A 54,264-nucleotide genomic window follows, 5' to 3' on the forward strand; every position below is an offset into this window, starting at 1 on the left:
GAACCACCCGTTCATGCGCTCGCCGGGGCAGGCCATCCCGCTCATCGCGGTCGAGACGGAGCCGGACGGCGTCTGTCTCATCACGGAGGACACGGACGTGGAACTGCGCGAGGAGCCCATCTCGGGCTTCGAGAAGACGGGCGGCGGCATCACCTACGAGGACATCGGCGGCCTGCAGAACGAGATCCAGCGCGTGCGGGAGATGGTCGAACTCCCGATGAAGCATCCCCAGATCTTCCAGAAGCTGGGCATCGAACCGCCGCAGGGCGTGCTCCTGCACGGCCCGCCGGGGACGGGCAAGACGCTGCTGGCGAAGGCGGTCGCCAACGAGACCAGCGCCAGTTTCTTCTCCATCGCCGGTCCGGAGATCATCTCGAAGTACTACGGCGAGTCCGAACAGCAACTGCGGGAGATATTCGAGGACGCGGCCGAGGAAGCACCCTCCATCATCTTCATCGACGAACTCGACTCCATCGCGCCGAAGCGCGAGGACGTGACCGGCGAGGTCGAACGGCGCGTCGTCGCCCAGCTGCTGACGATGATGGACGGCCTGGAGGCCCGCGGCCAGGTCATCGTCATCGCCGCGACCAACCGCGTCGACTCGGTCGACCCCGCGCTGCGCCGACCCGGCCGGTTCGACCGCGAGATCGAGATCGGCGTTCCCGACGAGTCGGGGCGCAAGGAGATACTCCAGATTCACACGCGCGGGATGCCGCTCTCCGACGACGTCAACCTCGGCGGGCTGGCCAACGACACCCACGGCTTCGTTGGCGCCGACATCGAGAGCCTGACGAAGGAGGCCGCGATGAAGGCGCTCCGGCGCTACCTGCCGGAGATCGACCTCGACGAGGAGTCCATCCCGCCGTCGCTCATCGACCGGATGATCGTCAAGCGCGAGGACTTCCGCGGGGCGCTGAACGAGGTCGAACCCTCCGCGATGCGGGAGGTGCTGGTCGAACTCCCGAAGATATCGTGGGACGACGTCGGCGGCCTCGAGGAGGCCCAGGAGGACGTCAAGGAGAGCGTCGAGTGGCCGCTGTCCTCTCCCGAGAAGTTCGACCGGATGGGCATCGACCCGCCGAGCGGCGTGCTGCTCTACGGCCCGCCCGGGACGGGCAAGACGCTGATGGCGAAGGCGGTCGCCAACGAGACGAACGCCAACTTCATCAGCGTCCGCGGGCCCCAGCTGCTGTCGAAGTGGGTCGGCGAGAGCGAGAAGGCCATCCGCCAGACGTTCCGCAAGGCGCGCCAGGTCAGCCCGACCGTCATCTTCTTCGACGAGCTCGACAGCCTCGCGCCCTCGCGGAGCCAGGAGATGGGGAGCAACGTCAGCGAGCGCGTGGTCAACCAGCTGCTGACGGAGCTCGACGGGCTCGAGGAGGCCGGCGACGTGATGGTCATCGGCGCGACCAACCGTCCGGACATGATCGACCCGGCGCTCATCCGCTCGGGCCGGTTCGACCGACTCGTGATGATCGGCGAGCCGGACACGGACGGCCGCGAGCAGATCCTCAAGATCCACACCCGCGAGACGCCGCTGGCGGCCGACGTCAGCCTGCGCGAACTCGCGGAGATGACCGACGGCTACGTCGGGAGCGACCTCGAGTCCATCGCCCGCGAAGCGGCCATCGAGGCGCTGCGCGAGGACGACGACGCCGAGGAGGTCGAGATGCGGCACTTCCGCTCGGCGATGGAGAGCGTGCGCGCCACCATCACCGACGACCTGCTCGACTACTACGAGGAGATGGAACAGGAGTTCAAGGGCGGTTCGTCCGGGGCGCAGCGCCGGACGAGCGGTCGCATCGGTTTCCAGTAACCGACGCCTCTCTTTCCCGCGACGCTACGACTCCCCGTCTCGGATTTCAGCGCCGAGTTCCCGAGCGACGGCGACGAGGAACCCGAGCCCGGCCTGGACGTCCGGGTCGCCCAGGGCACGGACGAGCCCCAGGGTGCCGACCGGCTCCGCCGACCCGTCGGTGACGTCGACCTCGCCGACCGCGGACAGCACCGTCCGCAAGGCGGCGACCGTCTCCGGGTCGGCGGCGACGTCGGCGACCTCGCCGAGCGACGACCCGGTGTTCGCCAGCGAGACGACCATGTCGTCGTCCAGCGCCGCCGTCGCCAGGTCGAGCGCCGCCAGCAGCTCGTTCACGAGGTCGAGCTGGTCGACGAACGTCGCGACCGCTTCGGGATTCTCTGCTATCGCTTCCTCGAGGACGTCGGACTCGTGTTCGTGTTCGTCGGTCTCGGACATGTCAGAGGAGGCCGCGTGCGGTCAGCCAGTACGATTCGTTGTACGCCAGCTTCGCCCAGTGGACGGTCCGCGACGGCTCGCGCAGCGTCGGCTGTTCGCCGTACTCGAAGGAGACGAACGTCGCCTCGTCCGTGCCCGTCTCGATGAAGCACATGGTCTTCCCCGAGTAGGTTGCCGTCGGCGTCTCGTCCCGGACGAGGCTGGCGATGCGGTCGGCGACGACGCCCGCCTCGTAATGGGCGGCGCTGCCAGCCTTGCTCGTCGGCAGGTCGGCGGTGTCGCCGAACGCGAACACGCCCTCGGCGCCCGGGTACTCGAGCGTGTGCTGGTCGACGTCGATCCAGCCGTCGTCGCCGAGTCCCGACCGGACGATGAGTTCGTCGCCCTGGTGGGGTGGGATGGTCACGAACAGGTCGTAGGGGAGTTCGGTGCCGTCCGTCCCCACGGCGACCTGCTCGTCGGGGTCGAGTTCCTGCAGTTCGAACGGGGTCTCCCGCTCGATACTGCGCTCGGCCATCCGCGGGGACGCCCAGTCGGCGATGGCGTCGAGCGAGTGGACCCGCTCGCTGGGGTAGGTGTAGACGAGTTCGACCTCGTCACGGCGGCCGCGCTCGCGGAACCACGCGTCGGCGATGAACGCGAACTCCAGCGGCGCGACCGGGCACATGTGCGGCATCCCGACGACGCTGAGGACGAGTCGGCCGCCCTCGAACGAGGCGAGCGCGTCGCGCAACGACTCGGCCGCTTCGGGAGCGTAGTAGTGGTGGCCCCCTTCCGCCAGGCCCGGAACGTCCTCCGGTGCGACGTTCGCCCCGGTCGCGAGCGCCAGGTAGTCGTAGTCGAGCGTCGCGCCGTCCTCGCGCGTGAGACGCCGGTCGTCGACGTCGACGTCGGTGACGAGCGCCACGTGGAGCGTGACGCGCCGGTCGAGCAGTTCCCGGATGGGGCGTCGCGCCTGGTCGGCCTCTCGCCGCCCGAACGCGACGTAGAGGAACAGTGGCTTGTACACGTGGTCCGGGCTGGCGGTGACGAGCGCCACCTCGACGTCGCCGGCGTCGATCTCGTCCGCCAGGTCGTCGGCGAGCTTGTTCGCGAGGACCGTCCCCCCGGTGCCGCCGCCGACGATGGCGATGCGCTCGGTCATCCCGGTCCCCCTGCACGGCGGTCCGAGTCGTCGATGTCGGCAGTCGGTTCCGGGTCGTCGATCCTGGTAGTCAGTGGTCGCATGGTATCACGAAGTGGAAACCCTCCGCCACCCATACGACGCCACCGAGATTAACCGTACCTCTCGATTCGACCGCCGTCCGGCGTGAAAGCGACGCCCGGACAGATCATCGTACTTAAGCCTTCGGGACGTTCGCCGGGCGAGCGTTCCGGTCTCTATTTTTATACGGTCCGTTTTCGTAGGTTGCGACATGACAGTCGACAGGACCAGACGGCGACTCCTCGCGCTGGGCGGGACCGCCGCCATCGCCAGCCTCTCGGGGTGTACCAACGCCACGCCGTTCGTCGGCAAGCGCCTCGAATCGACCGACAGCTACGACGTCGCGTCGGACGACCAGGTCACCGTCGACACGAACGGCGACGTCACCGTCCGCCCCACCGACCGCGACCGGGTGCGGGTCAAGACGGTCAAGCAGTCGAGTTCGGTGTTCGCCGACGTCTCGAAGGTGACCGTGAACGTGAGCCGCGACGACGGGACGCTCCGCATCGCGACCCGGGGCGAGAGCGGCGGTTCCTGGCTCGAAGGGTCGACGACCGTCGACGTGACCGTCGACCTCCCCGCCGGCGTCGCCCTCGATACGGTCCGGACCGTGAACGGCGACGTCGACGTCCGGCGCGTGGCCGGCGACGCGACGCTCGAGACGGTGAACGGTGACGTGTCAGTGCGGTCGCTCGACGGCTTCTTCAGCGCCGAGACGACGAACGGCGACGTCGAGGCGCGGGACGTCGCTGGCGTCGAATCCGTGACGACGACGAACGGCGAGGTGGCGGTCGACGTGCCGGCCGTCCGCGACGCCGCGGCCGTCGAGACGACGAACGGCGACATCGCGGTCGCGGTCTCGCCGGACTTGAACGCCGAACTCGCCGCCACGACCGATTTCGGCGACGTCGCGGTCCGCGGCCTGTCCCTCGACGACTCGATGCGGACCGAACACCTCGTCGAGGGGGAACTCGGCGACGGCGAGGGGCGACTCCGCATCGCCAGCACCAACGGCGACCTCTCCGTCTCGAAACTCGACTGATTCTCGCGGACGCCGCTCGACCACGCTCCGCCCTGCGAGGCACACGGCTCTCACCTGTCGCCCGCGCAGTGGGTCCACCCGATCTGCCCGGTGAACTCCGTCCCTCGTCGGACGCTGGAGCGACGCGTCTCGGCGTGACCGTCCCGGTCGCCGTCCCCGACCAGCGCGACGAGGTGACGCTGACGGGCATCGAAGTGGACGCGGAGCGCGAGCAGGCGTTGGCCGAAGTGGGGTGGAGGGCCGAAGTGGGGCGGAGGGCCGAAGCGGGGTGGAGAGCCGAAGCGGGGTGGAGAGCCGAAGCGGGGCGGAGGGCCGAAGCGGGGTGGAGAGCCGAAGCGGGGCGGAGGGCCGAAGCGGGGTGGAGAGCCGAAGCGGGGCGGAGGGCCGAAGCGGGGCGGAGGGCCGAAGCGGGACGCCGACGCCTTGCCGACGCGGACCTGGGACCCGGACGCCCGGGTCAGTCGTCGGTCGCGCCGAGGACGGCCTCGGTGACCTCGGCGGCGAGACGTGCGAGGCCGTTCAGCAGGTGCAGCGAGACGAGGGTCGTCACCGCGCCGACGGCGGCCGCGCCGAGCGCCTCCCGGAACGTGTCGACGGCCATCCTGCCGTTCTCGAACGGGCCGACCGACAGCGTGCCGACCTGGACGTCGACGTAGAAGGCGGTCGAGTAGGTCAGCGGGGCGGCGAGCAGCGACAGCGAGAGCGACAGCAGGGCGACGAGGGCGACGAACGCGGCGACCCCGAAGACGAACCGCCCGAGGAGGTAGCCGACGTCGACCCAGGTCCGCGCGTCGGTGACGAGACGCTTCACGGCCGTGGTGATGCCGCCCGAGGTGTCGGGCGACCGCGACGGAACCGACGTACCGAGCAGTCGGTTCGCCAGCCTGGCCTCGACGGTCGCGAGGACGGTCGCCCCCGCCAGCGTCGCCAGCAGGACGGGGATGCCGAACCAGGTGATGGCGAGGCCGACGCCGAGCGAGAAGCCGACGGTCAGCGCGACGAAGTACGCCGTCCCGAGCGGGAACGACAGCAGGAGGTACAGCAGGTTCCGGTACGTCTGTGGGCGGACGGCGACGCCGACGAACGACGTCGCGGCGTCGCGCAGTGAGGTGGTCGTCATGGTCGTCTTCGCTCGATGCGTCGAACGCACACCTGTTAAACCGGGACCGCGCGTCGCTGAGCGGGCGAACGCGGACAACATTTTTGTACTAGAACGGTGAGGGGTCGCCGCTCGGCGGCGCTCCCGGACGCGCCGGTGGCGGACCCCGGCCGGCGCTACCGCAGCGACCAGAGGATGGCGACGAGACCGACGTTGTAGGCGGTGACGACGCCCAGCAGGGTCTGGCCGTCGGACCACGTCATCGCCGGGGCGAGCAGTTCCGTGAGGACGAAGGGGATGGCGGTGAAGCAGGCGATGCCGACCGCGAGGTAGAGCATGGGCTTGCTCCCGTTGCGCCGGTAGCCGCGGTACGCCTGGTAGGCGACGAACAGACCGAGCGCGGCGGTGAGGCCGGCGGCGACTGTGACTGTGTCAGGGGTCATACATGGCGTACAGGATGGCCGAAAGGCCGAGCAGTTCGAAGACGGTCGTGGCGAGCGACCGCGCGCCTGGCGTCGCGTCGGTGAAGGTCGGCAGCAGGAACCGGAGGACGGTCGGGGCGGTAACCAGCAGCGCCAGGCCGACGCCGAGATACAGCATCAGGCGGGTGCCGTCGCGCCGGTAGCCGGAAACGAGTCGGTAGACGACGGCCAGCGATAGCACGACGGCGAGCAGCATTCCGGCGATGGCCAAGCTGACCACCGTCTCGGAGCCACCGGCCGCGGTCTGTAGCGGGGCGAGCGCCGTCATCCTTTGAACCCCTCGTAGAGCTTGGTGAACCGGTCGGCCGGGTCCTCCGTCCGGTCGACCTCCAGCTGGAATCCGTCGGTGGTCACCTCGACGGTGGCGCGCTGGAGACACGCGGAGTACACCTCGTGGTGGTGGCCGTCCGGGTCGAGGCGCTGCTCGGCTTCGAGCAGTCGCTGGTCCTTCAGCCGCTCGATGCGCCGGTAGACGGTCGACGGCGACGCGTCGCAGGCGTCCGCGAGCGCGTCCGCGGCCATCGGCTCCTCGTGCGTCTCGACGAGTATCGTCCGCGCGTACTCGTCGTCCAGCAGTTCGAGCAGTTCGGCGACGTCGTCGCTCATCGCGACTCCCTCCCGTCGCCGTCGGAAGCGAGCCGGCGTCGTTCGCTCCCGGACTCGAACGTACATTCCATCGCCGTCCGTCGCCAGCTTCGCACGGCCGCCAGTTAAAGGGTCTCGGATGCTCGTCGACCGTGCGACTTGCCGATAGTTTTAAGTAATCTATCTGTTCGCATCAGTATCTTTAACTGGTCGGGCAGGGAGACTTTCGGATATCGAAGATGGTCTCCCAGCGCCGCGACTCGGTCCTGCCCTTCCTCCGGACGGCCCTCGGAGTGCCGTTCCGACTCCAGACGTACCGCAACCTGCTGTACCTCGCGCTCGCCTTCCCACTCGGGCTACTGTACTTCGTCCTCCTGTCGGTGGGCCTCTCGCTCGGCGTCGGCCTCGCCATCACCGTCGTCGGCGTGCCGCTGTTCCTGGCGGTCCTGGCGCTCGCGACCGGACTCGCGGCCGTCGAGCGCGAACTCACCGCGCTGCTGCTCGGCGTCGACATCGAGTCTGACGGCTCGCCGGTGCTCGGCCCGACGGACGCCGACTCGACGCTCGACTCGCTGGTCGAACGCGCGAAGCGACTGGTGACCGACCTCGGGACGTGGAAGGCGGTCGTCTACCTCGGTTCGAAGCTCTTCCTCGGCGTCGCGTCGTTCGTCCTCATCATGACGCTGCTGACGACGGCGACGAGCATGCTCGTGGTCCCGTTCGTCTACGACCAGCCGGGCGTGTACGTCGGTTTCGTGACCGACGCCCCCATCGAACTCCACCCGACGCTGTACGTCGCCTGGCGGCAACTTCTCGTCGGCGTCGACACGGTCGTCCACGTCGGCTCGTGGCAGGTCACGACGCTCTCGCAGGCGCTCGCGGTCGCCGCGGTCGGCGTCGGCCTCGGCGTCCTCTCGCTGCACCTCCTGAACGGCCTCGCGCGGGTCTCCGCCTGGTACACTCGATACATGCTCGGGACCAGCACCCCGACGCCTGACCCCCACTAGAAACCGGATTCCGTAACGGCTACCACGTTCGCGTCCCTTCGAGGCCCATGGACGACGCGCTGGCAGCGCTCGCGGAGCAGGACGGCTGGCAGGCCGAGGAGTTCGCCGCTCGCGTCCACTACCAGGGCGCCGACGACCACTACAGCATCGAGTACTACCACCCCAGCGAGTGCGTGCTCTACTGGAAGGTGAAAGGCGACGGCACGACCGCGGTCCCGGTCGGCCGCGACACGGTGCCGACGCCGCTGCGCGAACGCGTGCGGCAGGACCTGGCGGCCGCCGACGTCGACCCGGCCGTCGAGGACCGCACGCTGTGACACGACGCTGAGGGTTTGCCAGTCCCATCCCGGTGAACCGCCGTCGCTGACGCCGTTGGAGGCGGTCGATTCGTCTCCTAGAGCTGAGTATTTCGATTCGTAGGAAACTCTTATCAACGCGGCGTCGTCTCTGTGTGTGTAATGAGCATACACGAGGACGAAGACGACCCCTTCGAGGAGCAGAAGGAGAACGCCGAGAATCCGATGCGACGGCTGTTCCTCGAATACGGGGCCGAGAACACGCTCGCGTTCGCGACCGGCGTGGTGGCGAGCATCTTCGCCCGGGTGCTCAACCTCCTCCCGCCCATCGTCCTGGGCGTCGCCATCGACGCGCTGTTCGCCGAGGGGTCGGGACAGATCCCGTACTCGGAGGCGCTCGCGAGCCAGCTTCCCCTGCTCTCGGAGAGCGTCGCGGCCGCGATATCGCCCGCGACGCCGACCGACCAGTTCTGGTTCTCTGTCGTCGTCATCGCGGCGGCGTTCGCCTTCGGTGCCGCCTTCCACTGGGCGCGCAACTGGGGCTGGAACTCCTTCGCGCAGAACATCCAGCACGACATCCGGACCGACACGTACGACAAGATGCAACGGCTGAACATGGACTTCTTCGCCGACAAGCAGACCGGCGAGATGATGTCCATCCTCAGCAACGACGTGAACCGGCTCGAACGGTTCCTCAACGACGGGATGAACTCGGCGTTCCGCCTGTCGGTGATGGTCGTCGCCATCGCGGTCATCCTCTTCACGACGAACTGGCAACTCGCGCTCGTCGCGATGGTGCCGGTGCCGCTCATCGGCCTGTTCACCTACAAGTTCGTCGAGATCATCCAGCCGAAGTACGCCGACGTCCGCTCGGCCGTCGGCAAGGTCAACTCCCGACTGGAGAACAACCTCGGCGGCATCCAGGTCATCAAGACGAGCAACACCGAGACCTACGAGTCCGACCGCGTCGAGGACGTCTCCGACGAGTACTTCGACTCGAACTGGGGGGCCATCGTCACCCGCATCAAGTTCTTCCCGTCGCTCCAGATCCTCTCGGGACTCGGCTTCGCGCTCACGTTCGTCGTTGGCGGCCTGTGGGTGCTCAACGGCGAGGGACCGTGGTTCTTCACGGGCGACCTCTCGGCCGGCAAGTTCGTCACGTTCATGCTGCTGACCCAGCGGTTCATCTGGCCGATGGCGCAGTTCGGCTCCATCATCAACATGTACCAGCGCGCCTACGCCTCCAGTTCGCGCATCTTCGGCCTGATGGACGAACCCAGTCGCATCCGTGAGGACCCCGACGCCGACGAACTCGTGGTCGACGAGGGCGAGGTCGTCTACGACGACGTCACCTTCGGCTACGACGACGAGGAGGTCATCGTCGAGGACGTCGCCTTCGACGTCGCGGGCGGCGACACCCTGGCGCTGGTCGGGCCGACCGGCGCAGGCAAGTCGACCGTCCTCAAGCTCCTGTTGCGCATGTACGACGTCGACGAGGGTGCCATCCGCATCGACGGCACCGACCTCCGCGACGTCAGCCTGCCGAGTCTCCGGCAGGCCATCGGCTACGTCAGCCAGGACACGTTCATGTTCTACGGCACGGTCCGCGAGAACATCGCTTACGGTACGTTCGACGCCGACGAGGAGGCCGTCGTCGAGGCCGCGAAGGCCGCGGAGGCCCACGAGTTCATCACGAACCTGCCGGAGGGGTACGACACGGAGGTGGGCGAGCGCGGCGTCAAGCTCTCCGGCGGCCAGCGCCAGCGCATCTCCATCGCCCGGGCCATCCTCAAGGACCCCGAGATACTCATCCTCGACGAGGCGACCAGCGACGTCGACACCGAGACGGAGATGCTCATCCAGCGCTCGCTGGACCGGCTCACCGAGGACCGGACCACGTTCGCCATCGCCCACCGCCTCTCGACCATCAAGGACGCCGACAAGATCGTCGTCCTCGAGGGCGGCAAGATCGTCGAGCGCGGGACCCACGACGACCTGCTGGAGAACGACGGGCTCTACGCCCACCTCTGGGGCGTCCAGGCCGGCGAGATCGACGAGCTGCCCGAGGAGTTCGTCGAGCGTGCCGCGCGCCGTACCGCTCGCACGGAAGTCGACGACGACTGACCGCCATCGGCTGTCTGACGGACTCAGCGCCGTCCGCGGTGGTACGGCTGGCCGCTCTTGTCCCGCTGGAGGTCGCACTGTCGCGCTATCGCACGGTCGATGCGCCGCTCGTACGCCCGGAGCTCGTTCTCGTTGCGCCCCCACCGACCGCGCGACTGCCGGGTGGATTCGAGCCGCCCCCCGTACCGCGGCACCTCCTCGCGTTGCTCGCCGCCCTCACGTTCCTCCTGCCGCTCGCCCTCGCGTCGCTCCGTTCGCGCCTCGTCCTCGCCCCTGTCGGTTTCGTCCCCGCCGCTGTCGGTCGTCTCCAGGCGCGCCCGCTCGGTTCCACCGGGACCCGACGGTCGTCCCTGCCCGCTGCCGCTCTCGACGCCGCTCACGTAGCGGTCGCCGTAGGTCTCCGACGCCTGGCCGTACCCCGACCGCTGCTGGGACCGGCCGACGGGCCGGTCCGACGTCCCGCCGCGTTCCGGTTCGCGCTCGCGTTCCCACGTGCTGCCCGCTCGAAGCGTCCGTTCCTCGCGCTCTCCGGTCCGTTCCTCCGCCGTTCGTTCTTCGGCTCGCTCCTCGTGTTCCTCGGTGTCGTCTTCGGGTGCCATGGTTCGCCCCGTCCTACTCGAAATTGGCGAATAAACCGCGTTGACCGTTCAGACCGTTCGCAGCCCTCGTCGCGGCGTTACCCTCGTCACGGCGGTGCCGGTGCCGTCGCTCGTCGACGTAACGACGAGTTACCGCTACACGCGAACGGGGCGGCGCGTCCCCCGGTTGCGACCGACGGGGTGTGGACCTCGTCGGGGGTCTCGCACGGCACGAGCGCGCGTCGTCCGGGCCCGGTCACGAACGCCGGGCGGTCGACCGGCCGTCCGGGGCGTCGAGGCGGTCGACGCCGCGGTCGGCAAGCCAGCGCAGCGCCCCGCGGACGGCGTCCGTGTCGGGGACGTGGTAGTCGGCCGCGGTCTCCGATTCGCGCCCCACCGCGACGCCGAACCCCGCGTCCGGGAGCGCGCGGAAGGCGTCCTCGTCGGTGCGGTCGTCGCCGACGTACAGCGCCGACCACGCCTCGTCGTCGGGTACCAGACGGTCGTAGAGCCAGCGCGTCGCCCGACCCTTGTCCCAGTCGACGTCGGGTCGCAGCTCCAGGACCGCCTTGCCCGTCGTCACGCGGACGTCGTCGACGTCCGCCACGGCGGTCCGGACGGCCCGTTCCACCGCCGGCACGGCCTCGTCCGGCGCGAGGCGGTAGTGGACCGAGGCGGTCACGCCCTTGTCCTCGACGAACGCCCCGTCGACGTCCGCCAGTTGCGCGTCGACGTCCGCGACGACCCGTTCGATGGTCGCCCGGAAGTCGCTCCCGACGGGGTAGCGGGTCTCGTCGTCGACCCGGAGTTCGAGGCCGTGGTTGCCGGCGTAGGCCAGCCCCTCGACGTCGACGCGGTCGCGGAGGTCCGCGAGACCGCGGCCGCTGACGACGCCGACCCGGACGCCGCGCGCGTCCCGGAGGTCCGCGAGCACGTCGCCGGTGGCTTCCGGGAGCGCCACCGCGTCGGGACGGTCCGCGATGGGCGCGAGCGTACCGTCGAAGTCCAGCAGCACGAGCAGGCCGTCGACGCCCTGCAGGCGCTCGGCGAGCGCGTCGCGTTGCTCGTCGAACGGAATCGGTTCGCCGGTCATCGTCCCCGCGGCGGCGCGGCGGCCCGCTCGCGTCCGCGCTGGATGGCCTTCACCGTGCGGAACTGGGCGGCCAGCCACGCGTAGACGTCGTCGGCGTGGACCTGCCGCTTCAGCTCGCCCATCCGGCGCTCGCGCTCGTCCGCGGGTAGCTGCAGCCCCCGCTCGATGGCGTCGGCGACCCCGTCGGTGTCGCGCGGGTGGATCGTCAGCACCTCGTCGCCGAGCTTCTCGCTGGCGCCGGCGAGTTCGCTCAGCAGTAGCACGCCGGGGTCGTCGACCTGCGAGGCGACGTACTCCTTCGCCACGAGGTTCATCCCGTCGCGGAGCGCGCTGACGAGACAGAGGTCCGCCTCGCGGTACAGCGCGGCCAGCCCCTCCTGCGGGAGGTGGTCCTCAACGTAGACGATGGGCCGCCAGTCGTCCGTGCCGAACCGGTCGTTGACCCGCGCTACCTCCCCGCGGACCTCGTCCTGCAGGCGCTGGTAGGCCGGGATGCGGGTCCGGCTCTCGCTGGCTTTCTGGACGTACGTGAGTTCGCCGCGCCACTCCGGCCGCGTCTCCCAGAGGCGTTCGAGCGCGGCGAGGCGCTCCGGGATGCCCTTCGTGTAGTCGAGGCGCTCGACGCCGAGCGCGACGCGAGTGCCGTCCAGGCCGTGGCTGTCGCGGAACGACCGCCAGAACTCCGCCGCCGCCGCCGACCGGGCGAGGTCGCGCCGGTGGTCGGCGTCGACGCCGAGCGGGAACGGCCGGACGAACGTCCGGTGGCCGTCGTAGACGACGCTGCGCGTCGCCCGGTCGACGGTCGCGCCCGACAGCGCGGCAGCACAGTCGAGGAAGTTCCGGCAGTACCTGTCGGTGTGGACGCCGAGCAGGTCGTTGCCGAGCAGCCCCTCCAGCAGCTGTTCGTACTGCGGTGCGGCCTGGAACGCGTCCCGGGGCGGCCACGGGACGTGCCAGAACTGCATACAGAAGGCGTCTGGTCGCTGCTCGCGCACAAGCTCCGGGGCCAGCGCGAGGTGGTAGTCCTGGAACCACACGATCGGGTCGTCGCCGGCCTCCGCCGAGACGGCGTCGGCGAACGACCGGTTGGCCGCCTGGTAGTGCTCCCAGAACTCTCCTTTCGCGTTCACCTTCGCGGTGTCGAGGTGACAGACCGGCCACAGCACCTGGTTGCTGTAGCCGTAGTAGTAGCCGTCGACCCGCTCGTCCGACAGCGGAACGCGCCGGAGGGTGTAGGCGGGCGACTCGGGCGGCACGCCGACGCGACCCGCCTCGTCGGACGTCACGTCGTCGGCGTCGCCGCTCGCCCACGCGACCCACGTCCCGCCGACCGACTGCATCACCGGGTCGAGTGCCGAGGTCAGTCCGCCGGCGGGGCAGCTGACGGACACCTCGCCATCGTCGTCGTACTCGTGACTGTACGGTTCACGATTCGATACGACCACGAGATTGCGGTCCTCCACCAGCGAGGACACGTCCTCGGGCGTCGGCGATTCCCCTGTCATAACTCTGTGGCCCGCGGGACCCTCCCCGCGGCACCGTGTACACCTCTCATCTGCTACCAGTGGTTCCCCGTTGCACCGAATAAGCGGGTCGCCCGTTCATCACAGTTTGAACGTCTGAACTGTCTTACGGCCCAGATATCGGGTTTCAGGCTCGGCCTACCCGTCCGAAACGCCCCGTTACTCGGCGGCAGACCGCGGGCACGTCGGACGGTCGTCCCGCGCCTATCGATCGCAGCGCGAACCTGGCGCTGCACGACAGGGAACGTACCGGTCGGACGGAGAACAGTTCAGGGCGGCCGGTCACCCGCGGTGGCGCGACCGGCGTCGAAAGCATCGAAGAACGGAGGCGTACCGGTCAGAACGACTCGACGTCGGGGTCGTCGTCGTCGGGCGCGGACTGCTCGAACCCGCCGCGGTCGGAGTAGCGCTGGCGCCCGACCGCCTCGCTGTCGACCATGCCGACGATGGACTGGCGCACGTCGTCGGCCGACTCGTAGTCCTCGTTCAGCGGCCCGAGCACCGACCGGACGGTCTCCGACCCGTTCTCCAGTTCTAACTCGTGGTCGCCGTACTCCTCGACGAGTTCGTCCGCCGACACCGGATACTCGTGTTCGTCGAGTTCGTCGCTCAACTCGCCGAGGTCGACCCCCAGCGTGCGGTCTCGTTTGTCCTCGGTCATGTACCGACCGACGCCGGACGACGGGTAAGGCCTTCTGGCCAACCGTTCTGTTTACAGCACTTCCTCGCTCCGTGCACCCTGCGGCCGGGTGCCGAGGCGGGGCTTACAAGATACTGCCGCCACTTCCGACGCGTATGCACCTCTCGGACGCGACGTGGACCGACGCCGACGACCTCGACACGGACCTCGCACTGCTGCCGGTCGGGAGCACCGAACAGCACGGTCCGCACGCGCCGCTGGCGACCGACGCGCTGAACGCCGAGGCGGTCGCCGACGCGGGGGCGGCCGCCTACGACGGCGAGGTGGTCGTCGCGCCGCCGGTGACGGTCGGCGTCAGCGAGGAGCATCGCCAGTTCACCGGGACGCTGTGGGTCAGCCCGGACACCTTCCGGCGGTACGTCCGCGAGACGGTCGCCAGCCTCGCCCACCACGGCTGGGACCGCGTCGTGCTCGTCAACGGCCACGGCGGGAACGTGGCGGCACTGCGCGAGGTCGCGGGGACCATCACGCGCGACGACGACGCCTACGCCGTCCCGTTCACGTGGTTCGAGGCGGTCGGCGACCACGCCGGCGACATGGGCCACGCCGGCCCGCTGGAGACCGCCCTGCTGCGCCACGTCTACCCCGACCTCGTCCGCGAGGAGCGCGTCGACGAGGCTCGCGAGGGCGCCAGCGACGGCTGGGGGGAGTGGGTCTCGCACGCGAACCTCGCGGTCGACAGCGCGGAGTTCACGGAGAACGGCGTGGTCGGCGACCCGACGGCGGGCGACGAACGGCGCGGCGAGGAACTGCTCGACCTTGCGGGCGCGGCGCTGGCGGCGCTACTCGACGCGGTCGAATCGCGGGACGTGCGCCTGCCCGACCACAGGTAGCGACCGTGTGAACGGGTCGCGACGGGCGCGACGTCCCTACGCTTCGGCGTCCGCCTCGTCGGCCTCGCCGTCGGTCGCGTCCGGTTCGTCTCCGGCGTCCGCGTCGTCGGCCGCTGGCTCCGGTTCGTCGTCGGCCTGCAGGTCCTCGAGCGCGCTCTTCAGGCTCGGGACCGTGCTCGCCAGTTCGCCGACCTGCTCGCGGGCGGCCTCGACGTCCTCGATGGCCGAGTCGAGCGCCGCGATCTCGGCCTCGAGGTCGTCGGCGTCGTCGAAGGCGTCGGCGCGCTCGCCCATCGCGAACCACTTCTTGGCGTCACGGAGGTGGTCGGCGGCGTCGGCGACGTCGAGCGCCGACCGGAGCGCGTTGAGCGTCCCGAGCGTGTTGTCGGCGTCGCTCTCCCACACGGCCTCGACGGCCGGGAGCTCCTCTCGCGCCGCGTCGAGGTGCTCCTCGACGTTCTCGCGGACCTCGCTGGCGGCCTCGCCGAACAGTTCGTCGTCGAAGGTCGATTGGCTCATACCCGTCACTTGGACGGCACGTGTTTTAAAGACCGGCCCGAAACCGGAAGTGAAATCGCGGTGCGGGGGGCGGCCTGTCGGCAGGAAATCGAAAGCTACGCTCGGACGTCCGCGACCCGCATCAGGGGGTAGCCGTCCTCCATCTCCATGCGGGCGACGACCTCGACGCCGTCCTGCTCGACGACGATCTCGACCTCCATGAACCGGCCCGTGAGTTCGGTGTAGCCGTGGTCGATGGCGTCGGCGAGTTCGTCGGTGAGGACGTCGACCGTCACGGACTCGCAGAACGGCTGGTTCTCGATGCTCTCCTCCATCGCGCGTGCGAGGCTGTCCGCGGTGTCGGGACTGACGGGGGTCCCGGCGAACTGGTGGTACAGCGCGCCGAACTTGACGCCCGCCTCGAAGCAGGCGGTCTCGCTCGTCTCGGGGTCCATGTCCGATGGCACGCGCCCCGCCACTAAAGTTCGCGTGATGGCGGACGACCGGCCAGCGACCGGCAACGGGACGAACTCGCACGTTTCAGATTGCGGCAAGGCAAACTGCTAAGTGGTATGCTGATAACAATCATCACGCCCCGATGGGGCAGGTTGCACCCGAACCGCAATCCCCACGATTGCGGTTCTTCTGTCAGGAGAAGGCTTTTTGTCCCGCTCCGCGCACACCACGCGTATGACGGAGTCGCCAGTCGAGGTGAACACGGTTCTCGTCCCCGTGGACGGGAGCGACGAGTCGGTAGCCGCTGTCGAGTACGCGGCTGGAATCGCCGAGAAGTACGGGGCTGACGTCCACGCGCTGTACGTGCTCGACGAGGAGGTGTCGAAGGCTATCGAGACGGGCGCCGTCGAGAAGGACGACGTCGTCGTCGAGACCGAGTCGTTCATCGAGAGCGCCCGCGACATCACCGACGACTACGGCGTCGAACTCGGGAACTCTATCGCGTACGGCTTCTCGACCCGCCGGAAGACCCAGCACCCCGGCAGCGCCGTCCTCGACTCCGCCGACGAGGTCGAGGCGGACTTCATCGTCATCCCCCGGGAACCGCTCACCGGCGAACCGGGCGAGGTGCTGGAGAAGGCCGCGGAGTACGTGCTCCTGTACGCGAGCCAGCCGGTGCTGTCGGTCTGAGAGGAGAGACGACGGCGTCGCTCGTCGAGCAGAGAGACCGAACTGGGTCGCCGAGAGAACTGGCGTCGTTACTCTTCGTCGCCGCCGCCGAGAAGGTCCTCGACGGACTCCTCGCCGCGCTCCGAAATCGAGACGTTGAGCTGGGCGATGTCGTCGCTGACCTCCTTGCCGCGGACGGTGACGCGCTTGCGCTCGCCGTCGCGCTTGGGGTTGTAGCCGGTGCCGCCCTCGAGCAGGACCTCCTTCAGCGCCGGGCCGTTGACGTCGTCGCGCATCGGTCGGCCGGCGTTGTCCGAACCGCCGCGGATCTCGACCTCGTAGCCGTCGAGGCCGACCGCGTCGCCGCCGACCGTCTGGCCGATCTCCTTGCCGATGAACCGGTTCGCGTCCTGTCCGTCCACGTCTCGCTGGTAGGTCGCCCCGGAGTCGGGGTCCGCGACGACGACCTGGAAGTTTGCCATACGGGGGAAATGGCGAGCGCTCGGTAAAAGGAATACGATTTTGGCTCCGAGAACGCTCCGCCGCGCTTCCGGTCGCTGGCGGTCGATACGAGCTCGTTCGCCAGGTTGGCGAACTGCGGATCGGCGAAAGGACTCACCGACGAGTAGCGGGCGGACCCCCGAAATCCCTTTCCAGCGGGCCGACGTCTGTGTATCGGGGGAGGATGGCCGAGGTCTACTACTTCGTCAGCGACCTTCACGTCGGCGGCGACGAGCAGTTACAGGAGGCCGAGTTCGAGTCGGAGTTCGTGGCGTTCCTCGAACGACTCGCGGACCGCGACGAGGACGCCGAACTGATAATCCTCGGCGACGCGTTCGGGCTCTGGGAGTTTACGGAGGTCGAGGGACTGGCGAAGTTCGACCGACTCGTCGAGAACCACCCGGGCCTCTTCGAGCAGTTTTGCGCGACCGGCGAACGGATCGACATCACGCTCATCCCGGGCAACCACGACGCGGAACTCGCGGGGTATCGGGCGTACGTCGACCGTCTGGCGGAGTACAACGTCACGCTCGACGCGACGCTCTCGCTGGAGCGGCCGGTCGCCGGACGGACCGTCTGGATCGAACACGGGATGCAGCACGACCCGAACAACCGGATGCCTGACTTCGGCAACCCGCGGGCGAATCCGTTGGGGTACTTCGTGAACCGTCACGTCACGAGCAAGGCCGGACAGCTGTCGGGGCACGGGAAGTACAACTGGCTGAAGGACATCCAGTCGATGACGCCGCTAGAGGAGATTCCGACGTGGCTCCTCTCGAACTACTACTACCGGGAGATGAGTCCGTTCCTGCGGTACGCCGCACTCCCGTTCCTCCTGCTGTTCAACGTGAGCGTCCTCTACCTCGCCATCCTGCTGCTGGAGGGGAGCGGCGTCCTCGGGACGACGGTCGTCACCGACGCGACGACGGCCTTCCTGCGTCTGTTCGGACTGGCGGGCGACCTCGTTGCGTTCGTCTTCGCCGTCAACGCCGCCGTCGTCCTGCTCCTGATCCTCATCTCGATCCCGCTCTACGTCCTCGTCCGCGACGTGAAACGGACCCTCGAACGGTTCGGTATCTCGTTCGAGGGGGCTGCGGGGGACCGCGACGCCGCCTACCTAGACGCGGCCCGCGACGTGTTCGCCGAGCGTCCCGACGTGGCGGTGTACGTCTACGGCCACACCCACCGCGCCTCTCTCACGCGACTCGACGAGCGCGTCGTCATCAACACCGGAACCTGGCTGAAGCGACTCCACCGCGTGTCGCCGCGCATCGGCCTCCTGCCGCCCATCTACCGTCCCTCCTTCCGGCTGAACTACTTCCGCATCAGCGAGGAGGCGGGCGACGTGCTCGTCGAGTACGAGACCGTCGAGAAGGAGGCGCGACAGGAGCTCTCGTTCCTCCAGCGACTGCTCGCCGAACGGCGACCGCCCGCCCCCGAGATCCCCGACCGGACGGTCGTCGCGGGGTCGCCGGACGACCGCGAGGAGAGCGCGGTCCAGGAACGGGCCGCCGACGGGCAGTCCACCGACGCCACGTCGGACGGCGACCCAGAACGTGACTGACGGTGAGGGCTCCCCCGAAGGCGAGCGGGTCGCCGTCTCGCAGACCGCTATCGCTGCCGCAGCGGAGTTAGAAGGGGTACTCGCGCTGCTCCTCCTGGACGGAGATCCACTTCGTCTGGGTGAGCTCCTCCAGGATGGCGTCGCCGTCGTAGCGGCCGATGCCGGAGGCCTTCACGCCGCCGAACGGGACGGACGGCTCCTCGTTGATGGGCTGGTCGTTGACGTGGACCATCCCGGCGTCGATGGCGTCGGCGAGGTCGCGCGCGCGGTCGAGGTCGCCGGCGTGGACCGACGCGGCGAGGCCGTACTCGGTGTCGTTGGCGAGTTCGACGGCCTCCTCGTCGTCGGCGAACGGGATGACGGGCGCGATGGGGCCGAACGTCTCGTTGCACGCGGCCGCCATGTCGTTCTCGGCGTCCGAGAGCACGGTCGGCTCGACGAACAGGTCGTCCGCCTCGCCGCCAGTTTCGAGCGTCGCGCCAGCCTCGACCGTCCGCTCGACGTAGTCGAGCATCTCGTCGCGCTGTCCCTCGTCGATGACGGGCCCGATGACGTTCTCGCGGTCGGTCGGGTCGCCGACGGGGAGGTTCTCGGCGCGCTCGGCCAGGCGCTCGACGTACTCGTCGTAGACGTCCTCGTGGACGAGATGGCGGTTGATGGAGATACAGACCTGGCCCTGGTGGAGGAACGAGCCGAACACCGCCGAGTCGACGGCGGCGTCGAGGTCGGCGTCCTCGGTGACGACGTGGGGGTTGTTGCCGCCGAGTTCCATCGCCGGCAGCGCGAGGTTCTCCGCCGCCGTGGCGGCGACGCGCTTGCCGACGTCGGTCGACCCGGTGAACGCCATCACGTCGAGTTCGGGGTGCCCGGCGACCCGGTCGCCGATGTCGGAGCCGTACCCGGGGACGACGTTCAGGAGGCCGTCGGGGAGGCCGGCCTCGTCGAACAGACGCGCGAGCAGGAGGCCGCCGGTGACGGGCGTCGCGGAGGCGGGCTTGAGGACGACGGCGTTGCCCGTCGCCAGCGCGGGCGCGACGGCCCGCATCGAGAGGTTGAACGGGAAGTTCCACGGCGAGATGACGCCGACGACGCCCATCGGGACGCGCTCGACGTGGTTCTGCTTGCCGGGGATCATCGAGTCCTGCGTCTCGGTGTCGAGTTCGTCCGCGAGGCCGGCGGCGTGGTAGCACATCCCCTGTGCGGTCTGCCACTCGGCGAACGCCTTCGCGTTCGCGCTGCCAGACTCGACCGCGAGCGACTGGAGGATGTCGTCGCGGTGCTCGTCCAGCAGGTCGATGGCGTCCTCGACGACCGCCGCCCGCTCCTCGGCCGGCCGGTCGGCCCACTCGGACTGCGCCTCGGCGGCCGCCTCGTACGCGCGGTCGACGTCGTCCTCGGTCGCCGCCGGTACGGAGGTGACTGTCTCGCGCGTCGCCGGGTTCTCGACCGCGATGTCGTCGCGGTCGCCGGCGTCGACCCACTCGCCGTCGATGTACAGGGCGTTCCACTCCGCGTCCATGGTGAACGATGACTCTGACATTCGCACCCCGAGATTGGGTTCGCCCCCCGATAAAGAACAGGAAAGCGGCGGACGGTGGAGACGAATGTCGGCAGCGGAACGGGAGGCTGGTCGGCGAACGCCCGCCGACGTCTCCAACTCCACGACCCCCGAACTTATGATCGCCACCTGACAACGTGAGCGCATGGCGACCGCGGCGACCCGTGACCGACTGCTCGACCGGATGCGCTCGCTCTCGCCCCCGGAGTTCGAGGTGCTCTGCAAGACCGTCCTCGGCGAGCGCCTGCGGACGGCGGCGCTCACTGTCACGCCGGCGTCCCAGGACGGCGGCATCGACATCGAGGGCCGACTCGAGGACGACTGGTTCGCCGCCGACTTCGGCGTCCAAGTCAAGCGATACGCCGCGGACAACCGCGTCGGAAACGACCGTATCCACCGCTTCGCTGGCGCGCTCGCGGAGAACGACTACCACGTCGGCACGTTCGTCACGACGAGTTCCTACACCGGGCCGGCGACCGAGACGGCCGAGCGCCTTCCGGTGAAACTCGTCTCGGGCGACGACCTCGTGCGGTCGATGGTCGACGGCGGCGTCGGCGTCGTCCGCACCGGCGACGGGGTCGACCTCGACGAGACGTTCTGGGACCGCGTCGACGAGAGCGACGAGCGGGTCCCGGCCGGCGACGTGCCGCTGGCCAGCAACCTCGACCGCGTCCGTGCGGTCCTCGCGGCGCTGCGTCACACCGACGGCACCCGCGACGCCGTGCGGCGCTGGGCGGCCCGGAACCGCGGCCTCGACCTCTCGGACCGCCACGTCTACATCAACGCGAACGCCGCGACCGTGCTTGGCCTCGCCCGGACCGAACCGACGCCCCGCGGCGACGCCGCGCGCTGGGGGGTCACCGCCAGCGGTGCGGAGTACCTGAACGCCCACCCCGAGTCGGCCGCGGCACGGGCCGTCCTCGAAGACGCCATCCGCGACGTCGACCTCGTCCGGCGCGTCCGGTCCCGACTCGTCGACGCCGGCGAACTGTCCCGCGAGGCGGTCGACGACTGCATCGCGGCCGAGACGACCGGACTCTCGCAGTCCAGCGTCGAACGCCGCGGCAGCGCGCTCCGCTCGTGGCTCGCGGAACTCCCCGAGGTCGAGGAGACCGGCGGACGAGCGGGGAAGACGTACGTCCACGTCGGCGACGGTGACGTTGACGACGGTGGTGTGGGCGATGGCGGCGTGAGCGACGGTGACGTTGACGACGGTGGTGTGGACGATGGTGGCGTGAGCGACGGCGAGCAGTAGTATCTCGCCGGCTCACCCCGCTGACCTGGAACGGGTTCACAAGTTCTCGGCGAGAATCGTCGCTGTCCGGGCTCCAGGGGCGGACACTGCCTGGCTTCCCAACTTCTGAAAATGGTGGGAGTATTCATTGGGTGACTGCGGAAACATGTCTGCTGGAGAAAACTCATGACGCTCATCGAGTGGAACGACGACAAGTACAGCACGAACATCGACCGGTTCGACGAGCAGCACCAGAACCTGTTCGAGCTGTTGAACGACCTCTACGACGCGATGGAGCAGGGCAAGGGCGAGGAGGAGGTCGGCGACGCCCTGCGCGAACTGGAGGAGTACACCGAGTACCACTTCGGCGACGAGGAGGAGTTCATGAAGGACTGCGGATACGCCCACGACTGCTCTGAGTGCTTCCACAGCCACCAGGACATGCACGAGGAGTTCGCCGCGACGGTGTCGGAGTTCCGCGAGAAACACGAGAACGGCGAGTTCATCACGATGGACGTCCTGGAGTTCGCCCGCGACTGGCTCGACGGCCACATCGCCGGCGACGAGCAGGACCAGAGCTACGGCGAGTACTTCGCCGAGGACGTCGAGGACTACGAGTTCGAGTGAGTCCCGACCGCTCCGCGGCCCCTCGACCGTCTCGCAACAATGAAAGTTTCTGATTCACAGGGTTAGCCATGGAATCGTACAACTCAGTCTTCGGAACGGGCGGGCACAACGACGAGGTCGACGCCGACGAACTCGTCGACGACATCGGCCTCGACGCCGAGGAGATCGCGTGGCGCAAGGCGTTCGTCGACTTCGACGACGACGACGCGCGTCGCCTGCGTGCCCTCGCCGAGACGTTCCGCGACCACGACGACGAGATAGCGGACCGCTTCTACGAGAACCTGACGTCGTTCGACGACACCGAGGCCATCATCGACAACTCCCCGAAGGACGTCGAACAGCTCAAGCAGACCCAGCGAGCCTACTGGGTCACCCTCACCGCCGGGGAGTACGGCGAGGAGTACTTCCGCAACCGCGCGCGCATCGGCAAGCTCCACGACATCCTCGACATGCCCGCGAAGCACTACATCGGGCAGTACGGGGTCTACTTCGAACTGCTGCTCTCCGTCCTCACCGACCGCGTTCAGGAGAACGTCGCCGACCACCTCCGCGCGGCCGGCGTCGGCGAGGACACCATCGAGACCGTCAGGTCGGAGATCGACGAGGGCAACAGGGACGCCCTCTCGGCGCTCAAGCTGATGAACCTGGACATGCAGGTGGCGATGGACACCTACATCCACGCCCACATGGAGCAGGTCGAGCAGGAGATCGAGCGGCGCAAGGAGATCGCCGAGGAGACCCAGAACGCCGCCCAGGACCTCCAGAACTTCGCCAACGACGTCTCCAAGAGCTCCCAGCGCATCAGCGACCTGACGGACAACGAGGCGGGCAACATGGACGAAATCCGCTCGGAGATGTCGAACCTCAGCGCGACCATCGAGGAGATCGCCGCCACCTCCAGCGAGGTCGAGGCGACGAGCGAGCGGGCGGTCGAGGCCGCCGAGGACGGCCAGGAGTCGGCCACGACCGCCATCGACGTGATGGAAGACATCCAGGCGTCCGCGGACGAGATCGAGACGGACGTCCAGAACCTCAGCGAGCAGACCGAGGAGATCGACGAGGTCATCACTGTCATCAACGACATCGCCGACCAGACGAACCTGCTCGCGCTGAACGCTTCCATCGAGGCGGCGCGCGCCGGCGAGGCCGGCGACGGGTTCGCCGTCGTCGCCGACGAGGTGAAGAGCCTCGCCGAGGAGTCACAGTCGCAGGCCGACCGCATCGAGCAGACCATCGTCGACATCCAGAACGACATCGAACGCACCGCCGACACCATCGACGAGACCGCCGGTAACGTCGAGACCGGCATCGAGCAGGTCGAGAACGCCATGGCACAGCTCGACGAGATCGCCGCCGTCGTCAAGGACGCCGCCGTCGGCGTCGAGGAGGTCGCCGACGCCACCGACGAGCAGGCCGCCGTCGCCGAGCAGATCGCCGGCATGCTCGACGACGCCACCGACCGCATCAGCGAGATCAACGAGGAGATCGACGAGATCGCCACCGCCAACGAACAGCAGACCGCGAAGGTGTTCAAGGTCACCTCCGACCTCCGACAGCTCAGCGACGACGTCTGACTCCGGCCGTCTCGGACCTGACAGTCGACTTCTGTTCTTCCCCCGTGCGACTTCACGACAGTTCGACCGCCCCGGGACTCGTCGCGCTCCGTCCCGGCGACTACACCGTGAGTTCGTCACCCGGCCCGGGCGCTGACGCGTCGAAACCCTCGCCCCCGAGTTCCTCCGCGAACGCCTCGCACCGGTCGCCGTGGTTCACGAGCACCTGCGCGTCTCGATAGGAGCCGAGGAGGTCCAGCAGACCGTCGCGGTCGGCGTGCGCGGAGAAGTCGTACGACTCCACCTGCGCGCTCACCGGCATCACTCGCCCGTCGATCTCGGCGCGCCCGCGGTCGAGCAACTCTCGGCCGGGCGTGCCCTCGACCTGGTAGCCCGTCATCGCGATCTTGTTCGTCGGGTTCGCACGGACCGCCGGGACGTAGGTCATCGCCGGGCCGCCCGAGAGCATCCCGCTCGTCGTCACGACGACGGTGTTCTGGTCGGCGATGCGCTCGCGCTGGCCGTCGCGACCCGTGACGAACCGGGCGTTGGACTTCGCCCGCCGCAGCGCGTCGGGGTCGCGGACGAACTCGGGGTGCTGGCGCAGCATCCTGGTCACTCCCTTTCCCATGCCGTCGACGTAGCAGTCGACGTCGTGTGCCGCACAGATCATGAGCATCTCCTGGGTGCGGCCGATGGCGAAGGCGGGGACGACGACGGTGCCGCCCTCCCAGAGGGTGGTGCGGACGCTCTCGACGAACCGCTCCTCGGTCTGCTGGCGGGGGTCGTGTTCGACGTCGCTGTACGTGCTCTCGCAGACGACGACGTCGGCGTCTGGGCGGGCGGTCGACGCCGAGACGAGGCGCTGACTCTCCGTGTGGAAGTCGGCGGTGTAGAAGAGGCGGGTGTCGCCGTCGTCGACGAGGACGTGGGCGCTACCGGGGATGTGGCCGGCGTTGTAGAAGGTCACCTCGTGGCCGGCCGCTTCGAACGTCTCGCGGTAGCCGTGGGTCTGCGAGACCTGCGTGACGCGTTTGACCTCCTGTTCGGTGAACGGGCAGTCGTAGGTGCCGCCGTGGAGCTTGAGCGTGTCGCGGGCGAGGACGAGCGCGAGTTCGCGCGTCGGCGGCGTCCAGTGGATGGGCGGCCGGCGGTCGCCGGCGAGGAGGGAGGGGACGGCGCCGACGTGGTCGAGGTGGCCGTGGCTGACGACGACGGCGTCCGGGTCGGGCGCGTCCACGGGGTACTGCGGGGGGTTCCCGGTCTTCATCCCGTAGTCGAGCAGCAGGCGGTCGTTCACGAGGATGGCGCTGCGGCCGACCTCGCGAGCGCCGCCGAGGAACCGAATATGCATTAGCGACCGGTAGTCGTTCGTGCCGTTTGACAACGTCGAATCATGGTTGCGAACCTGAAACTCCCACCGCTCGGGATTCCTGCGCCTGAAGGCGCAGGAGGATGTCAATCTGAGCTCCCCCAATTGCTCCGTCGTCGGCCGGAAATAGCTGTCACACGTCGTCAGGAGGCCACCGAGAGAGCCCCGGCCGGTCGTTCTCCCACGCCACCAACTCGAGGATCGATGGCACGAGCGAGAGCTGTCGTTCCAGGACGTTCACCGGATGGCTGTCGTGGAGCACGGCCGGCTTTCGGGCGACCGTTTCGTCACGGTGGTCGAGTTGGTAGTGACACGTCCCGAGGTCGGGGTGGGTTCCGTCCTGATACCACCCGAACGAGTAGTTCCGTTCCCCGTCGACCCACTGAATCTCGTAGTGGTCGTACTCGACGTCGTCCGGAAAGTCGAACTCGACGCGAAGCTCGGTCGTCTCCGAGGGGTACGGCTCCCCCAACAGGACCTCGGGATCGACCGTCGCACAGACCTCGTGTCGCCGGATCGAACTCGGCGCGTACCGGACGTCGCGGCACCCGCCCTGGTTGCTCAGCCACGTCTGGATCTCGCCGTGAGCGGTGTGCTGGTCGACTGACATCCTCCCACGGCTAAAGCCGTGGGGTTCCCCCACTGGGGGTTGAACCCACGGAGACGGAGAGGTTCGCAGGTTCGTCGTCGCGTTGGACGATGACCTGCGTTTCGGGCTGTGCCAGTACAGCCCCGCCTCAGACAGCGGTTTCGGGAACTTGCCCAAGGCTCGTTTGCCGATGTTCAGCGCACCATTCTTGTCTGCATTGTCGTCCAGTCCACACTCGGGGCACTCAAAACGTCCCTGCGTTTCACGGACGCCCTCGCAGGCACAACGGTTACAGCGGAAGCAGGGAGAAAGCCCACCCCTGAAGGGGTGGGATGAATCCCGTAAGCCTGATTGGTATCCCGGTTATACAGCGGTACCGTGAGAGGGTCCTCAATTTCCATCCAGCGGGCTGCCCTCCAAGGATACCTTCTCATTCTACTCGGACTCCTGTTCGTCGTTGAGAACGCCCTGTCGGTGCTCGCGGCCAGCGGTTCTCTCACCGGGATTAGCGGTGTCGTTCTTGGTCTCTTTGCAATCGGCAGTGGTGTACTCGTGTATTTCAGACCCGACAAAGTCTCTCGTGGAACGGAGCCTGCTCCGACCTATCTGTACGCTCTTGCTGGCGTCGCTACTATCGCGTTTCTATTCTCGATCGTCTCTGTATTGCAGGGATGAGTCCGAATCTCGCCCCTTGCGTAGCTTCTTTTCTGTATTGGGCGATCCGCTATCCAGACTCCGTGCCACATTCGCGCCCACTATCCAGCACGACGTGGCGGTAGTCCCGATCCACCAGCAGGAGCGCGGCCACAGGTGTTCCAGCGACGGGGATCGAAGATTCCATCGCGTACGCCGAGCGGCCGGGGTACGCGGATTGGCTGCGGCGCCCGGTGGACGCCACCCCCGAATCGGCGGCAACCGCAGGGCTATTTGTCCCCGTGGTGGGACCGCCGAGTGTGTCGCGTCCCGCTCTGCTCCGCTCCGAACCGTACGCTACCCTCCTCCCAGGGCTGGTCGTCCCGGTCGGCGTCCTCCTTCTCGACTGGCCCAAAGCAGTCGTCCTCGGGGTGTTCGTCCTTGAGATTGTAGCGGTCGTCTGCTGGGCCGTGGTGAAGATTCCCTTCGCTGTCAAGCGCCCCCGAAACATGATCGACGGGGACGACCGGCTCCTCGGCCCGCTCCAGACGAAACGAGGGTCGGTCACTCTCCCCGGGCCGCTCCCGCCCGTCTACCTCCGGAACGTCCCGACGTTGCTCCTGACGGGGTGTTTCCTGGCACCGCTCGAGGTCGGCGCGGCGTTCCTCGTCTTCGCGTTCACCGACCCGACGATCACGACCCCCGTCGTCGAGCAGTTGCTGCTCGGCGGCGTCGGCGTGTTCCTCGCTGAAGGAGTCGAGACGGCCAGTGAGTACTTCGCCCACGGTGGGTACCGGGAGCACTCGCCGCGCTCGGTCGTCCTCGTGCCGTTCAAACGCCTGTTCGGCGTCGGAGCGCTGCTGTTCGTCGCCGGACCGCTCCAGGGTGCCGCGGTGAGCGGCGAGGTCGTCCTCGGAATCCTCGTCGTCGGAAAGTTCCTCTACGACCTCCGACGGCTCCAGGTGGCACGCGACCCCGACGCTCGGGGGCTGTTCTACCGGCTCTACGGGAGCGCCGAGACCGAACCGGAGCCGGTCCCCGTCGAGGTTCCCCCGGGCGACCCCGTGGTCCGGAACCGCCCACCACGAGGTGCGGCCCTCCTCGACGCGCTCGGTCGTGGCGTCACGTACACGCTCACCAGTGGCGTCCTCGTCGTCTATCTCGCGGCCGCGTTCTTCCTCGCGTTCGGCGCGACGACCGTCGGAGTCGTCTTCCTCGGCGTCGCCGCCGTATTCGCCGGTGTCAGGGCAGTCTCGCGGTACCTCCGGTACGGGACCGTCGAGTACCGGGGGTACGACGGCACGCTCGTCGTCTACGACTGGGTGCTCGAGGAACCACAGGCCCGGCTCGAACGGAGCGCCGTGACCGACCTCGAGGTCACCGCGGACGCCGTCGACCGGGCGTTCGACACGCGGACGGTTCGACTGGGTGGGATGGACGACGACCACACGCCGACGTTCCGACTAACGGTCCCCGACCCCGGAGAGTTAGAGGGCGACGACGCGAACGCGAACGAGTCGCTGTCGCTCGTCCACGTCCGCGACCACCGCGGACTGGTCGACGCCCTCGGTGTCTCCTGGCGACTTGGCGAGTCGGCTGCCCCGACGAGCAGGTAGTCGGAGCGGGACAGCAGCTGGCGAGCCGGGACCGGCCAGGCAGGCAAAGTCGAATCACGCTGACCGTCCAGTCCGTCTGCCCACTATTCTCTACACTCCTTACTATTCGGGCAGACGACCGCACCTGCTGCGATTGTCCGCCGCGGCGCTCGTACGTCTATCGCAGGAGAGGCACGGCTTCGGCCCACAGCTCCTGAAACTGGCGTTCGAATTCGCCGACGATGTCGCTGTCGTTTACCGCAACGACGCCGATACGGTCTGCGGTCATCTGTGGGTGTGGGATGTCGATGGTCGTTACCGTCTGGTCGATCACGTCGAAGGAGACTGGAATCTCGGGAAGTACTCTGATTCGTACCTCCGCTGCGTGTTCTTCCGCCACGTCGAAGAGTGCATCGGGGGCCGTTTCGATAACTTGTTGGCTAACGAGCAACGAGACAGTGAGACCTGGCTGTGCCCCGTCGAAAAACGCATCGACCTCCTGTTTGAGTGCCTGCCACGATGCAGACTCGTAGGGCGGCCCGACCGCGGCACGAACTGAATTCGTTGCCGTCTGCATGTGCTCTTCGAGCGCTGTTTGCATCTCCTCACTGCCGAGTGCGCCAAGCCAGACGCTCCCGTCGGCCGGCAACGTCGGAAGGAGATTCGAACGGACGGAGTTAGCTACTTCGCGATACCGGGCCCATTCCTGCTGTAGTTCAGCGGTGCGCTCGGCGAGGAGTCTATCGACGACGATTTCGGGCGGTTCTGCGGCGTATCGAGTCGGCTCAGTCGATTGCGTTCGAACGAGCTGCCGAGCTTTGAGGTTATTGAGAACGTCGTAAATACGGCCTTTTGGCACGCCACTAGCCTCAGATACCTCGGTCGCTGTCGCTGCACCGGTGACCAGTAGCGTGCGGTAGACTTTCTCCTCGTAGCTTGAAAGCCCGAGTTCGCCGAGGTCAGTCATTGGCGATCACTACTGCGTTCCAACAGTTAGAATGTACTGAACGCGTCCTGCACAACGGTACTCTGCGTATTCGGTCGTCCTCGTGTCGCTGAATCGGGAGGCACGAAATGACCCGCAAGTGGCAGTTGGTTTCAGAATCATCATATCTGGCGTCGCAGTAGCGGCACACATGAATCCGTACGTGTTGCTCGCCGGTGCGATCGTGTCCGAACTTGTCGGAACGACTGCTCTCAAGCTCTCAGACGGCTTCTCGAACCCACTACCGAGTCTCGGTGTCGTCGTCGGATACGGGCTCGCTTTCTATCTGGTTTCGTTAACCCTGGAGGATCTGCCAATCGGGGTGGTGTATGGGACGTGGGCTGCCCTCGGCATCGTCGGTGTCGCGGCTATCGGTGTCGTCGTATTCGACGAACCCCTCGACCCGGCTGGTGCCGTCGGTATCCTCCTGATCCTCGGTGGCGTGTATTGTGTAAACGTACTCTCGGAGATGACCGTCCACTAGACTTCCTGTACTACCGATTGGAGTGATCGACCGAGATCGTGAGCGAGGCGGGCGATTGTGAGCTCTCGAAACTGTTTCCACCAGTGCCGTAAGCGAACATCTGCTCTCACATCGATTCTGGACTTCGGCACTCTTTGAACCCTATGTCGTACTCCTGGGCCGGAATATCGGGTTTTCGACTAACCTCTGGCTTTCGGCAGATAGCACGTCCGCAATCTGCCTACTCGGTCCGCTTTCTCTCGGAGCGATCGTTTCTGGGGGAGTGATGGTGCTGACCAGGACGATGGAGCAATAGACGCGCTGTATCTCGTACGCCGACGCTATCAGCTGTTGAGGGTTTCAACAGGGCCGGCGACTGCTAGACGCGCTCGATTAGCGTGGCGATGCCCTGGCCGAAGCCGATGCACATCGCCGCGAGGCCGAGGTCGCCGTTCGTCCGGTCGAGTTCGTGGACGAGCTTGGTGAGCAGCGCGCTCCCGGTCGCGCCGAGCGGGTGGCCGTGAGCGATGGCGCCGCCGTTGACGTTCGTCCGCTTCCAGGGAGCGCCGGTCTCTTCGAGCCACGCGAGGACGACCGACGCGAACGCCTCGTTCACCTCGAACAGGTCGACGTCGTCGACGCTGTACGCGCTGTCCGCGAAGAGTTGCTTCGTCGCCGGAATCGGTCCCGTCAACATCGTTATCGGGTCGACGCCGACGACCTCGGTTTCGAGGATGCGCGCCTTGGGCTCCCAGCCGTGCTCGGCGGCGGCGTCCTCGCTGGCGACGATGGTGGCGCTCGCGCCGTCGACGATGCCGGAGGAGTTGCCGGCGTGGTGGATGCCCTCGCCCTCCGGGCGGAACGCGAGCGGGAGGTCGCCGAGCGCGTCCACGTCCGTGTCGGGGCGTGGGTGGCCGTCGCGCTCGACGGTGACGGGGTCGCCGTCGAGCGTCGTCTCGACGGGCGTTATCTGGGAGTCGTAGTGGCCGGCCTCCCAGGCGTCGCCCCAGCGCCGCTGGGAGTCGACCGCGAGCCGGTCGGCGTCCTCGCGGGTGAAGCCGTACTCCTCGGCGATGCGCTCGGCACCCTCGCCCTGGGTCGTCGCCTCGTCGTAGTGCTCGAAGTAGGTGTCCGTGAGTGCCTCCCGGCCGACGACGCCCTCCTCGGCCTCGCCGTCGCTGCCGATCGGGACGCGGGTCATGTGCTCGACGCCGCCCGCGACGACGACGTCCTGCTGGCCCGCCTGGACCGTCGCGGCGGCCCAGTTGACGGCCTGCTGGCCGGAGCCACACATCCGGTTCAACTGCACGCCGGGCACCGTCTCGTCCCAGCCGGCGACCATCGGCGCGATGCGGCCGATGTTGAGTCCCTGCTCGCCGACGGGCGTGACGCACCCGTAGACCACGTCGTCGACGGCCGTCGGGTCGAAGCCGACGCGCCGCTCGAGCGCCGAAAGCGGCGCTGCCGCGAGGTCCTGCGGGTGCGTGTCCCGGAACGCCCCACCGCGCTTGCCGAACGGCGTCCGGACGCCGTCGACGATGACTGCGTCGTCCATACCGGTCGTCCGTGCCACGGTACCGTAAAACCCCGATACTGGCGCTGGTGCGAGTCGGAGCATCGCTGCTCCCGGCCGCTACCACTCCGGCGTCCGGGAGTCGACGGCCGCGGCGACGCGGGGGAACGCCAGCGCGGCGGCGAGCGAGACGACCACCGCGACGGCGGCCGTGACGACCGGCGACCGCAGCACGAGGTCGCCGGCCGCGCCGGCGTAGGCGGCCGCGAGGATGGTCGCGTCGTAGTAGAGGAGGCGGACGACGACCAGCGACGGCGACGTCGGCGGCCACGCGACGCCGAACCGGCCACCGCGGAACGCGCCGACGGCGACCGAGAGGGTCGCCCACGAGAACAGCGCGGCGTACTTCAGCGGCGCGTTCGGTTCCGCCACCAGCAGCCAGAGGAAGGCCGGGAGGCCGAGGAACGTCACCTCACCGAGTGCGAAGAAGACGTCCTGCAGGAACAGTTCCGTCCCCTCCTTCTCGTCGCGCCGACGAAGCTGGCGTTCCTCCGTCGCGTGGTCGGTGCCGCGCTCTGTCACGGCCCGACCCTCGACGTCGCCGCACATAACGGTTGGTGGGTCGGGACACCCGCTCCGGGACTCTGAAGCATACGTGAAACCACCCTTCTGCGGGCGTCGGTGACAGACAACCACCCTTCTGCGGGCGTCGATGACAGACAACCACCCTTCTGCGGGCGTCGATGACAGACGAAGCCGGACGCCAGCGGACGGCCCAGGCATCGCTCACCAGGAGCGTGTTCCGACCTCCGCGGGACGTGGCACGACGGCCGGGACGACCGGCGACGACGGCACCCGCCCGTGTCCGGTACGTCCAATTCTCCGAACAGGCTGTTTTTTGCTGGCGGCGTCCCAAGCGAATTCGCATGTCAGACGACTGGCCGGGTCGGGAGCCGCCGGCGGACCGCGAGTCGCCCGTCGGCGCGCCCGTCATCCGCGGCGACGAGGACGTCACCGGCGAGCGCGCGGCGACGGCGAAGGCGTTCGACCCGGAGGACCCCGACAGCGTCGCGGAGGCGGTGGAGACGGTCAGGGCGTTCGCCACCGCCAGCGCCGGCGACGAGGACAACGTCGTCATGCTGCGCGGGGCCGCGGCCTGCGCCGCGCTCGTCCGGGCGGAACAGTCGTACAAGGGCGCGGCCGAGCGCGCCGGCGACGGCGTCGGCGTCTCGTTCATCCGCAAGTGGGCGCGGGTGCACGACCTGCCGCGGTCGATCCGCCGCCACGTCGCGCAGGGGCACCTCGCGCCGTCGGCGGCCAAGCACGTCGCCCGCGTCGGTGGCGACGCCCGCTACCAGCTCGCGTGGGCGACGCTCGACGGCGACCTGACCGTCCGCGAGGTGCGCAACCTCGCCAGCGCGGTCAACAACGGGACGTCGGTCGAGCGGGCGCTGACGGAGCACGGCGTCACGCCGGGCGAGGTGACGCTGTCGCTGCCGCCCGCGGCGTACCGCGAACTCCGTCGCGAGGCCGCGCTCACCGACGAGGACCCCGGCACGGTCGTCGCCCGCGCACTGGGGGAGTACCTCGACTAGTTCGTCCGCGACCCGCCCAGGAACTCCCGCGCCGTCTCGGCGAGCACAGCGGCCGCCGTCAGCACGTCCGGCCAGTGGACCGTCTCGTTCGGGAAGTGCGCCTGCTCGATGGTCCCTGGCCCGAACAGCGCCGTGGGGATGCCGGCGGCGACGTAGTGCCGCGAGTCCGCGCCGTAGGTCGCTCCCCGGGGTGCGGTGTCGAGGTCGTGGCCCGCCATCGCTGCCTGGAGCGCGTCGACGACCGGTTCGTCGGCCGCCGTCTCGGCCGGCTCGAACTGGATGGAGAACCGCTCGAACTCGGGCGGATGCTCGCGTAGCCAGTCGTCGTCCGCGACGACGTCGGCCAGTCGCTGTTCGTACGCTCGTTCGACCTCCGCGACCGTCTCGCCCGGCGCGACGCCGATGCGGACCTCCGCCTCGAGGGTCGCCGGCACGCTCGACGCCCACGTGCCGGCCTCGACGGTTCCGACGGTCACGGGCCACGGGACGGGGAACTCCTCGTACAGCGGGTGGGTGACCGTCTCGCTCCGCTCGGCTTCGAGGTCGCGGAACGCCGTCCGGACGCGCTCGAATCGCGGCAGGACGCTCTCGCCGCGCCAGCGCGTCGCAGCGTGGGCGGAGCGGCCGGTGAGCCGCAACCGCTTCATGACCGACCCCTCCGTCGCGAGCACCGGCGTCAGGTCGGTCGGTTCGGCGACGACGGCGGCGTCGCGCTCGAAGGGGTAGGGGTTCGAGAGCGCTGCCGCGGCCGCGCCGACGCCGCCCTCCTCCTCTCCGGCGACGCTCTCGACGACGAGGCGGCCGTCGATGTTCAGGTCGTCGGCACGCTCGGCGAGGTGTCGCGCCGCGAACACGCAGGCCGCGAGCCCACACTTCATGTCGGCCGCACCGCGGGCGGTCAGGTCGTCGCCGTCCCACGTCGGGTCGAACGGGTCGGTGTCCCACGACTCGCGGGCCGCGGGCACCACGTCGACGTGGCCGTTCAGCACCAGCGTCGGTCCGTCGTCCGGGTCGCCGAACTCCAGGACGCCGCCGACGGACGGCCGGTCGGCCAGGTCGGGGCCGTCCGCGCCCGCCTCGGCGTTGTCCGGGTCGTCGGGGAACGAGGGGTGGTCGGCGAGCGTCTCGGCGTCCGCCGTCCACTCGTACGTCTCGAAGCCCATCTCGTCGAGGCGGTCGGTCAGCCACGCCTGGGCGGGCGCCTCCGCGCCGCCGGTCGTGTCGAACGCCAGCAGTCGCTCGGTGAACGAACGCAGGTCCTCGTTCCACCCGTCGGTGAACGTCATGCGAGGAGGGTCACGCGCCGGGGCTAAAACGTGCGGGCATCGCGACTCTGCGACGGTCGCTGAGCAGCGACCGTCGCTGTCGGCAGTGAGTGCAATCGCCTGCCAACCGGCGTCGCGCGCCGGTCCGTTCCGACCGCCGAAACTCGCGACCGTTGACACGAGAATCCGCGGACGGCGGCGCGAGACGGCGTCGTTCCATCCAGTGCCGTGTCACCGAGTCTCAATAGTTTTATGCCGCTGGCCTGTTTCGATTCGTAACGATGATGTCCCAGACACAGCGCGAGGAGATAGACGACCTCCCTCCGAGCGCGAAACTCGTCTTCAAGGTCCTCGAATACAAGGGCTCTCTCACGCAGAAGGAGATCGTCGACGAGTCGATGCTGTCGGCACGGACGGTCCGCTACGCGCTCGAACGGCTCGAAGACATCGGCGTGGTCGAGGAGAACATCTACTTCGCCGACGCCCGGCAGAACCTCTACGACATCACGGTCCAGACCGACGCCGAGGCCGAGTGCTGCGCCGACGCCTGAACTGCAATCCGGTCTTTCTCCCGGTCGCTACTCGGTCACGACCGTTATCTGTCGCTCCATGTCGATGGCGCGCTCGAGTTCCTCGGCGATGGCGCTGCCGCGCGACACCTGGATGTCGCCGCCGCGGCCGACCGTCGCGGTGAACAGGTACTCGCCGTCGGCCTGCACCTCGACCGTCTCGCCGGCGTGCCCGTCGATGGGGATGACGACGTGGCGGGCGGTTATCTCCGGCGTCACGACCTCGCCGTGGGGCTGGGCGACGCCGCCACCCCCACCGCCGCCGGAGTCCACCGTCGACGGCTTCTCGTCGTGGGTCCGGACGTCGATGTCGATGCCGAGCCGGTTCTCGATGTCCTCGATGCGGCCGCCGCCCTTGCCGATGACGTAGGAGATGTCGCTCTCCTCGACGTAGACGACCGCCTTGTTCTGGCCCTGGAGGTCGACGTCGACGCGCCCGCGGGCGACCGACTGTATCTCGCGCTCGATCTCCTGGCGGGCGAGGCGGTCGACGCCGCCCTCGTCGCTCTCGCCCTCGGTGAGCGGGACGGTGACGACCTGGCGGTTGAAGGTGTAGATCTCGTACTCCGGACGGCCCGTCTCGAAGTCCTGAATCGTGATGACCGGGCGCGCGAGGTCCTCCTCCATCAGCCCCTCGGGCACCTTCACCTGCGTCGCCACGTCGTAGACCTTCTCGATCTGACCGGCCTCGATGTAGACGACGGTGTCGACGATCTGGGGAATCATCCCGAGTTCGACGCGACCGACGAGCCGCTGGAGGGCGTCGATGGCGCGGGTGGCGTGGACGACGCCGACCATGCCGACGCCCGCCAGCCGCATGTCAGCGAACACCTCGAAGTCGTCGGTCTTGCGCACCTCGTCGTAGATGGTGTAGTCCGGCCGCACCATCAGCAGCGAGTCGGCCGTCTTCTCCATCTCCCCGCCGAGTTCGGTGTACTGGGTGACCTCGGGGCCGACCTGCAGGTCGCGGGGCTTCTCCATCGTCTTCACCGCGAAGTCGTGGCCGGCGAGGAACTCCGCGACCGCCTGCGCGAACGTCGACTTCCCGGCACCGGGCGACCCGGAGATGAGGACGCCGCGCTGGCGCTCCAGCAGGCGGTCTTTGAGCTCGTCCGCGAACTCGTAGTCCTCCATGTCGGTCTTCACGATGGGCCGCACGGCGGTGATCTCCCACGCGTCGGCGAACGGCGGCTCCGCGATGGCGATGCGGTAGTCGCGGAACTGGACGATGGTCATCCCCGGCTCGTCGAGTTCGATGAACCCCTCGCTGCTCTGTTTCGCGTTCTGGACGATCTCCTGGCCGTACTCCTCGAGTTCGTCCTCCGTCAGGGGTTCGTCGCCGATCTCCTGGTAGTGCATGTCGCCGACCTCGCCCCGCTTGGCCATCGGCTTGCTCTCCGCCCGGAGGTGGACGCTCATCGTCGTCTCGTCGAAGTACTCCTCGATGGACAGCGAGCTCACGTCGCGCGTCTTCGGCGCGATGTACTCCACGTCGAGCCCCTTCGCCTTCGCCACCTCGCTCTGGACGAGGTCGCTGGTGACGAAGACGGCGTCGCGCTCGTCGGCGATCTCGCGGATGACCGCGTCGATCTCGCCGCGGTGGGCCCACCCGCGCTCCTCCGGCCCGGGTCGCCGGCCGACGTACTCGACCGTTATCTCGCCGTCGTCCGCGAGGTCCGCGAGCCGCTGGAGCTCCGAGAGGCCGCTCCATCCGCTCTCGGCCCCGTCGTTGGCCTGCGATTCGAGTTCGCTGACGACGGCCTCGGGCACGAGAATCGTCGCCCCCGTGAACTCACCGTCGTCGACCTTCCCGGAGATACGGCCGTCGACGACGGCGCTCGTATCCGGCACTACGTTCATGTCCGGTCTTTGGTCCGGTGCACTCATAAGGGTTTCAGCGTTCGAACCGGTGTGTGCCGTTCACACGCGCACTGCTGGCCGGGAGCAGGAGCCTGCCATACGACCGGTGGACGCCGGGGGCTGGTCTCCGCCGTCGTCCGTTCAGACCGTCGCCTATTCGGTAAGCTAAAGAGGCCGAGTGGACAAATCCGGACGAGGGCCCTTAGCTCAGTCTGGTTAGAGCGCTCGGCTCATAACCGAGTGGTCGATGGTTCGAATCCGTCAGGGCCCATGACGCCCGCAAGCGACTGCGAGCGGTGCGGAATGGATTCCTGGCGGTTCGAACGAGACGACGGCGAGCGTGGCGAGCCGTCGGCGTGGTTCGAATCCGTCGGGGCTCATCCGGAGTCCGCGCCCTCATCGAGCGGACTCTATCTCGTCGAACAGCTCCCTCACTCGCTGCTCGATATCGTCCCGGATATCGGCGACTTCGGTCGGTGACCTCCCGTCCGGATCGTCGAGATCCCAGTCCCGGTTCTCGCCCGCCCAGCCCGCCGGACAGACGTCGTCGGCCGAACAGCCCATCGTTATGACGTACTCGCTCTCCTGGATCTCCTCGAACGTGACCTCTCGAGGCGTCCGATCTGCGACGTCGATACCGACCGCGTCCATCGCCTGGACGACCTCGTCGTGGACGTGGTCGGCAGGGCGCGTGCCGCCGGTGACGAGGTCGACGTCGTCGAGGTCGCGGTCCTTCAGCTCCTGCTGGGCGAACGCGTAGGCCATCTGTGAGCGGCCGGCGTTCTGGACGCAGACGAATGCGATACGGGTCGGGTCGGCGGAAGCGGTGTCCTGGGTCATGGAAGTCCCTCGTCAGTCATCTTCGGTGGTCGGTCCGGACGGCGACGTTTCGAGACGGCCGGTCGTTGCGTCGCTCCAGTCGAACGTCCGCTGGAAGTACAGCGCGACGTTGACCAGCGCGAGCAGGACGGGCACCTCGATCAGGGGGCCGACGACGGTGGTGAAGGCGACGCCAGAGCCGACGCCGAACACCGCGACAGCGACGGCGATCGCGAGCTCGAAGTTGTTCGAGGCGGCGGTGAACCCGATGGCCGTCGTCGTCGAGTAGTCCGCGCCGATGCCCTTGCCCATGCCGAAGCTCACGAGGAACATCACGACGAAGTAGATCGTCAGCGGCACGGCGATGAGGAGCACGTCACCGGGCGACGCGACGATGTTCTCGCCCTGCGTTGCGAACATCACGATGACGGTGAACAGCAGCGCGACCAGCGTCAGCGGGTCGATCTTCGGGACGAGCACCTCGTCGTACCACTCCTCGCCCTTCGTTCGCGTGCCGACGTAGCGGGTGAGGAACCCGCCGGCGAAGGGGATGCCGAGGAAGACCACGATGGCCTCGAACACCTGCATCGGCGTCACGTTGAACGTCTCGATGCCGGCGACGAGCGTCTCCATCCCGAGCAGCGGCGGGAGGACGAGCCCGAAGAACCAGACGTACACGCCGTAGGTGACGATCTGGAAGAGGCTGTTGAACGCCACCAGTCCGGTGACGTACTCGGTCGAGCCCTCGGCGAGTTCGTTCCAGACGAGCACCATCGCGATACACCGGGCCATCCCGATGAACACGAGCCCGAGGAAGTACTCCGGACGCGCCGGCAGGCCGGGGACGAGGCCGCTGAAGAAGACGACGGCGAGTCCGAACATCAGCGTCGGGCCGATGAGCCAGTTCTGGACGAGACTCAGCCCCAGCACGCGCCAGTTGCTGAAGACGGCGCGAAGCTGGGAGTAGTTCGCCTTCGCCAGCGGCGGGTACATCATCAGGATCAGTCCGATCTCGACGAGGTGGAAGTCCTGGATCGGCTGTGTCACCGACGGCGCGACGAAGCCGAGGCCGACGCCGATGGCCATCGCGCCGAAGATCCAGACGGTGAGGTACTTGTCGAGGAAGTCCATCGACCGGGGGTCGCCACAGCTCTCACAGTCGCAGTTCGGCCCGTGTTCGTGTGCGTCCGCGTTACTCATCGGTGACCACTCCGTCCAGGAGCGTCAGGATGGCGACGGCACCGTTCGAAGCGCGATACTTCCGCCACCGGCCGTCCTTTCGACGCGTGACCAGCCCGGCGTCGGTCAGGGTCGAGAGCGCGTGGCTGATGGCGCTCTCGCTGGCGTCGACCATCGCGTTCAGTTCGCAGACGCAGAGTTCGCCGTCGGCGGCGACGAGGAGCCGAAGCAGCTTGTAGCGCGTCTCGTTCGCGAGCGCGGTCAGCGTCTCGAGGTCGGCCTCGATGTGGCCCGGCGAGAGCACCGCTTCGAGCGCGTCGAGCTCGTCGAGTCGCTGGTCGACGTCCTCGGGACGACAGTCCTCGAGTTCGTCGTCGAGATACCGTTGGAGACGTTGCGTCGCTGTTGACATCACTCTCATTTGAGCAAGGGCTCAATTAACTCTTTGCAATCGTCCGGTGGTGGGGTTCAGTGGCGTTTGATAGGCGAAAATCGCTTGCAAATAGTTTTAGCTCTACACAAGTGTCGTGCTCGCGGGTAGGGTGTCGTTCCAGGTCGACCCCGAACGGACCCACCGCCCGACGCCGCTGCTCTCGGACGGCGACCCGCTCGTCCTGCTCCACGGACTTGGGACGGACCACTCGATGTGGCGGCCCCCAGACGAACCGTACTCGCGGGCAGGCCATCGATTGCTGGTTCCGGGCGCCCGCGGGGGCAACACGTAACACGATGGCCGCCGTACCTGCCGTGGCCATGACCGGGAGGGCAGTTCAGGCGGGCACGCTTCGCCGGCTCCGCCAGCAGCTGGGTCCGTGGATAAACCGGGCCGTGGAGGCGGTCGGTGAGCCGACCACGCGCGTCTACCCCGCCGGATACGTTGGCACCGTCCCGCTCTCGTTCGACGACCTCGCGGCCGAACTCGACGACAGCCCGTTCACCTGGGACCCGCTGAGCATGTATCACTACACGAAGGAGGGCAACGACACCGACGGTAGCTGGGCGTACCGCTCCTCGTTGCTCGGCGACCGTCAGCTCCACGTGGTGCTGTTCGCGACTGGGTCGGAGTCGACCGAGGTCTACGCCCACGACGAGTTCAACTGGCTACGCCACCCCGTCGAGCACGCCCGTGAGGTCGACATCCGGAGACACGAGGGCAGCGCGGAGATGCGCCGCTGGCTCGACGACCGTGGCATCGAGTACGAGCGCGATTCGCGCCCGCTGCGGGCGGTCAAGCACACCGCAAGGCAGATTCGCGACCGCATCGTTGCCGTCGCTACCGAGTCGGATGCGTCGCGCGGACTGCCGCGCCAGCTTCGTTGACCCGCCCCCAACCGGTGCGACGTCGCCGTTCGGACGCCGGCTCTGCCCGGGGTCGTGAGTTCCGTCGAATTCAGGCGTGTTCTTCGCCAGTCTGGAGTCGGTGGACGCCGACGACGACGGCGGCGGTGACGACGAACGCGCCGACCGACTGCGCCCAGGTGTGTGCGTTCAGGAAGACGCGGTTGGGCACCATCACGACGGGGAGGAGGAGCGTCGGCCAGAACCGCCGGTCGAGCAGCGTGAGATACAGCGTCGGCATCAGCGCGATGGTGACGTGGCCGGAGACGTTCCAGAACGGCGAGAGGAGTGCGTAGGGGACCGTTACCGCCGCGAGCGCCTGCATCGCGTCGGGGACGAGACGCCCCCAGCGGTAGTGCCGCCAGAGCACCCAGTTCACGACCGCGGCGAGGAACACCCCGCCGGCGACCAGCGCGTCCACTTCCCAGGCGTTGCCCTTCGTGGCGGCGACGACGCTCACGTCCCGCGTGAGAAAGTAGACGACCGTCGGCAGGAGCGCGAACGCGCCGGCGACGAGGAAACCTCCGATCCGGTGCCAGAACGCCGACGAGTCGACCGCCTGGCGACCCCACTCGTAGCGGATGAGCACCAGTATCCCGACGCCGAGCACCGTGATGGGGTGCACGACGTAGGGATACCACTGCATCGCTTGCGAGAACACCCCCATGGAGTCCCCCTAGGACATCGCCGCGGATAACGGCCACGTCCAACTCCGCCGACAGTCGTCCCGACCGACGACGCTACCCGTCACGGTCGCTCTCCCTCGTCCGGCCGTTCGGCTTTCGGCGCTGCGCGCCCAACTCCGCCCGCCATGAGCTCCGCGTTCGAATCCGAGTTCGAGGACGCGCTCGCGGCGGTCCCGGACGAGCAGTTCGACCGGTCGCGGTTCGTCCCCTCGACCGGGCCGCTCGACGCCGACGTGATGCTGGTCGGCGAGGCCCCCGGCGCACAGGAGGTCGAGGCGGGCGAACCGTTCGTCGGCAGTGCGGGCGGGCTACTCGACAGTTCGCTGGCGTCCATCGGCGTCGACCGCGACGACCTCTACATCACCAACCTCGTGAAGGTGCGGCCGCCGGAGAACCGCAGTCCGCGGCGGGCGGAGATCGACGCGTGGTGGCCGGTGCTGGCGGCCGAGATCGAGCGGGTGGCCCCCGAAGTCGTCGTTCCACTCGGCAGCTTCGCGACGGGCGAACTGCTGTCCGGCGACGAGAAGCTATCGGACGTCCACGGCCAGACGTTCGAGCGCGACGGCTACGACGTCGTCCCGACGTATCACCCGGCGGCGACCTTCTACGACGATAGCAAGGAGGGAGAGATAGAGCGCGACCTGGCGGCCGCGTTCGAGCGCGCGTGATGCCCGTCGGACGTCCACCCCAGCAGGCCGCTGGACGTCTACGCCGACAGGTGCGCTTTCGGGGTCGGCGTCTCCCGGAGCGCGGCTCACGAACGTATCAACACCGATTCCTTATCGAACTTACAGAAAATCCAATCATTCTTCGCTATCACTTTAGCAATGCCATAAATAAGCCCCTCTCGTCGGAACGGTGGCGTATGTCGATCTTGAAGCGGTACTCCCTGGACAACCTGGTCCGGGTCCTGCGGGACCCGAGCCTCCTCCGCGGCGAGATGCGCCGACTGCGCGACGACGCGCTCGAACTGAACGCCTGGTGTTACCGGCAACTCAACCGCGCGGAGCGCGTGGACGTGATGGCCGAGGACTGGGATAACCTGGTCGTCCTCGACGCCTGCCGGTACGACATGTACGCCGAGCAGGCCGACCTCGGCGACACCCTGGAACGGAAGCTGTCGCCGGGGAGCGAGAGCTGGGAGTTCATGCAGGAGAGCTTCGTCGGTCGGCAGTTCCACGACACCGTCTACGTCACCGCCAACCCGCACGCCTACAAGCTCCCCGACGACACCTTCCACGCCGTCGTCAACCTGCTCGACGACCACTGGGACGACGACCACCGCACCGTCATGCCGGAGACGATGGTCGAGCAGACGCTCGCCGCCCACGAGCAGTATCCCGACAAGCGCATCGTCACCCACTTCATGCAGCCCCATTTCCCCTTCGTCGGCGAGACGGGCCGGGAGATGGGCCACGCCGGCATCGAGATGCAACTCGACGCCGACGAGCGGGGCGACGACCCCCACCCCTGGAACGCGCTGTTCCACGGCGAGGTGACGGACGCCGGGACCATCCTGGCGGCCTACCGCGAGAACCTCGACGTGGTGTTGCCGCACGTCGAGGAACTGGTCGAGAAGCTGTCGGGCAAGTCGGTGATAACGGCCGACCACGGGAACCTGATCGGCGAGCGAACCTACCCGATTCCGCTGCGTACGTACGGCCACCCCGGCGGATTGCACAAGCGCGCGCTAATCGAGGTGCCGTGGGCGGAGATGGAGAATGGCGAGCGCCGCGACGTGACCGCCGACCCGCCCACCGCGCGCGAGGAACTGACCGACGAGGTCATCGAGGACCGGCTGACGAACCTCGGATACACGGCGTGAACCGCGTTCGATAGGACGTACCGCGACTAGGACATCGACGCGAGCCGCGCGATGTAGACGAGGCTGAGGACGTGGTCGTTGCCGTCGAGTTCGTCGGGCTCCTCCTCCTCGAAGCGGTCTATCTCGGCGAAGCCGTGCATGTACTCGCGCAGCGCCTCGCGGGCGTCCGCGCTCAGCCACTCGACGTCCTCGTAGTACGACAGCGCGTTGCCGGTGTTCTCGAAGCCGGCCTTCTCGACGAGGAAGTCGAGCCACTCGAAGACGACCACCTCGGCCCCGTGCCGGGTAGGCAGGGTCTCGAGGTACGGCTTCTCCGGGAGGTCGCCGGTCGCCATGATCTGCGTCTGGAGCCGCATCAGCTCCTCGCGCTGTCCGAGCCGGAACACGTCTTCACCGGACTCCTCGGGGACGTCCAGCGGCGGGTCGTCTTCGTCAGCCATCCTGCGCAGTTCACGCAGGTCGTAGTCGCCGGGGTCGACGGTCATTCTGATGTTTCGAATACAAGCTACTCGACCTATTTAATTCTTGGTACCATCCGAGTCGGATACTGCCCGTCGACACGCCGAAAATTATCAGCTCATCGTTCCTTCTTCTGAACTGAAACGGCGGCGCTCGTCGGCAGCGGTGGCGTTTGGCGGGAAAGCGACGTCCAATCGGGCTCGCCCCGTTGCCCCGTCGCCCCGCGCCGCTCCGGCGCTGTCGAACGCTCCGACGGCCGCTAGGCGACGTCAACACTTGCCACAGGGTTTGCTCCCCAAAAGGTAACCATTATACTGCGCGGGGACTCGCCCTAGCATATGCAACGACGTGCAGCGGGAATATACGTCGCGGTCTTTCTCGTCATCGCTGCCGGGGCGTACACGTACATCGGCGTCGCCGAAGAGCCGACGATCGAGGTGAACGACCCCGATTACACGCTCCAGGAGACGGGACAGAAGTTCACCGTCGACGACCGCCAGTACAACGTCACGTCCGTCGGTGACGGGAGCGCGACCGTCGCGTGGACGAACGAATCGGCGCGGTTCACCGCGGCGCTGGAGAACAACACGACCATCCAGCGCCAGAACACGACCTTCCGGGTCCTCGTCGGTAACGCGTCCGACCCCAGTCAGGCGACGCTCCGCGAGGTGCAGAACCTGAGCGAGAACACGCCGACCGTCACCCAGGACGGCCAGACGTACGTCGTCGTCGGCGGCAACCAGACCGCGAACCGGACCCTGGTGCCGGTCGACGAGTACAAACAGCAGCAGTTCGGCGAGCCCGAGACCCGGACCATCAGCGAGGGCAACCAGTTCCAGTACGAGGGCAACGCCACGACCATCGGCAACATCACGGCCGAGGAGGTCCCGCTCCAGTGGACTGGCGAGCAGACCACCAGCGTCTCCTTCGACGACGGCGCGACCGGACAGCTCGGCCCGAACGACAAGGAGTTCATCGCACACGCCGCGAACGGGAACCTCCTGCTGTCGGCCGACATCGAGGGCTACAACGCCCAGCAACAGGAGATCGCGCACTTCAACGAGCGCATCGCCGGCCTGTGGGGCGTCGCCATCCTCAGCGCGCTCGCGGCCATCCTGCTGATCATGCTCGCGCTCATGCCCGTCAAGGACTGAGACCGTCGCTGCCCGTCGAGAATCGAAGAATCGCCGGAACTTTCTCTATTTCTGCGTGCGAACGAGCCACGCGAGGCCAGCGCCGACGCCGACCGCCGAGAGCGCGCCGACGATCTGTCCGAGCATCAGCACGGCGCCCCCGGACTTGTGCGCCCACGGCATCCCGACGAGCGTGGCGATACCGACGAGCACGAGGAAGACTCCGGCAGCGGTGCCGACCGATTCGATCGGGTCCGAAACCAGGCTGTTCATGTCAGTGCTCTGTGCGCGGACGACATATAACCTCTACTGAACAGTTCCGGAATCTCACCGTCGAGTGGCGGTCGGAGAGGGTTCACCACGAGCACTGCGTTGACTGGCCGCGTCGCTCCTCACGTGCGTTCGTCGCAGAAGCGGGCCGGGAGGGATTTGAACCACGCCCGGACGTGCTCGCTCCGCTGCGCGCGTCCGGTCTACTTCAAATCCAACGAACCGCGTCGCTCCTCACGTGCGTTCGTCGCAGAAGCGGATCGGGAGGGATTTGAACCACGTCAAGACGGTCCTGCTCGGTCGCTCGCGCTCCCTGCGCGGGCGTGCGACTCGCCTCGTTCAAATCCTCCGTGGCGTTTTCACTGCTCACTTCGTTCGCAGGAAAACGGGCCGGGAGGGATTTGAACCCCCGACCGTCTGGTGTCTTCCACAACCATCCGACAATGTCGCGCGGGTGGCTGTGTTAAAAGCCAGACGCTCTGCCTAACTGAGCTACCGGCCCTCACCCAAAAGTGAGAGCGGCGACGGTTAAACGTTTACCATTCCCTGACGGGACCGTCAGGACGCGGTACCGTCAAACGAACTCCTTTTGAGGCCGGGAATCAGAGTTGCCTCCATGGCGACCGAACAAGCGTCCGAGCAACGGGCGTCCCATCTGCGGAGCATCACCGTCACCGCGATAGCATCGCTGGCGGGGATCGCCGCCGGCGTTGCCTCCGGCGTCGTCGTCGGGACGGCGTCGGCAGCCGCCAACGACCAGATGGGGCTGGCGATCATGCTCGGCTTCGTCGTGGTCCAGCTGCCGCTGTACCAGGCGCTCGGCTACGAACTCGACGGCGCGAAGGACTACCTGTACGTGGCGTTCATGACCTTCTCCCTCTGGTTCATCACCTGGGGCATCCTCCTCATCAACCACGTCCAGCTCTAATCATGGCGGAGGACAGCATCGCGGTCGTGGACCTGGAGCGCTGCCAGCCCGACCGCTGCAACTACGAGTGCAAGAACTACTGCCCGCCGAACCGGACGGGGAAAGAGTGCATCACGCTCCGCGGCGAGGACGCCGACGAGGGCGGCCCCGACCAGGTCCACATCAGCGAGGAGATCTGTCTCGGCGAGACCTGCGGCATCTGCGTCGAGAAGTGTCCGTTCGACGCCATCGAGATCATCAACCTCCCGCAGGAGTTGCAGGACGACCCCGCCCACCGCTACGGCGAGAACGCCTTCGCGCTGTACGGCCTGCCCGTCCCACAGGAGGGGCAGGTGACCGGCATCCTCGGCCCGAACGGGAGCGGGAAGACGACGGCCGTGCGCATCCTCGCGGGCGAACTGGAGCCGAACCTCGGCGAGTTCGCCGACCCGCCGGGCTGGGACGAGGTCCTGGACCGCTACCGCGGGACGGAACTGCAGGACTACCTCGGCGACGTCCGCGACGGCGACGTGACGGTCGCGCGCAAGCCACAGTACGTCGACAAGATCCCGGACCGCTTCGACGGCAAGACCGCGGAACTGCTCGAACCGACCGACGAGCGCGGCGTCCTCGACGACCTGCTCGCGCGTCTGGACATCGAGCACGTCCTCGACCAGGACATCGACAGCCTCTCCGGCGGCGAACTCCAGCGGGTCGCACTGGTGGCGTCGCTCGCCCGCGAGGCCGACTTCTACTTCCTCGACGAGATCACGCCGTATCTGGACATCAGCCAGCGCGTCACCGTCGCGCGCCTGCTCCAGGAGATGGCCGAGGAGGAGGACCGGTCGCTGCTCGTCGTCGAGCACGACCTGGCCATCCTCGACCTGGTCGCCGACAACCTGCACATCGCCTACGGCGAACCGGGCGCGTACGGTGTCATCACCTCGCCGAAGTCGGTGCGCAACGGCATCAACGAGTACCTGAGGGGCTACCTCGACAACGAGAACATGCGCATCCGACCGGACGCCATCGAGTTCGAGGAGCACGCGCCGCGCACCGCGAGCAACGCCGACGTGCTCGTCGAGTACCCCGACCTCCGGAAGTCCTACGGCGAGGGCGAGTTCTCCCTCGACGTCGAGGGCGGCCAGATCCGCGAGAACGAGGTGCTGGGCGTCGTCGGCCCGAACGGCATCGGGAAGTCGACGTTCGCCAAACTGCTCGCCGGCCGCCTCGAATCGGACGAGGGCGAGCTCGACTCCCGGCTTGAGATCTCCTACAAGCCCCAGTACATCGAGATCGACCAGCCGATGCGCGTCGACGCGTTCCTCTCGTCGCTCACCGACGACTTCGGCACGTCGTACTGGAACACCGAGATCGCCCAGCCGCTCCAGCTCGACCGCATCATGGAGCAGAACCTCACCGACCTCTCCGGCGGGGAGCGCCAGCGCGTCGCCATCGCGGCCTGTCTGTCGAAGTCGGCTGACCTCTACCTGCTCGACGAGCCCAGCGCCTACCTCGACGTCGAACAGCGCGTGCGCGCCACGCGCGCCATCCGCCGCTACGCCGAGATGCAGGACGCGACGGTGCTGGTCATCGACCACGACACCTACATGATCGACCTCGTCTCCGACCGCCTGATGGTGTTCGGCGGCGAGCCCGCGGTCCACGGCCACGCCGGCGAGCCGAAGGGGATGCGCGAGGGGATGAACGACTTCCTCGCCAACCTCGACATCACCTTCCGCCGCGACGAGAACGTCGGCCGACCTCGTATCAACAAGCCGGGCAGCCAGCTCGACCGCCAGCAGAAGAACGACGGCGAGTACTACTATACCTAGCGCGGCGAGCAAGGCTGCGCCCGCCACGTTCGGTCGCCTTTTTCCGTCGGGGTCGGGATACCGTCGTCCCCATCCCGCTGTCTCTCCTCCACCGTCGGTTGACCTGTCCTGTCCGGGCGTGAGCGGATTCTCCGACGAGGGGCAGCGACGTGCTCTATCCGTCGTCGAGGTCGCCGACGCGTTCGTAGAGGTTCCGGTGGACGAGCAGTTCGACGCCGTCGTCCTCGACGAAGAACTCGACGGTGGTTCGTTTCGCGCTTCGCTTTGCGACCCGGAAGGTGTAGTCGTTCGGATCGAGCGACGCCGGCATCAGTCGCATCGACTCCACTCCCATCGGGCTGCTGTGCTCGATTTCCAGGAACTCGTCGGTCCGGGAGACGGTCGCCTCCTGGAGTCCACCGTAGGCCGCGTACTCGCCCGTGACGCGACGCTCCTTCCGTTCGACCGCCCGTTTCGGCAACACCCTCTCCGGGTCCGTTCCGGTCGTCGCTGCCAGCAGTTCGATCGCCAGCCGCTCCGGCGAGGTGTCCGGATCCGCGTTACAGCCCAGCGCGATGCCGAGCCCCCGGTCTTCGAGGAACCCCAGGTAGCCCGCGGAGACGCCGGTCCCGCCGCCGTGGCCGACTAGTACGTCGTCCCCGAACGGGCGGGTCATCCAGCCGTAACCGTAGCCGACCTCCGTACCGTCGAGGAGCGTCCTGAACGGCTCGACCGGTTCGACCATCGCAGAAGCGAGGTCGTCGTCGACCGGGAGGTCCCGTTCGTTCCACGCGGCGACGAACGTCGCCAGGTCCGTCACCGGGGCCTGCAGTCCGCCAGGGCCCTCGAACAGCGGATCGTCCGGCAGGCCGACGCCGTGCATCTCGCCGTCTCGCTCGTAGTACGGCGTCATGGCGTCGTTCGCGTCGCCGGTGAGGACGTTCACGTCGAACGTCGACCGGTCCATCCCCAGGGGTTCCAGGAGATTCGTTTCGACGTACTCGGCGAACGGAGCGTCGCTCACTGCCTCGACGAGCCGCGACAGGACGACGTACCCGCTGTTGTAGTACAGACACCGGTCCCCGTCGAGCCGGCGGCGGTCGAGCGAGCCGTCGACGTGCTCCCGGAACTCCTCCCAGCCGTCCAGCGAGTCGTCGTACTCGTCGCCGAGGATCGCGTCCATCAGCGTGATCGTCGCGACGTCGTCGGACGGCATCCCGGACGTGTGCGAGAGGAGTTCGCGCACCGTGATCGGCTCCCCGGGAGCGCCCTCGAAGTACGGAACGTACGAGGACACGGCGTCGTCCAGCGAGACTTCGCCGTCGTCGACCAGCGTCATCACCGCCGTCGCCGTGACGGGCTTCGTCGACGAGCCGATCCCGTACAGCGTGTCCGGGGTCGCTGGTGCCTCCGGGTCGAGCCGTCGTTTGCCGAACCCGTCCGCGAACACTGTCTCTGTCCCGTCCACGACTGCGACGCTGATTCCGGGACAGCCCTGATCGGTGAGAAGTTCCTGTGCCTTCTCTTCGAGCCGTTCGATATCGGTCGTCGACGCCTTCGTAGCGACCATACGTGGTGAAAATCGACTGACGTGATAAGCGTGTGTAGCAACCGATTACTATACAGAAAGTTACATCTATGTGGCGTGCAGTCATCGGGACGGAATGGCGGACCAGCCGCTCACCGGGGGAATCGAGCTCCTGAACCACGAGGTGCGCGCGGAAATATTGCTGGCGCTCGCCGAACGGATGCAGGAACACCCCCGCGACGCGACGCTCCGGTTCTCGGAGTTGCGCGACCGGGTCGGACACGACGACCCGGGGAACTTCAACTACCACCTCAAGCGACTGTCGGGTGCCTTCGTGGAGAAGACCGACGCGGGCTACCGGCTTTCGGACGTGGGCCATCACTTCGTCGCGGTCCTTCTCTCCGGCCGCTTCGACCCCGACAGGCGGCGGGAGTTCCCCGACACCGAGACCTCGTGTCCCGTCTGTGGCGCGCCGTCGACGGTCACCTACGAGGACGGGTCGCTCCGGACGGTCTGTGAAGACGACCACACCATGGTGTTGAACGTCGGGCCCGAGCTTCTCGATTCGCACTCGGTGATAGAGGCACTCGACGTCGCGATGCGCCGGTCGCTGTGGGAAGCCAGGTCGACGATGGACGGGGTCTGTCCGTACTGTGACGGCCAGACTTCCGGGACGGTGACCCGCTATCCCGGCGAGCCTGTCCCGATTCTGTACGAATGGACGTGCGACAGATGCGGCGTCTTCCTCCAGAACAGCGCCGGCGGCTGCGTCCTGTTTCATCCCGCAGTCGTCGGGTTCTGTTACCAGCACGGCGTCGACGTGTTCCAGCGCACCTGGGAGGTACTCGTCGAGAACGTCGAAACGGCCGCCGTCTGCTCCGCGGACCCACTCCGCGTTCAGGTCGCCGTCTCCCTCGAAGGAGAGCGACTGGAGCTCACGCTCGACGACTCGGCGACGGTCGTCGACGTCGCCGACGGCGGTACGTACTCCGTGTCGACGGAGTGATAGGCACAGCAAGGGTATCGGGATGGAAGGGCCGTGCGTGGCAAATGTCAGGGGTGAGTAGTCGTCCGGAGACACGGTGCACCGCGGCCGAACCGGACGCAAGCGAAGCATAGTTACCGCGAGGCGTCGACCACTCGCGCATGAAGGCGGCACTCGTGATTCTCGACGGCTGGGGACTGGGCAGCGAGGACGGCGGCCGGAACGCGGTCGAGGCGGCGGACACGCCGAACTTCGACCGCTACGCCGAGGTGGGCGCGTACGGCACCCTGAACGTGACGGGCCGCCGCGTCGGCTTGCCGGAGGGGCAGATGGGCAACAGCGAGGTGGGCCACCTCAACATCGGCGCGGGCCGCGTCGTGAAACAGGAGTACACGCGCATCAGCGACGCCATCGCGAACGACGAACTCGGGTCGAACGACGCCATCTCGGGGGCCATCGAACACGCCCGCGAGCAGGGCGGTCGGGTCCACTTCATGGGGCTGGTCAGCGACGGCGGCGTCCACTCCGACCAGGAGCACCTCTACGCGCTCGTCGAACTGGCGGCCGAGCGCGGCGTCGAGGCCGTCACCCACGCGTTCACCGACGGCCGCGACACGCCGCCGCAGAGCGGCGAGGGGTTCCTCGCCGGCCTGGAGGACGTGGTCGACGAGCACGGCACCGGCGACGTGGCGACGGTGTCGGGCCGCTACTACGCGATGGACCGCGACCAGAACTGGGAGCGGACCCGCCGAGCGTACGACGCCATCGTCAACCGCCAGGGCGAGCATACGGCGGCGTCGGCGGTCGACGCCGTCCGGGAGTCCTACGAGCGCGGCGACACCGACGAGTTCGTCGAGCCGACGGTCGTCGAGGGCGGCCCCGCGCTCGCCGACGGGGACGCGGTCGTCTTCTTCAACTTCCGCGCCGACCGCGCCCGCCAGCTCACCCGGATGCTGGCCGACGTCGACCCAAACTGGTCGTTCGACACCAGCCCGCCCGACGTCGAACTGACGACGATGACCCAGTACGACGAGGAGTTCGTCCTCCCGGTCGCGTTCCCGCCCCACCGGCCCGAGGACACGCTGGGCGAGGTGCTCGCCGAGCGCGGCCTGACCCAGCTGCGCATCGCCGAATCCGAGAAGTACGCCCACGTCACCTACTTCCTCAACGGCGGGCGCGAACTGGAGTTCGACGGCGAGCGCCGGGAGATCGCCCCGAGTCCGGACGTGCCGACCTACGACCACCAGCCCGAGATGAGCGCCCCCGAGGTGACGGACACGGCCATCGACGTCGTCGAGAGCGACGACCCGGACGTGCTCGTGCTGAACTACGCGAACCCCGACATGGTCGGACACACCGGCGACTTCGACGCCGCCGTCGCGGCGGTGGAGGCCGTCGACGCACAGCTGGGGCGACTCGTCGACGCGCTGGAGGCGGCGGGCGCGCACGTGCTCGTCACGGCCGACCACGGTAACGCCGACGACATGGGGACGCCCGATGACCCCCACACCGCCCACACCTACAACCTCGTCCCCTTCGTCTACCTGACGCCGGACGGCGACGACGGCGGTCGGACGGTCCGGGAGGGCGGGTCGCTCTGCGACGTCGCGCCGACGCTGCTGTCGCTCATCGAGCTCGACCAGCCCGCGGCGATGACCGGTGAGTCGCTGCTGGAGTAGTCGGGACGGGGGTCGCCGCCGGGCGTGGTCGGCGTCCCCTACTCACGGTCGGGGGTCGGCGAACGAGCCCTCCAGCGCCGTCCCGAGGGTGTGACGGAAGCCGGGGCTCAGCGCCACCAGCAGGCCGACGTAGACGACCCCGCCGAGCGAGACCAGCGCGAGCAGGTCGACCCACGACCGGACCCCGAGCGCACCGTGGGCGGCGGAGACGACGCCGTACATGACGACGCTCGCGCCGACCTGGATGCCCACGGGACGGGAGACGGGGTCGAACCGCTCGACGGTCGACCGGAGGAAGGCGACGCAGCCGGCGTACCGGACCGCCTCGGCGACGACGGTGGCGGCGACGACGCCGATGGGGCCGAACCGGAGCGTGAGGACGACGCCGAGCGCGACGTTCACCGCGAGCGCGGCCGCCGAGAGCTTCATGCCGACGTCCGGCCGGTCGAGGCCGTTGACCGCCTGCATGAGCGGCCCGGACTGGGTCCGTATCACGCGGTAGCCCGCCAGTCCGACGAGCAGGAGGGTCGCTTCGGCGTACTCGGGACCGTAGACGGTGACGACCAGCGGGCGGGCGAGCGCGAGCGTCCCGAACAGGATGGGGAAGGCGAGGACGCCGGCGTACGCCACCGTGTTCGACACGTCGCGGCCGACGCCGTTTCCGTCCGCCGCGCGCCCGCTGACCTTCGCCATCAGGCCGCGGCCCGCCACGTCCGCGACGAAGACGGCGGGCAGGGTGAGCTTCCAGGCCACCTCGTAGTAGCCGGCGGCGGCGGGCGCGAGCAGCGCGCCGAGCAGCAGGACGTCCAGGCGGTCGTAGGCGGTGCCGAGCGCCGTCGACGGGACGCTGTAGCGGGCGTAGTCGGCGAGGCTGCGCGCGAACGACCGCGAGGGCAGGGCGGGCCTGGCGGCGACGAAGTAGCCGACGACGGGCAGCACGAGCAGCGACGCGGTCGCCAGGCCGTACACCATCCCGGCGGCCCCGACGGCGGCGACGAAGGCGATCTGCAGCGGGAGGGTGAGCAGCGACCGGAGCGCGTCGATCCAGGTCGCGGCACTGACCCGGCCGCGGCCCTGGACGAGGCTGTCGACGCTCTCGTAGGTCGACTCGGTGGCGAGCAGGGCGACGAACAGCAGCGGGGCGGCGGCCAGCCCGGTGTAGGAGACGAGCGCGTCGCCCGCCAGCAGCGCGACGACGACCGCGACGACGACCCAGCCGGCGTCGAAGACCAGTTGCGCGCCGAACGCGGGCGACCGGAGCGCGTCGCTCTCCGAGAGGCGTTTCTTCGCCGCGAGCGACCAGCCGTTCATCGGCCGGTCGGCGAGCTTCACGACGCCGTAGAGGAGGTAGACGCCGCCGAACTCCGTCGGGCCGAGCCACCGCGCGAACAGTATCGTCCCCGCGAAGCCGATGGCGGCCATCGCGAACTGGGCCACTGCGCCGCCGAGCGTCTCTCGACTCAGGCTGACGCCGGCGGCTTCGCTCATGCGTATCCGAGGTCGCGCAGTTGCGCTTCGACCGCCTCGGAGACGGCGACGTCGTTCTCGGTCTCGGTGCGGTCGAGGTCGTCCAGTAGCGCGTCGAGGCGGTCGCGCGGGTCCTCGGTCTCGCCGACCTCCCGGAAGCCGTCGGGCGTCTCCCAGCCGTAGTAGTCCCGGCTGGCCAGCGCGTGGAGCTCCCGGTCCAGCGGCGACGGGTCGAAGCCGTCGCGGGCGAGCGCGGTGCGGTGGCGGTCGGTCAGCCCGTGGTACCCGACGAGCCAATCTGTGTCCGGCGGCCGTTCGCCGTCGGAGTCAGAAGTGTCCGGCGGCCGTTCGCCGTCGGAGTCAGAAGTGTCCGGCGGCCGCTCGCCGTCGGAGTCAGAAGTGTCCGGCGGCCGCTCGCCGTCGGAGTCAGAAGTGTCCGGCGGCCGTTCGCCGTCGGACTCGTCGGTGTCCTCCAGGTCGTCGCCGAGCAGATTGCGGCCCCGCGACTCGCCCTCCAGGTCGGCGAGGTCGAGCACGGTGCGGTGGACGTCGAGCAGGCTCACGGCCTCGCGCCGCTCGCCGTCGAGGCCCTCGCCGGAGATGCACAGCGGCACCTGCGTTATCTCGGGCGCCAGGCCGCAGAGGTGCTCCCAGTCGCCGCGCTCGCCGAGCGCCTCGCCGTGGTCGGCGAGCGTGACGACGTAGTCGAACTCCCGGCTGAGTTCCGCGAAGATGTCGCGGTACACGTCCGAGAGGTAACGAACGCTGTCGTCGTATGCCTGGCGGATGCGCTCGGGGTCCGCGCCCGGTTCGTCGAGGGTCGCCCGGAGACCGTTCAGCTCCGGCGGGTCGACGGTCTGGTACTCCTCGGGCGGGTCGTACGGCGTGTGGGCCTCCATCAGGTTGACGAAGAGGAACTCGTCGTCGCCGAAGGCGGTGTCGCGGACGAACTCCAGCGCCTCGGCAGCGCCGTCGTCGCGGGTGGCCCGTCCCCAGCCCAGGTCGCGGAGCTTGAGGAGCGCGCCGCGCTTCAGCGACGGGACGGTCGCGCAGTCGTCGGCCAGCACCTTCTTCAGGGCGTACAGGTAGCGCTGTGGGCCCACGTCCTCGGTCTCGACGATGAACCGGTCCCAGTCGAAGCTGTCCTCGGCGAGCGCGCGCAGCCGCCAGCTCCCCTCGAACTGGTCGAACCCGCGGTGGAAGTCGAACGGGCGCGAGACGTTGACGTTCGCGCTGAACGCCCGCGTGGTGTAACCGCCGGCCTGGAACTGCTCCGCGAGGACGGGCTCCTGGCAGTCGAGCAACTGCGCGCCGGCGTAGACGCCGAGTTCGCTGGCGTAGCGTCCGGCGAACAGCGAGGCGTGCGCCGGGACGGTCCAGTGGCTCGTCGAGAACGCGCGCTCGAAGCGCACGCCCGGCAGCCAGTCGAAGTGGTCGTCGAACGCGTCCTTCCGCAACGTGTCGAGCACGACGAGTGCGACGTTCATCTGTATCCAAGGGCGGCGAGTCGGTCGGCGACCTGTGCGTCCGTCGGGTCTGCTTCGTCCGCGCCGGCGTCGTCGGTGCGTTCGGGCGTCGTCAGCGCCGGTTCCGGCTCGTACTCGCCCGAATCGCTGGCGCTCGTGACGATCCACGGCACCTCCCGGAGGACGCGGATGGGGATGCGGTCGGGGTGTCCCCACAGCCCCCACTCGCCGAAGGCGTTGCCGTGGTCGGCCGTGAGGACGACGCGGTCGGCGTCGACGCTGTCGAGCAGCAGGGCGACGTCGTCGAGCACGTATCGGCAGTTCGCGCGGAACGAGCGCCAGACGCGGTCCAGCGAGAGGTCGCCGCGGCGCGTGCGCTCCCAGACGCCCACCCGGTCGCCGAACGACTCGCGGCTCATCTCGCCGCCGGGTAGCGGGTCGGGAACGGACGGGAAGTGGGGCTGCATGTAGTGGACGACCAGCCGGTCGGGGTCGCGCGCCCGGGCGGCGGCGACGGCGCGGGCGGTGACCGCGCGGGCGGGGACGGTACCGCGGTCGTCGTCCCAGGCGTCGCGCCACACCTCCTCGAGCAGGGCGAACCGGTCGGCGTCGAGGTGCTCGGCGGAGTTCGGGTTGGCGGTGACGTGGACGGTGCGAGCGGTCTCGGCCGCGTGCGCCGGTCCGAAGTTCGCCCGCATCCACTCGTCGGAGCGCGTCCCCGCCGACTCGAAGGCGTCGACGCGACCGACGAAGGGGTACTCGTCGGCCACCTCGCGTGCGAGGTCGACCC

General features: G+C 68.2%; 56 protein-coding genes, 2 tRNA genes and 1 pseudogene (2 of these 59 cut by a window edge). 26 read left to right on the forward strand and 33 right to left on the reverse strand.

Features of this window, described 5'->3' with window-relative positions; genetic code table 11:
- Positions 1 to 1,816, forward strand: partial view of a CDC48 family AAA ATPase gene (locus NKT36_RS09825; protein WP_327050869.1) — the 3' portion only. 407 nt of this gene lie to the left of the window's left edge; only the last 1,816 of its 2,223 coding nucleotides appear in the window; its start codon lies off the left edge, out of view; its stop codon occupies positions 1,814 to 1,816.
- A gap of 24 nt (positions 1,817 to 1,840) precedes the next feature.
- On the opposite strand, the gene NKT36_RS09830 is transcribed toward NKT36_RS09825, so the two are convergent.
- The gene (locus NKT36_RS09830; RefSeq protein WP_327050870.1) at positions 1,841 to 2,254 is read right to left on the reverse strand and encodes a DUF1641 domain-containing protein; all 414 of its coding nucleotides are present in this window, start codon (positions 2,252 to 2,254) and stop codon (positions 1,841 to 1,843) included.
- A 1-nt stretch (position 2,255) separates the two neighbouring features.
- A complete protein-coding gene (locus NKT36_RS09835) occupies positions 2,256 to 3,398 on the reverse strand; it encodes an NAD(P)/FAD-dependent oxidoreductase (RefSeq protein ID WP_327050871.1) in 1,143 nt (380 codons plus the stop codon).
- A 271-nt stretch (positions 3,399 to 3,669) separates the two neighbouring features.
- Here NKT36_RS09835 and NKT36_RS09840 point away from each other — a divergent pair, with 271 nt between their 5' ends.
- Positions 3,670 to 4,500, forward strand: a complete 831-nt coding sequence (locus NKT36_RS09840) for a DUF4097 family beta strand repeat-containing protein (protein ID WP_327050872.1) — start codon at positions 3,670 to 3,672, stop codon at positions 4,498 to 4,500.
- 457 nt (positions 4,501 to 4,957) lie between these two features.
- On the opposite strand, the gene NKT36_RS09845 is transcribed toward NKT36_RS09840, so the two are convergent.
- From NKT36_RS09845 to NKT36_RS09860, 4 genes are all read right to left on the reverse strand, one after another.
- Entirely contained in the window at positions 4,958 to 5,620 is a 663-nt protein-coding gene (locus NKT36_RS09845; RefSeq protein ID WP_327050873.1) for a sensor domain-containing protein, read from the reverse strand.
- A gap of 155 nt (positions 5,621 to 5,775) precedes the next feature.
- Positions 5,776 to 6,042, reverse strand: coding sequence for a DUF7521 family protein (locus NKT36_RS09850; protein ID WP_327050874.1), 267 nt, complete (start codon positions 6,040 to 6,042; stop codon positions 5,776 to 5,778).
- Positions 6,032 to 6,349: a hypothetical protein gene (locus NKT36_RS09855; RefSeq protein ID WP_327050875.1), complete on the reverse strand. Its 318-nt coding sequence runs from the start codon at positions 6,347 to 6,349 to the stop codon at positions 6,032 to 6,034. Before NKT36_RS09855 ends, NKT36_RS09850 begins: the two co-directional genes overlap by 11 nt.
- Positions 6,346 to 6,687, reverse strand: coding sequence for a helix-turn-helix domain-containing protein (locus NKT36_RS09860; RefSeq protein WP_327050876.1), 342 nt, complete (start codon positions 6,685 to 6,687; stop codon positions 6,346 to 6,348). Before NKT36_RS09860 ends, NKT36_RS09855 begins: the two co-directional genes overlap by 4 nt.
- 218 nt (positions 6,688 to 6,905) lie before the next feature.
- Between NKT36_RS09860 and NKT36_RS09865 the strand changes: the two genes are divergently transcribed.
- The 3 genes from NKT36_RS09865 to NKT36_RS09875 all read left to right on the forward strand — a co-directional run bounded on the left by NKT36_RS09865 (position 6,906) and on the right by NKT36_RS09875 (position 10,093).
- Positions 6,906 to 7,673 carry a sensor domain-containing protein gene (locus tag NKT36_RS09865; RefSeq protein ID WP_327050877.1) on the forward strand — a complete coding sequence of 256 codons (768 nt, stop codon included), beginning with the start codon at positions 6,906 to 6,908 and terminating at the stop codon, positions 7,671 to 7,673.
- Between the two features lie 47 nt (positions 7,674 to 7,720).
- The gene (locus tag NKT36_RS09870; protein ID WP_327050878.1) at positions 7,721 to 7,990 is read left to right on the forward strand and encodes a DUF7538 family protein; all 270 of its coding nucleotides are present in this window, start codon (positions 7,721 to 7,723) and stop codon (positions 7,988 to 7,990) included.
- Between the two features lie 141 nt (positions 7,991 to 8,131).
- Positions 8,132 to 10,093: an ABC transporter ATP-binding protein gene (locus NKT36_RS09875; protein WP_327050879.1), complete on the forward strand. Its 1,962-nt coding sequence runs from the start codon at positions 8,132 to 8,134 to the stop codon at positions 10,091 to 10,093.
- A gap of 23 nt (positions 10,094 to 10,116) precedes the next feature.
- Here the strand turns inward: NKT36_RS09875 and NKT36_RS09880 are convergent, their stop codons facing one another.
- The 4 genes from NKT36_RS09880 to NKT36_RS09895 all read right to left on the reverse strand — a co-directional run bounded on the left by NKT36_RS09880 (position 10,117) and on the right by NKT36_RS09895 (position 13,948).
- Positions 10,117 to 10,692, reverse strand: coding sequence for a hypothetical protein (locus NKT36_RS09880; RefSeq protein WP_327050880.1), 576 nt, complete (start codon positions 10,690 to 10,692; stop codon positions 10,117 to 10,119).
- A 235-nt stretch (positions 10,693 to 10,927) separates the two neighbouring features.
- A complete protein-coding gene (otsB, locus tag NKT36_RS09885; RefSeq protein WP_327050881.1) occupies positions 10,928 to 11,764 on the reverse strand; it encodes a trehalose-phosphatase in 837 nt (278 codons plus the stop codon).
- A complete protein-coding gene (locus NKT36_RS09890) occupies positions 11,761 to 13,269 on the reverse strand; it encodes an alpha,alpha-trehalose-phosphate synthase (UDP-forming) (RefSeq protein WP_327050882.1) in 1,509 nt (502 codons plus the stop codon). Before NKT36_RS09890 ends, otsB begins: the two co-directional genes overlap by 4 nt.
- A gap of 355 nt (positions 13,270 to 13,624) precedes the next feature.
- Positions 13,625 to 13,948, reverse strand: coding sequence for a DUF5789 family protein (locus NKT36_RS09895; protein WP_327050883.1), 324 nt, complete (start codon positions 13,946 to 13,948; stop codon positions 13,625 to 13,627).
- A gap of 134 nt (positions 13,949 to 14,082) precedes the next feature.
- On the opposite strand from NKT36_RS09895, the gene NKT36_RS09900 reads away from it, so the two are divergent.
- Entirely contained in the window at positions 14,083 to 14,820 is a 738-nt protein-coding gene (locus NKT36_RS09900) for a creatininase family protein (protein WP_327050884.1), read from the forward strand.
- A gap of 36 nt (positions 14,821 to 14,856) precedes the next feature.
- On the opposite strand, the gene NKT36_RS09905 is transcribed toward NKT36_RS09900, so the two are convergent.
- Both NKT36_RS09905 and NKT36_RS09910 read right to left on the reverse strand, forming a co-directional pair.
- The gene (locus NKT36_RS09905; protein WP_327050885.1) at positions 14,857 to 15,339 is read right to left on the reverse strand and encodes a DUF5790 family protein; all 483 of its coding nucleotides are present in this window, start codon (positions 15,337 to 15,339) and stop codon (positions 14,857 to 14,859) included.
- A 95-nt stretch (positions 15,340 to 15,434) separates the two neighbouring features.
- Positions 15,435 to 15,773 (reverse strand): dihydroneopterin aldolase family protein, encoded by a 339-nt coding sequence (locus NKT36_RS09910; RefSeq protein ID WP_327050886.1) that lies wholly within the window; start codon positions 15,771 to 15,773, stop codon positions 15,435 to 15,437.
- 235 nt (positions 15,774 to 16,008) lie between these two features.
- Between NKT36_RS09910 and NKT36_RS09915 the strand changes: the two genes are divergently transcribed.
- Positions 16,009 to 16,464, forward strand: a complete 456-nt coding sequence (locus NKT36_RS09915) for a universal stress protein (RefSeq protein WP_327050887.1) — start codon at positions 16,009 to 16,011, stop codon at positions 16,462 to 16,464.
- Positions 16,465 to 16,532: 68 nt separating this feature from the next.
- On the opposite strand, the gene NKT36_RS09920 is transcribed toward NKT36_RS09915, so the two are convergent.
- Positions 16,533 to 16,925, reverse strand: coding sequence for a 30S ribosomal protein S6e (locus NKT36_RS09920; protein WP_327050888.1), 393 nt, complete (start codon positions 16,923 to 16,925; stop codon positions 16,533 to 16,535).
- A gap of 203 nt (positions 16,926 to 17,128) precedes the next feature.
- Between NKT36_RS09920 and NKT36_RS09925 the strand changes: the two genes are divergently transcribed.
- Positions 17,129 to 18,508 (forward strand): metallophosphoesterase, encoded by a 1,380-nt coding sequence (locus tag NKT36_RS09925; RefSeq protein ID WP_327050889.1) that lies wholly within the window; start codon positions 17,129 to 17,131, stop codon positions 18,506 to 18,508.
- A gap of 67 nt (positions 18,509 to 18,575) precedes the next feature.
- Here NKT36_RS09925 and NKT36_RS09930 read toward each other — a convergent pair whose 3' ends face one another.
- Positions 18,576 to 20,048: an aldehyde dehydrogenase family protein gene (locus NKT36_RS09930; RefSeq protein ID WP_327050890.1), complete on the reverse strand. Its 1,473-nt coding sequence runs from the start codon at positions 20,046 to 20,048 to the stop codon at positions 18,576 to 18,578.
- 163 nt (positions 20,049 to 20,211) lie between these two features.
- Between NKT36_RS09930 and NKT36_RS09935 the strand changes: the two genes are divergently transcribed.
- From NKT36_RS09935 to NKT36_RS09945, 3 genes are all read left to right on the forward strand, one after another.
- Positions 20,212 to 21,321, forward strand: coding sequence for a restriction endonuclease (locus NKT36_RS09935; RefSeq protein WP_327050891.1), 1,110 nt, complete (start codon positions 20,212 to 20,214; stop codon positions 21,319 to 21,321).
- A gap of 165 nt (positions 21,322 to 21,486) precedes the next feature.
- On the forward strand, positions 21,487 to 21,927 hold the full coding sequence (locus tag NKT36_RS09940; protein WP_327050892.1) for a bacteriohemerythrin: 441 nt from the start codon (positions 21,487 to 21,489) through the stop codon (positions 21,925 to 21,927).
- 68 nt (positions 21,928 to 21,995) lie between these two features.
- Positions 21,996 to 23,501: a globin-coupled sensor protein gene (locus tag NKT36_RS09945; RefSeq protein WP_327050893.1), complete on the forward strand. Its 1,506-nt coding sequence runs from the start codon at positions 21,996 to 21,998 to the stop codon at positions 23,499 to 23,501.
- Positions 23,502 to 23,601: 100 nt separating this feature from the next.
- On the opposite strand, the gene NKT36_RS09950 is transcribed toward NKT36_RS09945, so the two are convergent.
- The 3 genes and pseudogenes from NKT36_RS09950 to NKT36_RS19245 form a co-directional block, all read right to left on the reverse strand.
- Positions 23,602 to 24,834, reverse strand: a complete 1,233-nt coding sequence (locus NKT36_RS09950) for an MBL fold metallo-hydrolase (RefSeq protein ID WP_327050894.1) — start codon at positions 24,832 to 24,834, stop codon at positions 23,602 to 23,604.
- Positions 24,835 to 24,985: 151 nt separating this feature from the next.
- On the reverse strand, positions 24,986 to 25,462 hold the full coding sequence (locus NKT36_RS09955) for a hypothetical protein (protein WP_327050895.1): 477 nt from the start codon (positions 25,460 to 25,462) through the stop codon (positions 24,986 to 24,988).
- Between the two features lie 10 nt (positions 25,463 to 25,472).
- Positions 25,473 to 25,735, reverse strand: a pseudogene (locus NKT36_RS19245) (zinc ribbon domain-containing protein); the annotation flags it as partial.
- 84 nt (positions 25,736 to 25,819) lie between these two features.
- Here NKT36_RS19245 and NKT36_RS09960 point away from each other — a divergent pair.
- Both NKT36_RS09960 and NKT36_RS09965 read left to right on the forward strand, forming a co-directional pair.
- Positions 25,820 to 26,116, forward strand: coding sequence for a hypothetical protein (locus NKT36_RS09960; RefSeq protein ID WP_327050896.1), 297 nt, complete (start codon positions 25,820 to 25,822; stop codon positions 26,114 to 26,116).
- 278 nt (positions 26,117 to 26,394) lie between these two features.
- Positions 26,395 to 27,690 carry a DUF6498-containing protein gene (locus NKT36_RS09965; protein ID WP_327050897.1) on the forward strand — a complete coding sequence of 432 codons (1,296 nt, stop codon included), beginning with the start codon at positions 26,395 to 26,397 and terminating at the stop codon, positions 27,688 to 27,690.
- 157 nt (positions 27,691 to 27,847) lie between these two features.
- On the opposite strand, the gene NKT36_RS09970 is transcribed toward NKT36_RS09965, so the two are convergent.
- Entirely contained in the window at positions 27,848 to 28,636 is a 789-nt protein-coding gene (locus NKT36_RS09970; protein WP_327050898.1) for a TrmB family transcriptional regulator, read from the reverse strand.
- 169 nt (positions 28,637 to 28,805) lie between these two features.
- Between NKT36_RS09970 and NKT36_RS09975 the strand changes: the two genes are divergently transcribed.
- The gene (locus NKT36_RS09975; RefSeq protein WP_327050899.1) at positions 28,806 to 29,138 is read left to right on the forward strand and encodes a DMT family transporter; all 333 of its coding nucleotides are present in this window, start codon (positions 28,806 to 28,808) and stop codon (positions 29,136 to 29,138) included.
- A gap of 358 nt (positions 29,139 to 29,496) precedes the next feature.
- Here the strand turns inward: NKT36_RS09975 and NKT36_RS09980 are convergent, their stop codons facing one another.
- The gene (locus NKT36_RS09980) at positions 29,497 to 30,672 is read right to left on the reverse strand and encodes a thiolase family protein (protein WP_327050900.1); all 1,176 of its coding nucleotides are present in this window, start codon (positions 30,670 to 30,672) and stop codon (positions 29,497 to 29,499) included.
- 78 nt (positions 30,673 to 30,750) lie between these two features.
- Positions 30,751 to 31,212, reverse strand: a complete 462-nt coding sequence (locus NKT36_RS09985; RefSeq protein WP_327050901.1) for a hypothetical protein — start codon at positions 31,210 to 31,212, stop codon at positions 30,751 to 30,753.
- Positions 31,213 to 31,556: 344 nt separating this feature from the next.
- Between NKT36_RS09985 and NKT36_RS09990 the strand changes: the two genes are divergently transcribed.
- On the forward strand, positions 31,557 to 32,225 hold the full coding sequence (locus tag NKT36_RS09990; protein ID WP_327050902.1) for a DUF7119 family protein: 669 nt from the start codon (positions 31,557 to 31,559) through the stop codon (positions 32,223 to 32,225).
- Here NKT36_RS09990 and NKT36_RS09995 read toward each other — a convergent pair.
- Positions 32,222 to 33,511, reverse strand: a complete 1,290-nt coding sequence (locus NKT36_RS09995) for a M20/M25/M40 family metallo-hydrolase (RefSeq protein ID WP_327050903.1) — start codon at positions 33,509 to 33,511, stop codon at positions 32,222 to 32,224. The two genes, NKT36_RS09990 and NKT36_RS09995, sit on opposite strands and share 4 nt — an antisense overlap.
- 263 nt (positions 33,512 to 33,774) lie before the next feature.
- Between NKT36_RS09995 and NKT36_RS10000 the strand changes: the two genes are divergently transcribed.
- A complete protein-coding gene (locus NKT36_RS10000; RefSeq protein ID WP_327053383.1) occupies positions 33,775 to 34,041 on the forward strand; it encodes a helix-turn-helix domain-containing protein in 267 nt (88 codons plus the stop codon).
- 27 nt (positions 34,042 to 34,068) lie between these two features.
- Here the strand turns inward: NKT36_RS10000 and NKT36_RS10005 are convergent, their stop codons facing one another.
- On the reverse strand, positions 34,069 to 35,919 hold the full coding sequence (locus NKT36_RS10005) for a PINc/VapC family ATPase (protein WP_327050904.1): 1,851 nt from the start codon (positions 35,917 to 35,919) through the stop codon (positions 34,069 to 34,071).
- Between the two features lie 196 nt (positions 35,920 to 36,115).
- Here NKT36_RS10005 and NKT36_RS10010 point away from each other — a divergent pair.
- A tRNA-Ile gene (locus NKT36_RS10010) sits at positions 36,116 to 36,190 on the forward strand.
- Positions 36,191 to 36,315: 125 nt separating this feature from the next.
- Here the strand turns inward: NKT36_RS10010 and NKT36_RS10015 are convergent.
- The 3 genes from NKT36_RS10015 to NKT36_RS10025 are packed head-to-tail and all read right to left on the reverse strand — an operon-like array spanning position 36,316 to position 38,329.
- On the reverse strand, positions 36,316 to 36,759 hold the full coding sequence (locus tag NKT36_RS10015) for an arsenate-mycothiol transferase ArsC (protein ID WP_327050905.1): 444 nt from the start codon (positions 36,757 to 36,759) through the stop codon (positions 36,316 to 36,318).
- 12 nt (positions 36,760 to 36,771) lie between these two features.
- Complete coding sequence (gene arsB, locus NKT36_RS10020) at positions 36,772 to 37,938, reverse strand: ACR3 family arsenite efflux transporter (RefSeq protein WP_327050906.1); 1,167 nt, start codon at positions 37,936 to 37,938, stop codon at positions 36,772 to 36,774.
- Positions 37,931 to 38,329, reverse strand: a complete 399-nt coding sequence (locus NKT36_RS10025) for an ArsR/SmtB family transcription factor (protein ID WP_327050907.1) — start codon at positions 38,327 to 38,329, stop codon at positions 37,931 to 37,933. The genes arsB and NKT36_RS10025 overlap by 8 nt, the downstream gene beginning before the upstream one ends.
- Positions 38,330 to 38,459: 130 nt before the next feature.
- On the opposite strand from NKT36_RS10025, the gene NKT36_RS10030 reads away from it, so the two are divergent.
- A complete protein-coding gene (locus NKT36_RS10030) occupies positions 38,460 to 38,642 on the forward strand; it encodes an alpha/beta fold hydrolase (RefSeq protein ID WP_327050908.1) in 183 nt (60 codons plus the stop codon).
- Positions 38,643 to 38,670: 28 nt separating this feature from the next.
- Positions 38,671 to 39,237, forward strand: coding sequence for a hypothetical protein (locus NKT36_RS10035; RefSeq protein ID WP_327050909.1), 567 nt, complete (start codon positions 38,671 to 38,673; stop codon positions 39,235 to 39,237).
- Between the two features lie 70 nt (positions 39,238 to 39,307).
- Here the strand turns inward: NKT36_RS10035 and NKT36_RS10040 are convergent, their stop codons facing one another.
- The gene (locus NKT36_RS10040; protein WP_327050910.1) at positions 39,308 to 39,922 is read right to left on the reverse strand and encodes a phosphoesterase; all 615 of its coding nucleotides are present in this window, start codon (positions 39,920 to 39,922) and stop codon (positions 39,308 to 39,310) included.
- A gap of 144 nt (positions 39,923 to 40,066) precedes the next feature.
- On the opposite strand from NKT36_RS10040, the gene NKT36_RS10045 reads away from it, so the two are divergent.
- A complete protein-coding gene (locus tag NKT36_RS10045) occupies positions 40,067 to 40,609 on the forward strand; it encodes a uracil-DNA glycosylase (RefSeq protein WP_327050911.1) in 543 nt (180 codons plus the stop codon).
- A 197-nt stretch (positions 40,610 to 40,806) separates the two neighbouring features.
- Positions 40,807 to 41,766, forward strand: a complete 960-nt coding sequence (locus NKT36_RS10050) for a hypothetical protein (RefSeq protein ID WP_327050912.1) — start codon at positions 40,807 to 40,809, stop codon at positions 41,764 to 41,766.
- 26 nt (positions 41,767 to 41,792) lie between these two features.
- Here the strand turns inward: NKT36_RS10050 and NKT36_RS10055 are convergent, their stop codons facing one another.
- Positions 41,793 to 42,206: a FlaD/FlaE family flagellar protein gene (locus NKT36_RS10055; RefSeq protein WP_327050913.1), complete on the reverse strand. Its 414-nt coding sequence runs from the start codon at positions 42,204 to 42,206 to the stop codon at positions 41,793 to 41,795.
- A gap of 357 nt (positions 42,207 to 42,563) precedes the next feature.
- Here NKT36_RS10055 and NKT36_RS10060 point away from each other — a divergent pair, with 357 nt between their 5' ends.
- Positions 42,564 to 43,379, forward strand: coding sequence for a hypothetical protein (locus tag NKT36_RS10060; RefSeq protein ID WP_327050914.1), 816 nt, complete (start codon positions 42,564 to 42,566; stop codon positions 43,377 to 43,379).
- A gap of 45 nt (positions 43,380 to 43,424) precedes the next feature.
- Here the strand turns inward: NKT36_RS10060 and NKT36_RS10065 are convergent, their stop codons facing one another.
- Complete coding sequence (locus NKT36_RS10065; protein WP_327050915.1) at positions 43,425 to 43,631, reverse strand: hypothetical protein; 207 nt, start codon at positions 43,629 to 43,631, stop codon at positions 43,425 to 43,427.
- A gap of 383 nt (positions 43,632 to 44,014) precedes the next feature.
- Positions 44,015 to 44,130: transfer RNA gene (locus tag NKT36_RS10070), tRNA-Lys, on the reverse strand.
- 114 nt (positions 44,131 to 44,244) lie between these two features.
- Between NKT36_RS10070 and NKT36_RS10075 the strand changes: the two genes are divergently transcribed.
- Both NKT36_RS10075 and NKT36_RS10080 read left to right on the forward strand, forming a co-directional pair.
- On the forward strand, positions 44,245 to 44,556 hold the full coding sequence (locus tag NKT36_RS10075) for an EMC6-like membrane protein (protein ID WP_327050916.1): 312 nt from the start codon (positions 44,245 to 44,247) through the stop codon (positions 44,554 to 44,556).
- Between the two features lie 2 nt (positions 44,557 to 44,558).
- Entirely contained in the window at positions 44,559 to 46,370 is a 1,812-nt protein-coding gene (locus tag NKT36_RS10080; protein ID WP_327050917.1) for a ribosome biogenesis/translation initiation ATPase RLI, read from the forward strand.
- Between the two features lie 154 nt (positions 46,371 to 46,524).
- Here the strand turns inward: NKT36_RS10080 and NKT36_RS10085 are convergent, their stop codons facing one another.
- The gene (locus NKT36_RS10085; protein WP_327050918.1) at positions 46,525 to 47,919 is read right to left on the reverse strand and encodes a serine hydrolase; all 1,395 of its coding nucleotides are present in this window, start codon (positions 47,917 to 47,919) and stop codon (positions 46,525 to 46,527) included.
- A gap of 94 nt (positions 47,920 to 48,013) precedes the next feature.
- Here NKT36_RS10085 and NKT36_RS10090 point away from each other — a divergent pair, with 94 nt between their 5' ends.
- Together NKT36_RS10090 and gpmI are read left to right on the forward strand one after the other, a co-directional pair.
- Complete coding sequence (locus tag NKT36_RS10090) at positions 48,014 to 48,883, forward strand: winged helix-turn-helix domain-containing protein (RefSeq protein WP_327050919.1); 870 nt, start codon at positions 48,014 to 48,016, stop codon at positions 48,881 to 48,883.
- Positions 48,884 to 49,023: 140 nt separating this feature from the next.
- The gene (gene gpmI, locus NKT36_RS10095) at positions 49,024 to 50,541 is read left to right on the forward strand and encodes a 2,3-bisphosphoglycerate-independent phosphoglycerate mutase (protein ID WP_327050920.1); all 1,518 of its coding nucleotides are present in this window, start codon (positions 49,024 to 49,026) and stop codon (positions 50,539 to 50,541) included.
- Between the two features lie 42 nt (positions 50,542 to 50,583).
- Here gpmI and NKT36_RS10100 read toward each other — a convergent pair whose 3' ends face one another.
- The 3 genes in view from NKT36_RS10100 to NKT36_RS10110 are tightly spaced (each overlapping or abutting the next) and all read right to left on the reverse strand, a layout consistent with a single transcriptional unit that may run on beyond the window.
- Positions 50,584 to 52,029 (reverse strand): lipopolysaccharide biosynthesis protein, encoded by a 1,446-nt coding sequence (locus tag NKT36_RS10100; protein WP_327050921.1) that lies wholly within the window; start codon positions 52,027 to 52,029, stop codon positions 50,584 to 50,586.
- A complete protein-coding gene (locus NKT36_RS10105; RefSeq protein ID WP_327050922.1) occupies positions 52,026 to 53,495 on the reverse strand; it encodes a sulfatase-like hydrolase/transferase in 1,470 nt (489 codons plus the stop codon). The genes NKT36_RS10100 and NKT36_RS10105 overlap by 4 nt, the downstream gene beginning before the upstream one ends.
- Positions 53,492 to 54,264 carry the 3' portion of a hypothetical protein gene (locus NKT36_RS10110; RefSeq protein ID WP_327050923.1) on the reverse strand. Its footprint extends 184 nt past the window's final position, so only the last 773 of its 957 coding nucleotides appear in the window; its start codon lies off the right edge, out of view — the gene reads right to left on this strand; the stop codon is at positions 53,492 to 53,494. Before NKT36_RS10110 ends, NKT36_RS10105 begins: the two co-directional genes overlap by 4 nt.

Origin of the sequence: Halomicrococcus gelatinilyticus (genome assembly GCA_024227995.1) — an archaeon.
GTDB classification, from domain to species: Archaea; Halobacteriota; Halobacteria; order Halobacteriales; family Haladaptataceae; genus Halomicrococcus; species Halomicrococcus gelatinilyticus.

Coding starts and splice junctions, on each gene's coding strand:
- NKT36_RS09925 (WP_327050889.1), top strand. CDS start 17,129: ATGGCCGAGGTCTACTACTTCGTCAGCGACCTTCACGTCGGCGGCGAC.
- NKT36_RS09845 (WP_327050873.1), bottom strand. CDS start 5,620: ATGACGACCACCTCACTGCGCGACGCCGCGACGTCGTTCGTCGGCGTC.
- NKT36_RS09840 (WP_327050872.1), top strand. CDS start 3,670: ATGACAGTCGACAGGACCAGACGGCGACTCCTCGCGCTGGGCGGGACC.
- NKT36_RS09995 (WP_327050903.1), bottom strand. CDS start 33,511: ATGACGTTCACCGACGGGTGGAACGAGGACCTGCGTTCGTTCACCGAG.
- NKT36_RS10060 (WP_327050914.1), top strand. CDS start 42,564: ATGCAACGACGTGCAGCGGGAATATACGTCGCGGTCTTTCTCGTCATC.
- NKT36_RS09835 (WP_327050871.1), bottom strand. CDS start 3,398: ATGACCGAGCGCATCGCCATCGTCGGCGGCGGCACCGGGGGGACGGTC.
- NKT36_RS09830 (WP_327050870.1), bottom strand. CDS start 2,254: ATGTCCGAGACCGACGAACACGAACACGAGTCCGACGTCCTCGAGGAA.
- NKT36_RS10065 (WP_327050915.1), bottom strand. CDS start 43,631: ATGAACAGCCTGGTTTCGGACCCGATCGAATCGGTCGGCACCGCTGCC.
- NKT36_RS10050 (WP_327050912.1), top strand. CDS start 40,807: ATGTCGATCTTGAAGCGGTACTCCCTGGACAACCTGGTCCGGGTCCTG.
- NKT36_RS09890 (WP_327050882.1), bottom strand. CDS start 13,269: ATGACAGGGGAATCGCCGACGCCCGAGGACGTGTCCTCGCTGGTGGAG.
- NKT36_RS09895 (WP_327050883.1), bottom strand. CDS start 13,948: ATGACCGAGGACAAACGAGACCGCACGCTGGGGGTCGACCTCGGCGAG.
- NKT36_RS10080 (WP_327050917.1), top strand. CDS start 44,559: ATGGCGGAGGACAGCATCGCGGTCGTGGACCTGGAGCGCTGCCAGCCC.
- NKT36_RS10105 (WP_327050922.1), bottom strand. CDS start 53,495: ATGAACGTCGCACTCGTCGTGCTCGACACGTTGCGGAAGGACGCGTTC.
- NKT36_RS09930 (WP_327050890.1), bottom strand. CDS start 20,048: ATGTCAGAGTCATCGTTCACCATGGACGCGGAGTGGAACGCCCTGTAC.
- NKT36_RS09905 (WP_327050885.1), bottom strand. CDS start 15,339: ATGAGCCAATCGACCTTCGACGACGAACTGTTCGGCGAGGCCGCCAGC.
- NKT36_RS10035 (WP_327050909.1), top strand. CDS start 38,671: ATGACCGGGAGGGCAGTTCAGGCGGGCACGCTTCGCCGGCTCCGCCAG.
- NKT36_RS09860 (WP_327050876.1), bottom strand. CDS start 6,687: ATGAGCGACGACGTCGCCGAACTGCTCGAACTGCTGGACGACGAGTAC.
- arsB (WP_327050906.1), bottom strand. CDS start 37,938: ATGAGTAACGCGGACGCACACGAACACGGGCCGAACTGCGACTGTGAG.
- NKT36_RS10005 (WP_327050904.1), bottom strand. CDS start 35,919: ATGAACGTAGTGCCGGATACGAGCGCCGTCGTCGACGGCCGTATCTCC.
- NKT36_RS10090 (WP_327050919.1), top strand. CDS start 48,014: ATGGCGGACCAGCCGCTCACCGGGGGAATCGAGCTCCTGAACCACGAG.
- NKT36_RS09990 (WP_327050902.1), top strand. CDS start 31,557: ATGTCAGACGACTGGCCGGGTCGGGAGCCGCCGGCGGACCGCGAGTCG.
- NKT36_RS09910 (WP_327050886.1), bottom strand. CDS start 15,773: ATGGACCCCGAGACGAGCGAGACCGCCTGCTTCGAGGCGGGCGTCAAG.
- NKT36_RS09970 (WP_327050898.1), bottom strand. CDS start 28,636: ATGACTGACCTCGGCGAACTCGGGCTTTCAAGCTACGAGGAGAAAGTC.
- NKT36_RS10100 (WP_327050921.1), bottom strand. CDS start 52,029: ATGAGCGAAGCCGCCGGCGTCAGCCTGAGTCGAGAGACGCTCGGCGGC.
- NKT36_RS09865 (WP_327050877.1), top strand. CDS start 6,906: ATGGTCTCCCAGCGCCGCGACTCGGTCCTGCCCTTCCTCCGGACGGCC.
- NKT36_RS09920 (WP_327050888.1), bottom strand. CDS start 16,925: ATGGCAAACTTCCAGGTCGTCGTCGCGGACCCCGACTCCGGGGCGACC.
- NKT36_RS09935 (WP_327050891.1), top strand. CDS start 20,212: ATGGCGACCGCGGCGACCCGTGACCGACTGCTCGACCGGATGCGCTCG.
- NKT36_RS10040 (WP_327050910.1), bottom strand. CDS start 39,922: ATGGGGGTGTTCTCGCAAGCGATGCAGTGGTATCCCTACGTCGTGCAC.
- NKT36_RS10045 (WP_327050911.1), top strand. CDS start 40,067: ATGAGCTCCGCGTTCGAATCCGAGTTCGAGGACGCGCTCGCGGCGGTC.
- NKT36_RS09880 (WP_327050880.1), bottom strand. CDS start 10,692: ATGGCACCCGAAGACGACACCGAGGAACACGAGGAGCGAGCCGAAGAA.
- NKT36_RS10055 (WP_327050913.1), bottom strand. CDS start 42,206: ATGGCTGACGAAGACGACCCGCCGCTGGACGTCCCCGAGGAGTCCGGT.
- NKT36_RS10085 (WP_327050918.1), bottom strand. CDS start 47,919: ATGGTCGCTACGAAGGCGTCGACGACCGATATCGAACGGCTCGAAGAG.
- NKT36_RS09915 (WP_327050887.1), top strand. CDS start 16,009: ATGACGGAGTCGCCAGTCGAGGTGAACACGGTTCTCGTCCCCGTGGAC.
- NKT36_RS09945 (WP_327050893.1), top strand. CDS start 21,996: ATGGAATCGTACAACTCAGTCTTCGGAACGGGCGGGCACAACGACGAG.
- gpmI (WP_327050920.1), top strand. CDS start 49,024: ATGAAGGCGGCACTCGTGATTCTCGACGGCTGGGGACTGGGCAGCGAG.
- NKT36_RS10025 (WP_327050907.1), bottom strand. CDS start 38,329: ATGTCAACAGCGACGCAACGTCTCCAACGGTATCTCGACGACGAACTC.
- NKT36_RS09900 (WP_327050884.1), top strand. CDS start 14,083: ATGCACCTCTCGGACGCGACGTGGACCGACGCCGACGACCTCGACACG.
- NKT36_RS09980 (WP_327050900.1), bottom strand. CDS start 30,672: ATGGACGACGCAGTCATCGTCGACGGCGTCCGGACGCCGTTCGGCAAG.
- NKT36_RS10015 (WP_327050905.1), bottom strand. CDS start 36,759: ATGACCCAGGACACCGCTTCCGCCGACCCGACCCGTATCGCATTCGTC.
- NKT36_RS09940 (WP_327050892.1), top strand. CDS start 21,487: ATGACGCTCATCGAGTGGAACGACGACAAGTACAGCACGAACATCGAC.
- NKT36_RS09855 (WP_327050875.1), bottom strand. CDS start 6,349: ATGACGGCGCTCGCCCCGCTACAGACCGCGGCCGGTGGCTCCGAGACG.
- NKT36_RS09955 (WP_327050895.1), bottom strand. CDS start 25,462: ATGTCAGTCGACCAGCACACCGCTCACGGCGAGATCCAGACGTGGCTG.
- NKT36_RS10000 (WP_327053383.1), top strand. CDS start 33,775: ATGTCCCAGACACAGCGCGAGGAGATAGACGACCTCCCTCCGAGCGCG.
- NKT36_RS09950 (WP_327050894.1), bottom strand. CDS start 24,834: ATGCATATTCGGTTCCTCGGCGGCGCTCGCGAGGTCGGCCGCAGCGCC.
- NKT36_RS09875 (WP_327050879.1), top strand. CDS start 8,132: ATGAGCATACACGAGGACGAAGACGACCCCTTCGAGGAGCAGAAGGAG.
- NKT36_RS10075 (WP_327050916.1), top strand. CDS start 44,245: ATGGCGACCGAACAAGCGTCCGAGCAACGGGCGTCCCATCTGCGGAGC.
- NKT36_RS09975 (WP_327050899.1), top strand. CDS start 28,806: ATGAATCCGTACGTGTTGCTCGCCGGTGCGATCGTGTCCGAACTTGTC.
- NKT36_RS09870 (WP_327050878.1), top strand. CDS start 7,721: ATGGACGACGCGCTGGCAGCGCTCGCGGAGCAGGACGGCTGGCAGGCC.
- otsB (WP_327050881.1), bottom strand. CDS start 11,764: ATGACCGGCGAACCGATTCCGTTCGACGAGCAACGCGACGCGCTCGCC.
- NKT36_RS09850 (WP_327050874.1), bottom strand. CDS start 6,042: ATGACCCCTGACACAGTCACAGTCGCCGCCGGCCTCACCGCCGCGCTC.